General features: G+C 61.5%; 49 protein-coding genes and 1 tRNA gene. 25 read left to right on the top strand and 25 right to left on the bottom strand.

Features of this window, described 5'->3' with window-relative positions; all coding sequences use genetic code 11:
* From MOV76_RS19940 to MOV76_RS19960, 5 genes are all read right to left on the bottom strand, one after another.
* The coding region (locus tag MOV76_RS19940; RefSeq protein WP_247265146.1) for a DUF4167 domain-containing protein at window positions 1-627 on the bottom strand (627 nt) is incomplete at its 3' end.
* Window positions 628-968: 341 nt separating this feature from the next.
* Window positions 969-1,829, bottom strand: a complete 861-nt coding sequence (gene prmC / locus MOV76_RS19945; RefSeq protein WP_131647655.1) for a peptide chain release factor N(5)-glutamine methyltransferase — start codon at window positions 1,827-1,829, stop codon at window positions 969-971.
* Window positions 1,826-2,905 (bottom strand): peptide chain release factor 1, encoded by a 1,080-nt coding sequence (gene prfA / locus MOV76_RS19950; RefSeq protein ID WP_028734613.1) that lies wholly within the window; start codon window positions 2,903-2,905, stop codon window positions 1,826-1,828. The genes prmC and prfA overlap by 4 nt, the downstream gene beginning before the upstream one ends.
* Before the next feature lie 29 nt (window positions 2,906-2,934).
* Complete coding sequence (gene ptsP / locus MOV76_RS19955) at window positions 2,935-5,202, bottom strand: phosphoenolpyruvate--protein phosphotransferase (protein WP_018243744.1); 2,268 nt, start codon at window positions 5,200-5,202, stop codon at window positions 2,935-2,937.
* Window positions 5,203-5,291: 89 nt separating this feature from the next.
* Window positions 5,292-6,566 carry an aspartate kinase gene (locus MOV76_RS19960; RefSeq protein WP_011653679.1) on the bottom strand — a complete coding sequence of 425 codons (1,275 nt, stop codon included), beginning with the start codon at window positions 6,564-6,566 and terminating at the stop codon, window positions 5,292-5,294.
* A gap of 296 nt (window positions 6,567-6,862) precedes the next feature.
* Between MOV76_RS19960 and ubiG the strand changes: the two genes are divergently transcribed.
* Window positions 6,863-7,609, top strand: a complete 747-nt coding sequence (ubiG, locus tag MOV76_RS19965) for a bifunctional 2-polyprenyl-6-hydroxyphenol methylase/3-demethylubiquinol 3-O-methyltransferase UbiG (protein WP_247265134.1) — start codon at window positions 6,863-6,865, stop codon at window positions 7,607-7,609.
* 185 nt (window positions 7,610-7,794) lie between these two features.
* On the opposite strand, the gene MOV76_RS19970 is transcribed toward ubiG, so the two are convergent.
* The 4 genes from MOV76_RS19970 to MOV76_RS19985 are packed head-to-tail and all read right to left on the bottom strand — an operon-like array spanning window position 7,795 to window position 10,153.
* Window positions 7,795-8,223 (bottom strand): DUF1178 family protein, encoded by a 429-nt coding sequence (locus MOV76_RS19970; RefSeq protein WP_018243746.1) that lies wholly within the window; start codon window positions 8,221-8,223, stop codon window positions 7,795-7,797.
* Complete coding sequence (locus tag MOV76_RS19975) at window positions 8,220-9,077, bottom strand: carbon-nitrogen hydrolase family protein (RefSeq protein WP_018243747.1); 858 nt, start codon at window positions 9,075-9,077, stop codon at window positions 8,220-8,222. The genes MOV76_RS19970 and MOV76_RS19975 overlap by 4 nt, the downstream gene beginning before the upstream one ends.
* 10 nt (window positions 9,078-9,087) lie before the next feature.
* Window positions 9,088-9,345 carry a glutaredoxin 3 gene (gene grxC, locus MOV76_RS19980; RefSeq protein ID WP_011653683.1) on the bottom strand — a complete coding sequence of 86 codons (258 nt, stop codon included), beginning with the start codon at window positions 9,343-9,345 and terminating at the stop codon, window positions 9,088-9,090.
* A gap of 31 nt (window positions 9,346-9,376) precedes the next feature.
* Window positions 9,377-10,153: a ComF family protein gene (locus tag MOV76_RS19985; RefSeq protein WP_112905364.1), complete on the bottom strand. Its 777-nt coding sequence runs from the start codon at window positions 10,151-10,153 to the stop codon at window positions 9,377-9,379.
* A 77-nt stretch (window positions 10,154-10,230) separates the two neighbouring features.
* Here MOV76_RS19985 and MOV76_RS19990 point away from each other — a divergent pair, with 77 nt between their 5' ends.
* Window positions 10,231-11,115, top strand: coding sequence for a methyltransferase domain-containing protein (locus MOV76_RS19990; protein ID WP_247265135.1), 885 nt, complete (start codon window positions 10,231-10,233; stop codon window positions 11,113-11,115).
* A gap of 15 nt (window positions 11,116-11,130) precedes the next feature.
* On the opposite strand, the gene MOV76_RS19995 is transcribed toward MOV76_RS19990, so the two are convergent.
* The 5 genes from MOV76_RS19995 to argJ all read right to left on the bottom strand — a co-directional run bounded on the left by MOV76_RS19995 (window position 11,131) and on the right by argJ (window position 14,254).
* On the bottom strand, window positions 11,131-11,298 hold the full coding sequence (locus MOV76_RS19995; protein WP_018243750.1) for a Flp family type IVb pilin: 168 nt from the start codon (window positions 11,296-11,298) through the stop codon (window positions 11,131-11,133).
* A gap of 73 nt (window positions 11,299-11,371) precedes the next feature.
* Complete coding sequence (locus MOV76_RS20000; RefSeq protein WP_018243751.1) at window positions 11,372-11,689, bottom strand: hypothetical protein; 318 nt, start codon at window positions 11,687-11,689, stop codon at window positions 11,372-11,374.
* A 126-nt stretch (window positions 11,690-11,815) separates the two neighbouring features.
* Complete coding sequence (mutT, locus tag MOV76_RS20005; protein WP_012759141.1) at window positions 11,816-12,229, bottom strand: 8-oxo-dGTP diphosphatase MutT; 414 nt, start codon at window positions 12,227-12,229, stop codon at window positions 11,816-11,818.
* Window positions 12,226-13,032 (bottom strand): N-acetyltransferase, encoded by an 807-nt coding sequence (locus MOV76_RS20010; protein WP_018243752.1) that lies wholly within the window; start codon window positions 13,030-13,032, stop codon window positions 12,226-12,228. The genes mutT and MOV76_RS20010 overlap by 4 nt, the downstream gene beginning before the upstream one ends.
* Entirely contained in the window at window positions 13,013-14,254 is a 1,242-nt protein-coding gene (gene argJ / locus MOV76_RS20015) for a bifunctional glutamate N-acetyltransferase/amino-acid acetyltransferase ArgJ (protein ID WP_018243753.1), read from the bottom strand. The genes MOV76_RS20010 and argJ overlap by 20 nt, the downstream gene beginning before the upstream one ends.
* Between argJ and MOV76_RS20020 the strand changes: the two genes are divergently transcribed.
* Entirely contained in the window at window positions 14,253-14,444 is a 192-nt protein-coding gene (locus MOV76_RS20020) for a hypothetical protein (RefSeq protein WP_018243754.1), read from the top strand. The genes argJ and MOV76_RS20020 overlap by 2 nt on opposite strands.
* Before the next feature lie 36 nt (window positions 14,445-14,480).
* Here the strand turns inward: MOV76_RS20020 and MOV76_RS20025 are convergent, their stop codons facing one another.
* A complete protein-coding gene (locus MOV76_RS20025) occupies window positions 14,481-15,362 on the bottom strand; it encodes a peptidylprolyl isomerase (RefSeq protein WP_018243755.1) in 882 nt (293 codons plus the stop codon).
* Between the two features lie 246 nt (window positions 15,363-15,608).
* Between MOV76_RS20025 and secA the strand changes: the two genes are divergently transcribed.
* From secA to MOV76_RS20040, 3 genes are all read left to right on the top strand, one after another.
* On the top strand, window positions 15,609-18,326 hold the full coding sequence (gene secA / locus MOV76_RS20030; RefSeq protein ID WP_018243756.1) for a preprotein translocase subunit SecA: 2,718 nt from the start codon (window positions 15,609-15,611) through the stop codon (window positions 18,324-18,326).
* A gap of 181 nt (window positions 18,327-18,507) precedes the next feature.
* Window positions 18,508-19,923 (top strand): lipopolysaccharide biosynthesis protein, encoded by a 1,416-nt coding sequence (locus MOV76_RS20035; RefSeq protein ID WP_247265136.1) that lies wholly within the window; start codon window positions 18,508-18,510, stop codon window positions 19,921-19,923.
* On the top strand, window positions 19,924-21,201 hold the full coding sequence (locus MOV76_RS20040; protein WP_247265137.1) for a GNAT family N-acetyltransferase: 1,278 nt from the start codon (window positions 19,924-19,926) through the stop codon (window positions 21,199-21,201).
* A 149-nt stretch (window positions 21,202-21,350) separates the two neighbouring features.
* On the opposite strand, the gene MOV76_RS20045 is transcribed toward MOV76_RS20040, so the two are convergent.
* Window positions 21,351-22,979, bottom strand: coding sequence for an AMP-binding protein (locus tag MOV76_RS20045; RefSeq protein ID WP_247265138.1), 1,629 nt, complete (start codon window positions 22,977-22,979; stop codon window positions 21,351-21,353).
* Window positions 22,980-23,201: 222 nt separating this feature from the next.
* Between MOV76_RS20045 and MOV76_RS20050 the strand changes: the two genes are divergently transcribed.
* On the top strand, window positions 23,202-24,182 hold the full coding sequence (locus tag MOV76_RS20050; RefSeq protein WP_112905370.1) for an aldo/keto reductase: 981 nt from the start codon (window positions 23,202-23,204) through the stop codon (window positions 24,180-24,182).
* Between the two features lie 94 nt (window positions 24,183-24,276).
* Here the strand turns inward: MOV76_RS20050 and MOV76_RS20055 are convergent, their stop codons facing one another.
* Window positions 24,277-24,855 carry a TetR/AcrR family transcriptional regulator gene (locus MOV76_RS20055; RefSeq protein WP_247265139.1) on the bottom strand — a complete coding sequence of 193 codons (579 nt, stop codon included), beginning with the start codon at window positions 24,853-24,855 and terminating at the stop codon, window positions 24,277-24,279.
* Window positions 24,856-24,983: 128 nt separating this feature from the next.
* Between MOV76_RS20055 and MOV76_RS20060 the strand changes: the two genes are divergently transcribed.
* Entirely contained in the window at window positions 24,984-26,279 is a 1,296-nt protein-coding gene (locus MOV76_RS20060; protein ID WP_247265140.1) for an MFS transporter, read from the top strand.
* Window positions 26,280-26,404: 125 nt separating this feature from the next.
* Window positions 26,405-26,489, top strand: a tRNA-Leu gene (locus MOV76_RS20065).
* A gap of 122 nt (window positions 26,490-26,611) precedes the next feature.
* On the opposite strand, the gene MOV76_RS20070 is transcribed toward MOV76_RS20065, so the two are convergent.
* A complete protein-coding gene (locus tag MOV76_RS20070) occupies window positions 26,612-27,070 on the bottom strand; it encodes a DUF3237 domain-containing protein (protein WP_247265141.1) in 459 nt (152 codons plus the stop codon).
* 113 nt (window positions 27,071-27,183) lie between these two features.
* Here MOV76_RS20070 and MOV76_RS20075 point away from each other — a divergent pair, with 113 nt between their 5' ends.
* Window positions 27,184-28,041, top strand: coding sequence for a LysR family transcriptional regulator (locus MOV76_RS20075; RefSeq protein WP_193444674.1), 858 nt, complete (start codon window positions 27,184-27,186; stop codon window positions 28,039-28,041).
* 227 nt (window positions 28,042-28,268) lie between these two features.
* On the opposite strand, the gene MOV76_RS20080 is transcribed toward MOV76_RS20075, so the two are convergent.
* Window positions 28,269-28,556, bottom strand: a complete 288-nt coding sequence (locus MOV76_RS20080) for a hypothetical protein (protein ID WP_012759154.1) — start codon at window positions 28,554-28,556, stop codon at window positions 28,269-28,271.
* 169 nt (window positions 28,557-28,725) lie between these two features.
* The gene (locus tag MOV76_RS20085) at window positions 28,726-29,010 is read right to left on the bottom strand and encodes a hypothetical protein (RefSeq protein WP_018243765.1); all 285 of its coding nucleotides are present in this window, start codon (window positions 29,008-29,010) and stop codon (window positions 28,726-28,728) included.
* Window positions 29,011-29,293: 283 nt separating this feature from the next.
* Here MOV76_RS20085 and MOV76_RS20090 point away from each other — a divergent pair, with 283 nt between their 5' ends.
* Entirely contained in the window at window positions 29,294-31,042 is a 1,749-nt protein-coding gene (locus MOV76_RS20090; RefSeq protein WP_130718046.1) for a cation:proton antiporter, read from the top strand.
* 45 nt (window positions 31,043-31,087) lie between these two features.
* Here the strand turns inward: MOV76_RS20090 and MOV76_RS20095 are convergent, their stop codons facing one another.
* Window positions 31,088-31,372 carry a hypothetical protein gene (locus MOV76_RS20095; RefSeq protein WP_130718048.1) on the bottom strand — a complete coding sequence of 95 codons (285 nt, stop codon included), beginning with the start codon at window positions 31,370-31,372 and terminating at the stop codon, window positions 31,088-31,090.
* 202 nt (window positions 31,373-31,574) lie between these two features.
* Between MOV76_RS20095 and MOV76_RS20100 the strand changes: the two genes are divergently transcribed.
* Entirely contained in the window at window positions 31,575-32,165 is a 591-nt protein-coding gene (locus MOV76_RS20100; protein WP_028734606.1) for a YqaA family protein, read from the top strand.
* Window positions 32,166-32,243: 78 nt separating this feature from the next.
* Window positions 32,244-32,762, top strand: coding sequence for a disulfide bond formation protein B (locus MOV76_RS20105; protein WP_018448094.1), 519 nt, complete (start codon window positions 32,244-32,246; stop codon window positions 32,760-32,762).
* A gap of 74 nt (window positions 32,763-32,836) precedes the next feature.
* Here MOV76_RS20105 and MOV76_RS20110 read toward each other — a convergent pair whose 3' ends face one another.
* Together MOV76_RS20110 and MOV76_RS20115 are read right to left on the bottom strand one after the other, a co-directional pair.
* Window positions 32,837-33,394 (bottom strand): HNH endonuclease, encoded by a 558-nt coding sequence (locus MOV76_RS20110; RefSeq protein WP_011653702.1) that lies wholly within the window; start codon window positions 33,392-33,394, stop codon window positions 32,837-32,839.
* 111 nt (window positions 33,395-33,505) lie between these two features.
* On the bottom strand, window positions 33,506-34,198 hold the full coding sequence (locus MOV76_RS20115) for a DNA-3-methyladenine glycosylase (RefSeq protein WP_130718928.1): 693 nt from the start codon (window positions 34,196-34,198) through the stop codon (window positions 33,506-33,508).
* Here MOV76_RS20115 and gluQRS point away from each other — a divergent pair.
* Window positions 34,197-35,078, top strand: coding sequence for a tRNA glutamyl-Q(34) synthetase GluQRS (gene gluQRS / locus MOV76_RS20120; protein WP_130718050.1), 882 nt, complete (start codon window positions 34,197-34,199; stop codon window positions 35,076-35,078). The genes MOV76_RS20115 and gluQRS overlap by 2 nt on opposite strands.
* On the opposite strand, the gene MOV76_RS20125 is transcribed toward gluQRS, so the two are convergent.
* Window positions 35,043-35,966 carry a YihY/virulence factor BrkB family protein gene (locus MOV76_RS20125; RefSeq protein WP_018243772.1) on the bottom strand — a complete coding sequence of 308 codons (924 nt, stop codon included), beginning with the start codon at window positions 35,964-35,966 and terminating at the stop codon, window positions 35,043-35,045. The genes gluQRS and MOV76_RS20125 overlap by 36 nt on opposite strands.
* A gap of 76 nt (window positions 35,967-36,042) precedes the next feature.
* Here MOV76_RS20125 and MOV76_RS20130 point away from each other — a divergent pair, with 76 nt between their 5' ends.
* From MOV76_RS20130 to MOV76_RS20160, 7 genes are all read left to right on the top strand, one after another.
* On the top strand, window positions 36,043-36,876 hold the full coding sequence (locus tag MOV76_RS20130; RefSeq protein WP_247265142.1) for an SDR family oxidoreductase: 834 nt from the start codon (window positions 36,043-36,045) through the stop codon (window positions 36,874-36,876).
* A gap of 18 nt (window positions 36,877-36,894) precedes the next feature.
* Window positions 36,895-37,098 carry a twin transmembrane helix small protein gene (locus MOV76_RS20135; RefSeq protein ID WP_018243774.1) on the top strand — a complete coding sequence of 68 codons (204 nt, stop codon included), beginning with the start codon at window positions 36,895-36,897 and terminating at the stop codon, window positions 37,096-37,098.
* 21 nt (window positions 37,099-37,119) lie between these two features.
* A complete protein-coding gene (locus MOV76_RS20140; RefSeq protein WP_130718054.1) occupies window positions 37,120-37,698 on the top strand; it encodes a cob(I)yrinic acid a,c-diamide adenosyltransferase in 579 nt (192 codons plus the stop codon).
* Window positions 37,699-37,731: 33 nt separating this feature from the next.
* On the top strand, window positions 37,732-38,517 hold the full coding sequence (locus MOV76_RS20145; RefSeq protein WP_018243776.1) for a rhomboid family intramembrane serine protease: 786 nt from the start codon (window positions 37,732-37,734) through the stop codon (window positions 38,515-38,517).
* A 185-nt stretch (window positions 38,518-38,702) separates the two neighbouring features.
* Window positions 38,703-39,452 carry an electron transfer flavoprotein subunit beta/FixA family protein gene (locus MOV76_RS20150; RefSeq protein ID WP_247265143.1) on the top strand — a complete coding sequence of 250 codons (750 nt, stop codon included), beginning with the start codon at window positions 38,703-38,705 and terminating at the stop codon, window positions 39,450-39,452.
* Window positions 39,453-39,477: 25 nt separating this feature from the next.
* Entirely contained in the window at window positions 39,478-40,407 is a 930-nt protein-coding gene (locus MOV76_RS20155) for an electron transfer flavoprotein subunit alpha/FixB family protein (protein ID WP_247265144.1), read from the top strand.
* 148 nt (window positions 40,408-40,555) lie between these two features.
* Window positions 40,556-41,437 (top strand): 3-hydroxybutyryl-CoA dehydrogenase, encoded by an 882-nt coding sequence (locus tag MOV76_RS20160; protein WP_003543296.1) that lies wholly within the window; start codon window positions 40,556-40,558, stop codon window positions 41,435-41,437.
* Window positions 41,438-41,615: 178 nt separating this feature from the next.
* Here MOV76_RS20160 and tlpA read toward each other — a convergent pair whose 3' ends face one another.
* Window positions 41,616-42,278 carry a thiol:disulfide interchange protein TlpA gene (gene tlpA, locus MOV76_RS20165; RefSeq protein ID WP_018243780.1) on the bottom strand — a complete coding sequence of 221 codons (663 nt, stop codon included), beginning with the start codon at window positions 42,276-42,278 and terminating at the stop codon, window positions 41,616-41,618.
* Window positions 42,279-42,304: 26 nt separating this feature from the next.
* Between tlpA and argH the strand changes: the two genes are divergently transcribed.
* The 4 genes from argH to MOV76_RS20185 all read left to right on the top strand — a co-directional run.
* Entirely contained in the window at window positions 42,305-43,708 is a 1,404-nt protein-coding gene (argH, locus tag MOV76_RS20170; protein ID WP_018448101.1) for an argininosuccinate lyase, read from the top strand.
* Between the two features lie 132 nt (window positions 43,709-43,840).
* Window positions 43,841-44,053, top strand: coding sequence for an LPS translocon maturation chaperone LptM (gene lptM / locus MOV76_RS20175; protein ID WP_018243782.1), 213 nt, complete (start codon window positions 43,841-43,843; stop codon window positions 44,051-44,053).
* Window positions 44,054-44,064: 11 nt separating this feature from the next.
* Entirely contained in the window at window positions 44,065-45,333 is a 1,269-nt protein-coding gene (lysA, locus tag MOV76_RS20180) for a diaminopimelate decarboxylase (RefSeq protein WP_018243783.1), read from the top strand.
* A gap of 365 nt (window positions 45,334-45,698) precedes the next feature.
* A partial coding sequence (locus MOV76_RS20185) for a TIGR02302 family protein (protein ID WP_247265145.1) occupies window positions 45,699-48,042 on the top strand: 2,344 nt, incomplete at its 3' end.

Consider the following 48,042-nt stretch of genomic DNA (forward strand, 5'->3'; position numbering starts at 1 on the left):
GGCGCCGGCACCTTCCACGTCCATGGCGACTTCAGCCTGAATCCCTTCGATCTCCGGCTGTGGGCCAGTTCCATCGATGAGTTCGGACTGGGGTGCCGGTGCAGGCGCCTGCGCGGGTACCGGCTTCGGCTGCTGCTGTGCCTGCGGCTGGTGCTGCCTGTTCTGCGGCTGGTGCTGCCTGTTCTGCGGCGGCTGGACGATAACGACGTCGTCGCCGTCATTGTCATTGTCATTCTCATTGTTATCCATATCGTCGCCGTCGCGGTCCGCACCTTCGCGATCATTGTACTCGCCGCGGTCGTCGCGCTGGAAGCGTTCCTGCATCTGCGCCTGGGCGCTGGCGATGATACGATTGTAATGTTCGGCGTGCTGGAGATAGTTCTCGGCAATCACGCGATCGCCGGAGCTTTGGGCGTCGCGGGCGAGCTGCGCGTATTTTTCGGCGATATGCTGCGCAGTACCGCGAATCTTCACATCGGGGCCGGAGCTGTCATAGGTCCGGGTCAGCGGATTGCCGCCCTTGCGGTTGAAATTGTTGTTATTGTTATTTCCACCGCCGCCGCCACCGCCGCCGTTGTTATTGTTACCACGCCCTCGACCGCGCTTGTTCTGCTGTCCTGGCCTCATAGATCGTTCACCTGAATTCTCTGTTTGTGATGGATACATGGCACCAACCGCCATGACCGGAAACCGGGTCAGGACCTTTGTGCCGCGAGCATACTGCGCCTTTGCGCCGACCTGCCGCTTGGTTCTCAAGTCAGTTTGACTGATTCACGCATTGGGTCGTGTTCAACCGTTGAAACTCTCGTTTAAAAGAGCGGACCCCCGAGGCAAACCAAGTACCGAACGAATCTCGTTCATTCCTATCTGCCCAACACGTGACCGCAACCTATATTGCTTCACCGGGAAATCCAAGCCTTTTCTTCGCAATAACAATAATGTCCTGTTCAATGCCGCATTATCGTCTCTCACGCGAGCGCGAACACGAGCACCCTGTCGTTCTGACCATAATCTTTCACGGATTTGAGGCACATGAAGCCTTTCGCTTCAAAGATCGCCGTCACGTCGTTTCGCTGATCGTAGCCGATCTCCAGTCCGACGACCCCATCGGGCCTGATGAACCTTGCCGCATCCTTGGCTATGGCTTTGTAAGCGTCAAGCCCATCCGGGCCGCCATCCAGAGCCGCAGCCGGATCAAATTTCGTCACTTCGGGAGCGAGATCGTGAATGACATTGGAAGCAATATAGGGCGGATTTGAGACAATCGCGTGAAAGGATCCCTGGATGTTCTCGAACCAACTCGACTGGACGACCTGAAAACGATCCTGCAACCCGTTTCTTTCTGCATTCGATCTTGCCGTCAGAAGTGCATCCGCCGATATGTCGCTGCCGACACCTGACGCATCAGGACACTCGCTCAAAAGCGCAAGGCATATCGCCCCGGTCCCGGTTCCCATATCAAGGATATGGAGACGGCTTTGCGCCTTTGCAAGGTCTTTGAGATAGACGAGAACTGTATCGACCAGGATTTCCGTATCCGGCCGCGGTTCCAGCGTTTCCGCCGAGAGCCGCAGCGGCAGGCCATAGAATTCCCGCTCGCCGAGAATGCGATGCACCGGCTCATGGCCGAGCCGCCGCTCCAGCGCCTTGAAAATCACTTCGGCCTGCTCAGGAGAAAGCCGCTCGGCCGATCGCGTCAACAGCTCGGTCGGCGACAATTTCAGAAGGCCCGCGACAAGCAGCCGCGCATCGGTCGCCGGGTCGACGATACCGGCCTCGGTGAAGCGACGGCGCGCTTCGGCAAGCAAATCGGCGACCGTCGAGCTCATTGTTGCTCGCCGAGCTGCGCCAGCTGGCTGGCCTGGTAATCGGCCATCAGCGCGTCGACGACCTCCTCGATCTCGCCTTCCATCATTCGGTCAAGCTTATAGAGCGTCAGATTGATGCGATGGTCCGTCACCCGCCCCTGCGGGAAATTATAGGTGCGGATACGTTCCGAGCGGTCGCCGGAGCCGACCTGGCTTTTGCGATCGGCCGAGCGCTCGCTGTCGGCCCGCTGCCGCTCCGCGTCATAAAGCCTGGAGCGAAGCACCTGCATCGCCTTGGCGCGATTTTGGTGTTGCGATTTTTCCGAGCTGGTGACGACGATGCCGCTCGGCAGGTGGGTGATACGCACCGCCGAGTCCGTCGTATTGACGTGCTGGCCGCCCGCGCCCGAAGAGCGCATCGTGTCGATGCGGATGTCTTCAGCCCGGATCTCGATGTCGATCTCCTCGGCCTCGGGCAGCACCGCCACCGTCGCCGCCGACGTATGGATGCGGCCCCCCGCCTCGGTTTCCGGCACGCGCTGCACGCGATGCACGCCGGATTCGAATTTCAGCTTGGCAAAGACGCCCCTGCCGGTGATCGTCGCGATGATTTCCTTGTAGCCGCCGGCTTCGCCCTCGCTCGCCGAGAGCACCTCCACCTTCCAGCCCTTTTCCGCCGCAAAGCGCTCGTACATGCGAAACAGATCGCCGGCGAAAAGAGCGGCTTCCGAGCCGCCCGTGCCGGCGCGGATTTCGAGGATCGCGCTCTTTTCGTCCGCTGCGTCCTTCGGCAGAAGCAGGATCTGCATCTCCTGTTCCAGCACCTCGATCTGCTCTTTCACCTCGGGCAGCTCCAGCTCGGCGAGGTCGCGCATCTCGCGGTCGACCGACCTATCCTCGAGCAGCGTTTCGAGATCGGCCAGCTCGGCGACCGCTTTCTCATAGACGCGGATCTTCGTCACGACAGGCTGCAGCTCGGAATATTCGGATGCGAGCTTCACATAGACATCGGCAGCCGGGCCAGCCGACATGCGCGCCTCGATCTCGCCGAAACGACGTTCCAGCTCGCGCATCTTTTCAACGGGAAGCTTCGCCACCCTTCACTCCGATTCTTCTTAATCTCTGTCTAAAGGGGAATATTGTGGCTCTCGGCGAAGCGGGCAAGCACCTCGCGCATCGGCGTCAAGGCGTGGTGATCGTCCAGCACCTCGTCCATCGCCTTCGTCAGCGCCCCGACATCGAGCCCTAGCAGCATCGCCTTCACCGGTCCGATCGAGGCCGGTGACATCGAGATCGAGCGGAAGCCGATACCGAGCAGCGCCATCGCCGAGATGGGTTTGCTGGCGAGCTCGCCGCAGAGCGTCACCGGCGTCTTGTTCCGCTCTGCCCCGCGCACAATATCGCGCAGGATGCGCAAGAACGGCTTGCCCAGCGGATCGAAGCGGTCCGAAACCCGTGCATTGCCGCGATCGACCGCCATCGAGAACTGGAAGAGGTCGTTCGAACCGACCGAGACGAAATCGACCGCCTCCATCAGTTCGTCGAGCTGCCAAAGCAGGGCCGGCACCTCCAGCATCGCCCCGAATTGCAGCTTGCGCGGCAAGCCGTGGCCGAAGCGTGAGAGATGCTGCACTTCCTTCTGCAAAAGCTCGCGCACCATCTTCAACTCAGAAACCTCGGTCACCATCGGCACCATCAGCTTCAGCTCGGTGTCGGCCGATGCCTTTAGCAGAGCGCGCAACTGGGTGCGCAACAGTCCCGGCCGGTCGAGCGACAGCCGGATGGCGCGCCAGCCGAGCGCTGGATTTTCTTCCTCATGGCCGCGGAAATAGGGCACCACCTTATCGCCGCCGATATCGAGCGTACGGAAGGTGACGGTGCGGCCCGCCGCCTGTTTGATCACATTGCGATAGAACTGCTCCTGCTCATCCGCCTTCGGCATGGTGGAGGCGATCATGAATTGCAGCTCGGTGCGGAAGAGGCCGATGCCCTCGGCACCCGATTCCGAAAGCTGCGGCAGGTCGACCAACAGCCCCGCATTCATCATCAGCGAGATCCGCTGCCCATCCTTGGTAACCGGCTCGACGGCGCGCAGTGCCCGGAACTGTTCCTGCCGCCTGGCGCGGAAGCGGACCTTTTCTTCATAGGAACGCCGGTGATCGGCCATCGGCCGCAGATGCACATGCCCCTCGTCGGCGTCGATGATCACGGCATCACCATTCTCGGCGAGCGCCACCACACCCGCCGCCTGGCCGATGACCGGAATGCCCATGGCGCGTGCGACGATCACCACGTGGCTCGTCACCGCCCCTTCTTCCAGCACCAGCCCACGCACATTGGAACGCGGATAATCGAGCAGCTCGGCTGCCCCCATGGCGCGCGCCAGGATGATTGCGTCGCTGGGGAAACCTTCGGCGGTCGTCCGGCCGGTATAACCCGTCAACTGTCTGAGCAGACGGTTCGCCAGATCCTCGAAATCATGCATGCGTTCGCGCAGATAAGGGTCGGTCAACCGCATCATCCGCGCCTTGGTGTCGCTCTGCACCTTCTCGACTGCTGCTTCCGCCGTCAGGCCGTTGCGGATCGCCTCCTCGAGCTTGCGCACCCAGCCCTGGTCATGCGCGAACATGCGATAGGTTTCGAGCACCTCACGATGTTCGCCCTCCATCGACACGTCGCGACGCGACAGCATGTCGTCGATTGAAATCCGAAGCGAGCCCATGGCTTCGGCCAGCCGCCGAATTTCCTTCTCGGCATCTTCGTTCAGCAGGTTGGTGACGACGATGCGCGGCTCGTGCAGCACGACGTAACCGAGGCCGATGCCGTCATTATAAGTGTCGCCATCAACGGTCACCGAACGCGTCAGGTCGAGTTCGAGGCCCGGCTTGGTGATCTTCTTGAGCTCGCCGGTGGCGATCATCTCGGCAAGCACCATCGCGGTCGTCTCGAGCGCTTCCAGCTCTTCCTCGCGATAGTTGCGGCTTGCCTTGTTCTGCACGACGAGAACGCCGAGTGAGCGCCCGGTCCTGAGGATCGGCACACCAAGGAAGGAATGGTAGATTTCTTCGCCCGTTTCCGGCAGGTAGCGGAAAGCAGGGTGCGACTGCGCGTCGGAAAGGTTCAGCGGCTGGGCCGAGGCCGCGATCGTGCCGACCAGGCCCTGCCCCATCTTCAGTTGCGCCAGATGCACGGCCTCGCGGTTGAGGCCTTCGGTCGCGTAGAGTTCGAGTACACCGTCGGCGCGCAGCACATAGACGGAGCAAACCTCCGCCACCATATTGCCGGCAATCTGGCGGACGATCCGGTCAAGACGCTCCTGCGGCTCCAGCGGCTCCGCCATCAACTCGCGCAGCCGCCTGAGCAGCACGCGCGGACCGCCGGAAAGGTCTCTCATGGCGTCTCAAGCTCCCGAAACAACGCACTCAGTCCCGGCAGGCCGGCCCTCGTCTCCTCAACCTGAAGGGGCAGGCCGCCCACTGGGAATCAATTCTTATCCAGACCGTAGCAGGAATGCAAAGTCCTGACAGCGAGTTCTGCATAGGGACCGTCAATCAGGATGGAAATCTTGATCTCGGAGGTCGTGATCGCCTTGATGTTGATGCCTTTTTCGGCAAGTGCACGAAATGCGGTCGCGGCAACGCCCGCGTGGCTGCGCATGCCAATACCGATGACCGATACTTTCACCAGCCCCGATTCGTTCTGCACGACATCGTAGCCGATCTTCTCCTTATGGTCGCCGAGCACCTTGATCGCCTTCTCGACGTCGCCTGACGGCACGGTGAAGGTCATGTCGGTCTTCGACCCATCCTCGGAGATATTCTGGACGATCATGTCGACATTGATATGGGATTCGGCAAGCGGCCCGAAGATCGCCGCGGACACGCCCGGCCGGTCGGCAAGACGGCGAAGCGAGATCTGAGCCTCATCCTTGGCATAGGCGATGCCGGTGACTACTTCCTGTTCCACGATTTCATCCTCGTCACAAATCAGCGTTCCGGGCGGGTTCAGCAGATCGCCCATGCCCGGAGCATCGGGGTCTTCGAATGATGAGCGCACGAAGGTGCGCACCTTGTGCACCATGGCAAGCTCGACCGAGCGCACCTGCAGTACCTTGGCGCCAAGCGAGGCCATTTCCAGCATTTCCTCGAAGGCGATCTTCTTCAGCCTGCGCGCCTTCGGCACGATGCGGGGGTCGGTCGTGTAGACGCCGTCGACGTCAGTATAGATATCACAGCGGTCTGCCTTGACAGCTGCCGCGATTGCGACGGCCGAAGTGTCCGATCCGCCGCGCCCGAGCGTCGCGATACGGTTGTCGGGTCCCAACCCCTGGAAGCCGGAGATGACGGCAACCTGCCCCTCGCCCATGCGTTTGACGATGTCAGAGCCGTCAATCTCCATGATCCGTGCCGCGCCATGCGCGTTGTCGGTGCGGATCGGGATCTGCCATCCCTGCCAGGAACGGGCATTGATATCCATCGCTTGCAATGCGATTGCCAGCAGCCCTGATGTCACCTGCTCGCCGGATGCGACCACCGCATCATATTCCCGCGCATCGTAAAACGGAGAATTGGCGCCGATCACCTTCGGCGTGCCCTGGACCCAGCCAACCAGTTCATTGGTCTTGCCGGACATGGCCGACACCACTACCGCGACCTCGTGCCCGGCATCGACTTCGCGTTTTACGTGGCGGGCAACATTCTTGATGCGGTCCAGGTCAGCGACGGACGTGCCGCCGAATTTCATTACAATGCGTGCCATATGCCTCTACCACGACTGGCGCCGGGAAAGCGGAAAACCTGACCCGGCATCACGAAAGCTCTGGGGCAGACCGCTTGGCCAGAGAGCCGGATTCCCAACTTCCGGAACCGCTCTAAAGCCCAGGTCCCCAAAGGCCCCAAGTTGCGGCGTCTCTTAGCGAGTTTGGCGGGGGGAGGCAAGCGCAGGCGATAAAAGCTATTGGCGAGCGGTTCCGCCCTCGTCAGTCCTCTGGTCTGCACCCTTGACTTATGCCCCCGATCGTCCGACTTCACATCTCACGAATGAAGGAGTGGACGATGACGGAAGGCGCCAGAAGCACGATCGACCAAGGTGAAGTGGACCGCTTCTCGGCGATGGCGGCGGAATGGTGGAGCCCGACCGGCAAATTCAAGCCGCTGCACAAGTTCAATCCCGTCCGGCTCGCCTATATAAGAGACAAAGCCTGCGAGAATTTCGGCCGTGATCCGAAAAGCGCGCGCCCGCTCGAGGGCCTGCGCGTGCTCGATATCGGCTGCGGCGGCGGTCTGTTATCCGAACCTCTCGCCCGCATGGGCGCGTCCGTCGTCGGCGCCGATCCGTCCGAGAAGAATATTGGCATCGCCTCCACCCATGCGAAGGCCTCCGGTGTTTCGGTCGACTATCGCGCCGTCACCGCCGAGGAGCTCGCCGAGGCTGGCGAGACCTTCGATATCGTCTTGAACATGGAGGTGGTGGAACACGTCGCCGATGTCGAATTCTTCATGACGACCTGCGCGAAAATGGTCCGCCCCGGCGGCCTGATCTTCGTTGCCACCATCAACCGTACGATGAAGGCGGCAGCGCTTGCCATCTTCGCCGCCGAGAACATTCTGCGCTGGCTGCCGCGCGGCACGCATCAGTATGAAAAGCTGGTACGCCCGGAAGAGCTGGAAAAGCCGCTGGCCGCAAACGGCCTCGAGATCACCGACCGCACCGGCGTCTTCTTCAATCCACTGTCGAACCAATGGAACCTGTCCAAGGATATGGACGTGAATTATATGCTGCTGGCGAAGCGGCCGGCTTAGGGCATGTCGCGCAAAACTGTGCAGCGGTTTTGCGACAACGACATGCGCAAAAACAAAGGGCTAAAGCGCGAGGAGCGAATCTGAAAGATCGCGACGCGCTTTAGTCCCGCCGTCAATAAGCCGGCTACACTTTCAGCGCGATACGCAGGCCGAAATCATAGAAGGCGAGCGGCGTGGACTACACGTCAGTTTACGTCTTCCGGCAAAACAGGAATGGCTGCGATCTCGATGCCCTCTTCGAGGAGGGCCTGCGCCTCGTCGAACGTCGCCTGGCCGATGATGCCGCGGGCATCCGCCTCGCCGTAGTGGATCTTGCGGGCTTCCTCGGGAAATTGCGTGCCGACGTCCTCGGAATTGGCCTTGACCGCCGCAACGGCCTCCTTGAGCTTTTGCAGGGCCTCGCGGCGCATGGCATCCATCGCCAGCGTCTGCCTCTCGTCCTTCTTCCGCGCGGTCGACACCGAAGGCGCCATCAACAGCTTGGAAATGGCGGCGGAATGACAGACCGGGCAGGTCAGAAAACCGGTTTCGACCTGACGATCGAAATCGGCGCTTTCCGAAAACCAGCCTTCGAATTCATGGGCATTGTCACAGGTGAGGGAATAGCGGATCAAGCGGCGACGCCTCCGGCGACTGCTCCCGCAATCTTCTCTACCGAGAATTCCCGGCCATTCCTCAGGTTCGGGATCTTGTCATGCGCGGCCTTGACCGCGGCGGGATCGATCTCGGCGACGATAACCGCCGCACCGGTGGCGCCGGCCGACGCCAGCACCGTGCCCCAGGGATCGATGATCATCGAATGGCCGAAAGTCTCGCGCCCGTCCTCGTGCCGGCCTGCCTGTGCGGCAGCGATGATGAAGACACCGTTCTCGATTGCCCGTGCCCTGAGGAGGATCTCCCAATGCGCCTCGCCGGTCTGCTTGGTGAAGGCGGCGGGCACTGTCATCACCTCGGCACCGGCCATGGCCTGGGCGCGGAAGAGCGCGGGAAACCGCACGTCGTAACAGATCGCAAAGCCCATTTCGGCAAAGGGCAGCGACAGGACGCGGGCCTCCGAGCCGGCTGTATAGGCGGCACTTTCACGCCAGCTCTCGCCATTGTCGAGATCGACGTCGAACATATGGATCTTGTCGTAGCGATTGAGAATCCTGCCGTCGGGACCGAACAGGAAACCGCGATTGGCGATCTTTCCGTCAGCAAGGGCAATCGCAGTCGAACCGACATGCATGTGAATACCGAGCTCCACGGCAAGCTCTGAGCCAGTCTTGACGATGATGTCATGCGCCTCGTCGGCAAGCACGGCGCGTGCCGCCGCACGGTCTCGCTGCAGCATGCCGGTCATCTCGGGCGTCTGCACATAGGTCGCGCCCTGGGCAACGGCCTCGCGCACCAGCCGCGCCATGGCGGCGGCATTCTTCGCCGGATCGACCCCGGAGCACATCTGGACAGCTGCGGCCTTGAAGCTCATCGGTTCTTCCTCAAGCCGCCAGCATCGGATCGAGCTTGCCGGCCCGATCGAGCGCAAAGAGATCGTCGCAACCGCCGACATGATCGGCGCCGATGAAAATCTGCGGAAAAGTGGTCCGTCCGTTCGACTTGCCGATCATCTCCTGGCGAAGATCCGGCGAAAAGGTCGCGTCGTGCTCGACATATTCGACGCCCTTTTCTTCGAGAAGGGACTTGGCGCGGGTGCAATAGCCGCAAAACTGCCGTGTATAGATGGTGACGGGTACCATAATCTCTCCAGACTGATGCCGGGTATTCCTGTCATATAGGCTCGGAGAGAGCCCTTGCAAAGGTCAAAACCGTTATGTCGGCCGCACCCGCCTTGCGCAGTGTCCGGCTTGCCGCAGCGACCGTCGCCCCTGTTGTATAGACGTCGTCGACGAGGACGATACGCTTGCCGAAAATGTCGTTTTCGCAACCCTTGGCAATCGCGAAAGCACCCCTGACATTGTCCTCACGCGCCTTGGCGCCGAGGCCGACCTGCTGGCTGGTGCGCTTGACGCGAACAAGCGTGGCGGCAAGCAGCGGCTTGCCTGAGAGCCTTGCCATATGGCGGGCAAGCTCGGCTGCCTGGTTGAACTTGCGCGCCAGCATGCGGGTGCGGTGCAGCGGCACCGGGATCAGCGCATCGCAGCTCTCGACCGTCCCGTCGGAAGCGCGCAGCATCCAGGCAGCCATCATCGGTGCCAGATCTGTGCGATCGCGATATTTGAGCCCATGAACGAGATCGCGGACCGCATGGTCATGGGTCGCAGCCGACCGCAGCCGGTCGAAGGGCGGCGGGTTGGCGATCGCCTCGGCGCTGAGGATGCCGACGCCGAGATCATGCGAGAAGGGAATGCCAAGCACCTCGCAATAGGGCCGTTCGATGAAGCGGATGCCGGACCAGCATTTTGCGCAGAGCCCGCGATGGCCGCCTGTGGAAATACCGCAGACGGAGCAGGCGGGCGGATAAAAGAAATCGGCAAGCGCCGAAAACGGCCGCAAGAGATGCGCCCGCAAGAACTCTGACGGTTTTTCAACATTGATCAGTCCCATGCCGCCGAGACTAGCCTGTTCTTCGCGAAAGGAAAATCGTCTTGCCGCACAGGCGGCGCGGGACTAAGGACATCGCCATGGAAACGATCTTCGACAGAGCCCTGATCGCCGCACATCGCCATCGCGCGCTTGTAAACAACGACCCGAAAGCCGCCTTCCTGCTCGACATTGCCGCTGAGGAAATGGCCGAGCGGCTTACTGTGGTCGAGCGGACTTTCGAGACCGCCGTCGAACTGCATGGCGCAACCGGTGCTGCCGCCCGTGCCGCGTTGGCGACGGGCAAAATCGGCACGATGATCCGCATCGAAAGCGAGAAAGCCTATGCCGGGCCGGGTGAAACCTTGATCGAGGCGCCGCTCGAGGACGTGCCGCTCGAACAGCAATCGGCCAATCTTATCCTTGCGCCGCTCAGCCTGCATCTGACCAACGATACGCCGGGTGTCTTCATCCAGATCCGCCGCGCCCTGAAGCCGGACGGCCTGTTCATGGCGGCGATCCCCGGCGCCGGCACGCTACAGGAACTGCGCGATGTGCTGCTTGCCACCGAGATCGAGATGACGGGTGGCGCAAGCCCGCGTGTCATCCCCTTCGCCGATGTGCGCGATGTCGGCAGCCTCATGCAGCGCGCCGGCTTCACGTTGCCGGTAATCGATGCGGAGAACTATACGGTGCGCTATGATTCGCTCTTTCCGCTGATGCGGGATCTGCGAGCGATGGGCATGAGCAATCCGCTTGCGGCGCGCGCCCGGATGCCGCTCACACGCGCCTTCTTCCTGCGCGCGGCGGAGATCTACGCCGAACGTTATTCCGATCCCGATGGACGCATCCGCGCCACCTTCTCGATCATCTATGTCTCGGGATGGGCTGCCCATGAGAGCCAGCAAAAGCCGCTCAGGCCGGGTTCGGCCAAGGCGCGCCTTGCCGATGCATTGAAGGTGGACGAGCACAAGCTCAAGCAGTAACGGCCGGCTGTTTCTTCAATTCGCCGTCATATTGTTGTTGATCACGTTGAAGACGTCCTGCAGGGCGCCGGTGAAGACCCCGAGACCGGAGATGAGCGCGCCACAAATGAGGGCGGCGATCAAGCCATACTCAATTGCCGTCGCACCTCTGTTATCTGCAAGAAATGCTTTCAAAATACGCATTATTTCGCGACCCCTGAGCGAAACCGACGGCAAACGACCAATTCCACGACCATCGGGCGACGGCCGGCATTTTTCAGCAACCGGCGCCGACGCCATAGCCCTGGACGACGCAGACCGAACCGGGCGTATCCTGGAGGACGCTGCGGCGGATCGTATAACGCTTGCCGCTGTCACTCTTCGGGATCGATCCTGTCGTGATCGTATCGAAATCCGCCGGCGCGCTGGCAAAGACGCTTTTCTTCGAGGAATCCGCAAGCATTGGCGTCAGAATGAGCGTCAGCGCGACCACTGCCGTGCCGAACAGAAGGGCGATATTCAGCGCACCCGTCCTGCGCGAGGCAGACGAGGCCCGTTCCTTTTCCCGGACAGCTTTCCAGAAATCATCGTCCATGACGTCAAGCCTTTTAATACACGCACGCCAGATGCTTGATTGAGGCCGATCTTTGGCAGAAGGTGTTAAACGATCCATTAATATCCACAGCCGAAAACGATGTGGCACAATAATAATCAGATAACGCTAAAGTAAATCCTGCAACATCGGGATGAGCGGCTCGTCAGCCGGCGGCATCGGATAGTCGCGTAGCGCCTGCGGACGCACCCATTTTAGCGCCTGCCCCTCCCGGCCCTGGGGAATGCCCTCATAGCGCCGGCAGATATAAAGCGGCATCAAAAGGTGGAAGGTCTCGTAGGAGTGGCTGGCAAAGGTAAGCGGCGCAAGGCAGGCAATCTTGGTGTTGATGCCGAGTTCTTCCTCAAGCTCGCGCACCAGCGTTTCCTCCGGCGTCTCACCGGGCTCGACCTTGCCGCCGGGAAACTCCCACAACCCGGCAAGCGACTTTCCCTCGGGACGCTGTGCCAACAGGATACGCCCATCGGCATCGATCAGCGCACAGGCGGCGACCAGCAATATCTTCCGGCCTGCCTCGCTCATCGCGGCTCCTGCTGCCAATAGCAATAATGATAGGCGTCGCGAAAACCCAGGCGCTCATAGAGTGCGATGGCCGGGCGGTTGGACAGCTTCACCTGCAGCCAGGCCGAACGGGCGCTACGCATGCGCGCCCAGCGCAGCGCCGAGGTGAGGATTTCGATGCCGAGCCCCTCGCGCCGCCGCGCCTCGGAGACCGAAAGCGACATGATCCCGGCAAGGTCATTGTCCTGGACGCAGAGCACGGTCGCAAGCGGGCCGTCCGCCGCATTCTCGATCATGAACAGGCCGGATGGCGGCTTGATCGCTGAAATGATTTCGGCAAGCGCCGGCTTCAGCCTCAGTGGCGCCCGGTCGACGGCGAGGTTGGCGTCGACGAAACGGCCGACATCGTGAGTCGGCAGGTGATCGAGCGTATCCGGCAGCTCCGCCTCGGCAAGGTCGCAGGTCATCACCACCGTATCGTCGAAGCGCGTCCAGTTCTGCGCGCGCAGAAGTTCGATCAGCACCGGCGAGGCCAGCGGCGTCTGGCGGACCACAGCGGCGCGGCCATAGGCCTCGAACTTTCGGCGCGCCTTTTCCAGGCGGATTTCGACATCGCGATGATCCGAGGGATCGAGCGGCACGATCGAATTCAGCCGGTTGGACGGGTGACCGGCCGTCAGGCGCACCTGCCAGCTGCCGTCATATTGCACGGATGCCGCCGGCCAGGCGCGAAAGCCGACGGCCTCCAGCCTGCGCACCAGCGGCAGATTGTGTGAGAAAATGGATACCTGCGCCAATGAACGATCAGCTCCGATAGTCGCCATTGATCGCAACATATTCCTTGGTGAGGTCGCAGGTCCAGACGGTTGCTGTGCCGCCGCCGAGGCCGATATCGACTTTGACGGGGATATCCTGCGCCTTCATGACGTTCGAGGCGGCCTCCTCGGAATAATCGGCATCACGCTCGCCATTGACGGCGACCCTGATGTCGCCGAACCAGATGGCGAGCCGGTCGCGGTCAGCCATCTCGCCGGACTTGCCGACGGCCATGACGATACGGCCCCAATTGGCGTCTTCGCCGGCGGCCGCCGTCTTTACCAGCGGCGAATTGGCGATCGATAGCGCGATACGCTTGGCGGCGGCATCGCTCTCGGCACCCGTCACGGTGATTTCAAGCATCTTGGTGGCACCCTCTCCGTCGCGCACCACCTGCAGCGACAGGTCCTTCAGCACTTCATTAAGTGCGGCCCGGAAGGCGGCAAGGCGCGGATCATCGGCACGTTCGATGCGGGCCTGGCCGTCCTCGGCCGCGGCTCCCGTTGCAAACAGCATCAACGTATCGGAGGTGGAGGTGTCACTGTCGACGGTCATGGAATTGAAGGTCGGGCCAACGCCGTCAGATAGAAGCGCCTGCAGCGCGGCTGGCGCAATGTCGGCATCGGTGACGACGAAGGAGAGCATCGTCGCCATATCAGGCGCGATCATGCCGGCGCCCTTGGCGATGCCGTTGATCGTCACGGCCACGCCGCCGATCTCGGCGCTGCGGGTCGAAACCTTCGGATAGGTGTCGGTGGTCATGATCGCCTTGGCCGCCTCGAACCAGAAATCGCCGGTCGCTTCGACCTGCATTCGGTCCAGAACGCCTGAGAATTTGGTGGCATCCAGCGGCTCGCCGATGACGCCGGTCGAGGCCAGATAGACCTCGTTTTCGGCGCAGCCGACGGCAGCGGCAGCCGACTTCGCCGTCAGCGCGGTCGCCTGCCGGCCCTTCAGGCCGGTGAAAGCATTAGCATTGCCGGAATTGACGACGACGGCGCGGGCGCTGCCATGGGGGAGATTGGCCCGGCAGAAATCCACCGGCGCCGACGGGCACTTCGAGCGGGTAAAAACGCCCGCAACAGTCGCCGGCCTGTCAAAGACCATCATCAGCACATCCGTGCGGTTCTTGTACTTGATGCCGGCGGAAGCCGTCGCCATCCGCACGCCGCGCAGCGGTGGCATCGAGACGAAGGATTTCGGGGCGAGCGGAGAGACGGAACCGGACATGATGAGACCTGCCAATGAGCACTTCCAGGCGAAATGGAAACCGGTTCGCCGTCCGGAAATGCGACAACAAACGATGCCAGAGCATGATGCCGAAAAGTGTCAGCGGCTTTCGGACGACACCATGCTCACCTTCTTTGATTTAGATCCGGATGATTTTAGGCCGATCAGGCCCAAAATCATCCGGCTCTAATGAAGGGCCCGGAAGAACCGGGCCCTGATGCGAATATTACTGCTGCGGCGCCGGCGCGACGGGCTCACTGCCCGGCTCCGGCTGCTTGTTGGCCTGGTCGTAACCCTTGCGCAGCGTCTCGTCCGTGATCTCGATCTTGGCGGAGGCCTTCGCCTTGTTCAGAAGCTCAAGATACTTGTCGCGCATGACGAGCTGACGAACCTGATCCTGCACCTGCTCGAAGGGCGGCGGCGGAGCGTCGCGCTTATCCTCGACCTTGATGACGTGGAAGCCGAAATCGGTCTTAACCGGCGTCTTGGAATAGGTGCCCTTCTCAAGCGCGAAGGCTGCGTCCTCGAATTCCTTGACCATGCGGCCGCGCGTGAAATAGCCGAGGTCGCCGCCTTCCGACTTGTTCGGATCGGTGGACTTTTCCTTGGCGAGTTCGGCGAAATCCTTGCCGGCATCGAGCTGCTTGATGATGTCCTTGGCTTCGTCCTCGGTCTTGACGAGGATGTGACGGGCGTGGACTTCCTCCTGCTTCGGCAGGGCAGCGACTTCCTTGTCGTAGCGGGCCTTGACTTCCTCAGGCGTCACGATGTCGACGACATGCTTCTTGAAATAGGCATTGTGCAGCTCGCGGTCGGTGAGATACTGCATGCGCTTCTTGAATTCGTTGGTTTGATCAAGCTTCTCAGCCGCAGCGTCGGCGGCGAGCAGCTTCACGTCGATGGCGGCGGAAAGGGCTGCGACCTTCTTCTGGTCATCTGGAAGCTGCGCCAGCTGCGGGTCGAGATTGGCGACCGCAAGGTCGAGTTCCGACTGGTGGATCTCCAGAGTGCCGACCTTGGCGATGACGGCGTCATCGGCATGGGCCGGGCCCTGGAGCGCAACAAAAGTTGCAAACGCCAGAACGGCAAGTTTGTTGGTGCTCAACATGAAATACCCTTCACAGTTACATTGCCGGTTTCAGCATCCCCTGAATCCAGCCCAAAATAGCCATCAACACCGGATTGTGGCCTTTCTGTATCCGCCAAATCCGTTGACATCATTCGACCCCCCTCTTATCTGTCACGCAACCTCGCGTCCAGAACAGTTTCCGGGCGTTTTAAGGCGCGCGCCTGATTTTCGGCTGGGCCGCGGACAAGAAACGCCGGGGATGAATATTGAGAAAGGGCCAGTCATATGGTCAGCTTTGGCGGTATAGCCCGCAAGTTATTTGGGTCTTCCAACGACCGCCGCGTGCGGTCCTACCAGCCGAACGTCACTGCCATCAACTCTATCGAAGAGAAGACGAAGGCCCTGACGGACGAGCAGCTCGCGGCAAAGACCGTGGAGTTTCGCGCCCTGCTCGCCGAGGGCAAGACGCTCGACGACATTTTGATCCCGGCCTTTGCAGTCGTGCGCGAAGCCTCGCGCCGCGTTCTCGGCCTGCGACCTTTTGACGTACAGCTGGTCGGCGGCATGATCCTGCATTCGAATGCGATTGCCGAGATGAAGACCGGCGAAGGCAAGACCCTCGTCGCCACCCTGCCGGTCTATCTGAACGCGCTTTCCGGCAAGGGCGTACACGTCGTCACCGTCAACGATTACCTCGCCCAGCGCGATGCCGCGACCATGGGCCGCGTCTACGGCTTCCTCGGCATGACCACCGGCGTCATTGTCCACGGCCTTTCCGACGAGGAACGCCACGCCGCCTATGCGTGCGACATCACTTACGCCACCAACAACGAACTCGGCTTCGATTATCTGCGCGATAACATGAAGTACGAGAAGAACCAGATGGTCCAACGCGGCCACAACTTCGCAATCGTCGACGAAGTGGACTCGATCCTCGTCGACGAGGCGCGCACGCCTCTGATCATCTCCGGTCCGCTCGACGACCGCTCCGAACTCTATAATACGATCGACGCCTTCATTCCGCTGCTGGCGCCGAGCGATTACGAGATCGATGAGAAGCAGCGCTCCGCCAACTTCTCCGAAGAGGGCACCGAGAAGCTGGAAAACCTGCTCCGCCAGGCCGGCCTCTTGAAGGGCAACGCGCTCTACGACATTGAGAACGTCGCGATCGTCCATCACGTCAACAATGCGCTGAAGGCCCACAAGCTCTTCCAGCGCGACAAGGACTATATCGTCCGCAATGACGAAGTCGTCATCATCGACGAGTTCACCGGTCGCATGATGCCGGGCCGCCGCTATTCGGAAGGTCAGCACCAGGCGCTCGAAGCCAAGGAAAAGGTGCAGATCCAGCCGGAAAACCAGACGCTGGCCTCGATCACCTTCCAGAACTACTTCCGTATGTACGACAAGCTCGCCGGCATGACCGGCACGGCGCAGACGGAAGCGGAAGAATTCGCCAACATTTACAATCTCGATGTCATCGAGGTCCCGACCAACCTGCCGATCAAGCGCCTCGACGAGGACGACGAGGTCTACCGGACCTTCGACGAGAAGTTCAAGGCGATCATCGAGGAGATCCTCGACGCCCACAAGCGCGGCCAGCCGGTGCTGGTCGGCACCACCTCGATCGAGAAATCGGAATTGCTTGCCGAGCGCCTGCGTAAGCAGGGCTTCGACGACTTCAAGGTCCTGAACGCCCGCTACCACGAGCAGGAAGCCTATATCGTCGCCCAGGCCGGCGTGCCGGGTGCCATCACCATCGCCACCAACATGGCCGGCCGCGGCACCGACATCCAGCTCGGCGGCAACCTCGACATGCGCATTGAGCGCGAACTCGGCGAAGTCGAAGCCGGTCCGGAGCGCGACGCCCGGATCCAGGCGATCATCGAGGAGATCAAGGCACTCAAGCAGAAGGCGCTCGAAGCCGGCGGCCTCTACGTCATTGCCACCGAGCGCCATGAAAGCCGCCGCATCGACAACCAGTTGCGCGGCCGCTCCGGCCGTCAGGGCGACCCCGGCCGCTCGAAGTTCTACCTCTCGCTTCAGGACGACCTGATGCGCATCTTCGGCTCCGACCGCATGGACAGCATGCTGACCAAGCTCGGCCTCAAGGAGGGCGAGGCGATCGTCCATCCCTGGATCAACAAGGCCCTGGAGCGCGCCCAGAAGAAGGTCGAAGCCCGTAACTTCGACATCCGCAAGAACCTCTTGAAGTATGACGACGTTCTCAACGATCAGCGCAAGGTGATCTTCGAGCAGCGCCTCGAACTGATGGAATCGACCAATATTTCCGAGACCGTTTCCGACATGCGCCGTGAGGTGATCGAAGACATGGTCGAAAAGCATATCCCCGAGCGCGCCTATGCCGAACAATGGGATGCCGCCGGCCTGAAGACCGGCGCTTTGAACATCCTCAATCTCGACCTGCCGATCGAGGACTGGGTGAAGGAAGAAGGCATCGGCGAGGACGATATCCGTGAGCGCCTGACGGAAGCCACCAATGCGGCCTTCACGGAAAAGGCCGAGCGTTTCGGCGACGACATCATGCATTATGTCGAACGCTCGATCGTCATGCAGACGCTCGATCATCTCTGGCGCGAACACATCGTCAACCTCGACCATCTGCGCTCCGTCATCGGCTTCCGTGGCTATGCCCAACGCGATCCGCTGCAGGAATACAAGTCGGAAGCCTTCGAGCTCTTCACGGCGCTGCTCAACAATCTGCGCGAAGCCGTCACCGCCCAGCTGATGCGCGTCGAACTGGTGCAGCAGGCGCCCGCCGAACCTGAACCGCCGCTGATGCAGGCCCATCACCTGGATCCTACGACCGGCGAGGACGATTTCGCCCCGGCGATCTACCAGGCATCGGAAGTCATCGTTTCTCCTGAAAACCGCAACCCGGATGATCCATCCACCTGGGGCAAGATCGGCCGCAACGAGACCTGCCCCTGCGGCTCCGGCAAGAAATACAAGCATTGCCACGGCGCCTTCGAGCAGGTCTGAGGCAAGCCGCAAAGATCCGCGAAAATGCCGCCTCCGGGCGGCATTTTCTTTTCTGCGGCAACGCCGGAAAACCGGAATTTCAGCGTCCGACGGCAACCCCAAGCCAGAACCGTTTCTTAACCCTGTTCTGTCAAGACTTCCGGGACGATTTGCCTGACCTTTAGAGTTTTGCGTGTTCATCATGGCGGTCATAGAAACAGCGGAGAAGATGCTGCCGGCGGGCCTGCGCCCGATCGGCGGCCGCACGCTGCGCATGCTTGCTGCCGTGCTCACCGAACGCGGTGAAAAGGCGGCCGCCCAGCGCATGGCGCTGACGGCCTTTTCGATTCGTATCCTCAGCGCCGCACTCGCCTTCGTCTCCCAGATCGTGCTCGCCCGGCTGATGGGCGAATATGAATATGGCATCTTCGTTTTCGTCTGGGTGCTGGTCGTCGTCTTCGGCGATCTCTCATGCCTCGGTTTCCACACCGCGATCATCCGCTTCCTGCCGCAATACAGGGCAGCGGGCGCTTTCGAGGAAATCCGCGGCCTGACCGGCACGGCGCGCATCTTTGCGCTGCTTTCCGGCACGGCGGTGCTCGCCGCTGGCATGCTCGGCCTGCATTTCTTCGGCGATAAGATCCAGGTCTATTATCTCGTCCCGATCTTCATCGGCCTGCTCGCCATGCCGATGATCGCGCTCGGCGACATTTTGGAAGGCACGTCGCGGGCGAACCACTGGCCGGTGATGGCGCTGAGCCCGGTCTATATCGTCCGCCCGATCCTCATCATCCTTTTCATGCTGATCGCGATTGCCATCGGCGCCGAGCACACGGCCGTCACCGCGATGCAGGCAGCACTCGTCGCCACCTTCGTCACCGCCCTCGGCCAGTATGCCGCAACGCTCTACCGCCTGCGCCGGCATTATGACGAAGGCCCGCGCAAGGTCGATTTCATCGCCTGGTTCAGCGTCGCCTTTCCGATTTTCCTGATCGAGGGCGTGAGCTTCCTGCTGACCAATTCCGACGTCGTCGTCGTCGGCATCTTCCTCGAGCCGCACGACGTCGCCATCTACTTCGCCGCCGCCAAGACGATGGCGCTGGTGCATTTCATCAATTTCTCGGTCAAGGCAGCCTCCGGCCCGCGCTTTTCCTCGATCATCGCCGAAGGCGACCATGCTCAGCTCGCAACCGCTGCCATCGACGCCGCCCGCTGGACCTTCTGGCCGGCGCTCGGGGTCGGTCTTGTCGTGCTTGCGGCCGGTCATCTGCTGCTGTCGCTCTTCGGCGGCGCCTTTACGTCAGGTTATCTGGTGATGGCGATCCTGCTCGCCGGCATCCTCGCGAAATCGCTGGTCGGCCCGGCCGAAACGCTGCTGATGATGGCAGGCAAGCAGAACCTCTGCGTCGCGCTCTATGCCGGCGCACTGACCGCCAACGTCAGCCTCAACCTTGCTTTGATCCCGCATTACGGCATCGAGGGCACGGCGATCGCCACGGCCTCGGCCATGGCCGTCGAGGCGATCCTGCTGCATGTCGCCGTGCGCCGCACGCTCGGCATCGTCCTTTTCGCTTTCGCCGGCCCCTCCGCCGCAACGCCAGAAATGAGAGTTCGATAGATGGTGCGTGTTCCCCCCGTTACCGAAAGCACCGACAGCACCGCGAACCGCATGTTGCATGATCTCGCCGCGCTGAATTTCGACGCGCCGCAGGCCGAGGCTCGCGCCGAGATCGGCCGACCGGGCCGCGAGCTCTGCCTCTACCCCGGCAAGCTCGGCTATGAGCTCCAGGATGAACTCGATTTCCTCTCCAACCGGGCGATGGAACCGAACGTCTTTTTCTCCGGCCGCTTCCTCGCCCCCGCCATGCCGCGGCTCGAAGATCGGCAGGTGAACTTCGCCCTGATCCGCGATCACAATGCCGGCCGCAGCCGCATGCGGTTCCTCTTGCCGTTTTCGGTCGACAAGCCGGGCTTCGCCGTCGGCCCGTCGATCATCCGCGGCTGGTCGAACAGCTTCGGTCCGCTCGGCACGCCGCTTGTCGATGGCGAGGATGCAGCCGAGACCCTCGACAATCTTTTCGAGGGGCTGACCGCTCGCGATCTCAATCTGCCCGGCATATTGGTTCTGCCGGATCTGCGGCTGAACGGTATCTTCGTGCGCATGGTCAAGGCCGTGGCGCTCAGCCGCAATCTTCCAGTCACCGTCACCAATCCTTACGAGCGCCCGATGCTGCAGAGCGAGGATGAGGCGCCCGTCTATCTCGGCAAAACCATCTCCTCCTCGCACATGCGCGAGATGCGCCGCCAGTGGCGCCTGCTGGAGGAGTTGGGAACAGCGGTCTATGCCGTCGCCCGCCAGCCGCGCGAAATCCATATCCGCTTCGAGGAATTCCTGGCAATGGAAGCCGGCGGCTGGAAGGGCAAGCGGCGAAGCGCTCTCGTCACCGATCGTTATCATACGGCCTTCGCCCGTGAGGCGGTGTCAAACCTTGCCGCCGTCGATGCCGTGCGTATTCACACGATCGATCTCAACGGCAAGGCGATTGCCGCCATCGTCGTGCTAATGATGGGCGGCGAGGCCTATACCTGGAAGACCGCCTACGATGAAAACTATGCCCGCTATTCGCCGGGCAAGCTGCTGATGAACGAACTCACCGAATGGCATCTCGACGATGCCAACATCGTCCGCTCCGATTCCTGCGCCGTCTCGGATCATCCGATCATGAGCCGCTTCTGGCAGGAGCGCGAGGAGATGGGAACGCTGGTGATCGGCCTGACGCAGAACAGCGACCGCGACATGCGCCAGGTCTCAGCCCAGCTCCACATGTACCGCAGCACCCGCAACATGGCGAAGATGCTGCGCGAGAAGATCATGTCGCTCGCCGGGCGGGGCTAGAGCCTTTCCAGCAGAAGTGGCTAAAGCATGTCGCGCAAAAGTGTGCGCGGTTTTGCGATAACGACATGCGTAAAAACAAAGACCTAAAGCGCGAGGGGCGAATCTGAAAGATTGCGACGCGCTTTAGCGGTTTTGCGTCCGGAAATGCTCTATCGCTCGCTGGCCGCCCTCTCCCGCAGCAGCCGGCGGATCACCTTGCCGGTGGTCGTCAGCGGCAAGGCATCGATGAATTCCACCTCGCGGGGATATTCGTGCATCGAAAGCCGCATCTTCACCCACTCCCTTATGTCGGCGGCCAGCGCCTCGCTTGGGTGATGGCCGGGTGAAAGCACGATATAGGCCTTGACGATCTCGGTGCGCACGGTATCGGGCTTGCCGACGGCGGCGGCAAGCTGCACGGCGGGATGGCCGATCAGGCAATCCTCGATCTCGGCCGGGCCGATGCGATATCCCGATGAGGTGATGACGTCGTCGTCGCGGCTTTCGAAGGTAACATAGCCCTCGGCGTCCTGCCGGCCGATATCGCCGGTGAGCAGCCAGCCCTTGGCGAATTTTCGTTTCGTCGCCGCCGCATCGTCCCAGTAGCCGAGGAACATGACAGGATCGGGACTGGCGATGGCGATCTGGCCCGGTTCGCCGACGGGCAACTCATCGCCCGTCTCGCTGACGATCGCGACGCGATGCCCGGGCACCGCCCGTCCGATGGCGCCCGCTTTGGTCACGCCGTAGGCAGCGCTAGAAGCGAGCACGAAATTGCACTCCGTCTGGCCGTAAAATTCGTTGACGGTGATGCCGAGCGTATGACGTGCCCATTCATAGGTCTCGCGGCCGAGCGCCTCCCCGGCCGAGCCGATGGTGCGCAGCACCAGATCATATTTCGAGCGCGGATCGGCAACGGATCTCATCAACCTCAGCGCCGTCGGCGGAATGAAGGCATTGCGCACTTTCATCTCGGCCATGATGCGATAGGCCATGTCGGCATCGAATTTCTGCGCTGGCGACGAGACGACGGGAACGCCGAGCAGAAGGCTCGGCAGCAGCGCATTGAGCAACCCGCCGGCCCAGGCCCAGTCGGACGGCGTCCAGACTTTGTCGCCCACTTTCGGAAAGCCCTCATGGGCAAACTGCATACCGGGAATATGGCCGGGCAGAACGCGATGACCATGCAGCGCGCCCTTGGGCGGCCCCGTCGTTCCCGAGGTGAAAATCATCAGAGCCGGATCGTCGGGAGACGTCTTTTCTCCCTTGAAGAAGGGCTCGTATGACACGATCAGATCGGCAAAGGAGAGAGCATCGTGGGCATTATCGAGGCTGATCACATGCCGAAGCTCCGGCAGCCGATCGCGAATTTGCCGGATGCGATCGAGGCCGAAATCATTGGTGACGATTGCCGCTGCACCTGAGGTCCTCAGCCTGTATTCGAGCGCCTCGACGCCGAAGAGCAGCGCCAGCGGCAAGGCGATTGCGCCCATCTTGTAGATCGCAACATGAACGACCACGGTCTCGAAGGACTGGGGCATCAGCAGGGCGACGCGGTCGCCTCGCTTAATGCCGAGCGAAGCCAGCGCATTGGCGAACATGGAAGAGGCACCGGCAAGCTCACCATAAGTCAGCGAAAGATGATCGCCGTCGGGGCTGAAATGCTCAAGGCAGACGCGCTCGGGATCTCTCGCGGCCCAGTCGTCGCTGACGGCGCGGCCGATATTGAAATTCTCCGGAATCCGCCAGGAGAAATCGCGATAAAGATCGTCGTAGCGATCGTGGGACGGCAGTTGCATGGTCGGATTCCAGTAAAATGCTGCATCAGCTAACACCTTGCCGCTCGGATGTGCAAGCCGAAGCCAGCAGCGGCAGTGATGAGCGCGGCTTCAAAAGCCGATCACGGATCATTGTGCGCACGCAGCATAAATTCTTCATTTGCCGCCCCTGCGACTTTCGCCATCTCGCGCTAAATCATCGAAGCCAGCCTGGGGTCATCGAATTCATCACGGAGTCGTTTCATGGAATACGCAAAATTTGGGAAGACCGGTCTCGAAGTGTCGAAAATCTGCTTGGGCTGCATGACCTTCGGCGATCCCGGCCGCGGCAATCATGCATGGAGCCTGCGGGAAGAAGAAAGCCGGACGATGATCAAGCAGGCGATCGACCTCGGCATCAATTTCCTCGACACCGCCAATACCTATTCCAACGGTTCTTCGGAGGAGATCGTCGGTCGCGCCATCAAAGACTTCGCCAAGCGCGAGGACATCGTGCTGGCGACCAAGGTGTTCAACCGCATGCGGCCGGGCCCGAACGGCGCCGGCCTGTCGCGCAAGGCGATCTTCGACGAGATCGACAACAGCCTGCGTCGTCTCGGCACCGACTATGTCGATCTCTACCAGATCCACCGCTTCGACTACACGACGCCGATCGAGGAAACGCTGGAAGCGCTGCACGACGTCGTCAAATCGGGCAAGGCGCGCTATATCGGCGCCTCCTCGATGTATGCTTGGCAATTCGCCAAGGCGCTTTACGTCTCCAGGCTGAACGGCTGGACCGAATTCGTCAGCATGCAGGACCACCTGAACCTGCTTTACCGTGAGGAAGAGCGCGAAATGCTGCCGCTTTGCGACGATCAGAAAATCGCCGTCATCCCCTGGAGCCCACTTGCCCGCGGCCGCCTGACCCGCGACTGGGACGAGACGACGGCCCGCAGCGAAACCGACGAATTCGGCAAGACGCTCTACACGCAGTCCATCGATGCCGACCGCAAGATCGTCGGAGCCGTGGCCGAGATCGCCAAGGCCCGCAACATCTCCCGCGCCCAGGTCGCAACCGCCTGGATCCTGCAGAAGAGTGCGGTGACCGCCCCGATCATCGGCGCGTCCAAACCGAACCACCTCAGAGATGCGGTTGCCTCGCTCTCGGTCAAGCTCACCGCCGAGGAAATCGCGGCCCTGGAAGCACCCTACATCCCGCACGCCATCGCCGGCTTCAAATAGTCGCTGGCTTCTCGGTCCTCAGGCATATGCAAGGCGGATTCTCTCCCTCTCCGCCTGGAGGGGGAGAGCGAAACCACGGCTTCCGCGACTGAGATTATGTCCGACTGGCGGGATCGAGCTGCCGGCGCATCGTCACCAAAAACTGCTCGGCAAGCGCCCTGTCCTCGACCGCGCGGGCAAGAATGACAGCACCCATCATCGACGAGAGCGTCGTCGTGGCATTGGCGCGGCGCTCCTCTTCCGTTTCGCCGGGAACGATATCAACGAGCGTATCGACCAGCACGGACAGGCCATCGCTGAAGACCGCACGGACGGCGCCGCGGCTGCGGCTCACCTCCTGGATCAGCGTTGCGAAGACGCAGCTGCCGCCCGGATCGTCAACCGTACGCCAGTGGATGTAATGGTCGAGAAGCGCTGCCAGCGGTCGGTCCGGCGATTCGGCGATATGTTCCTTCCAGCGCGTTTCGACCCTGTCGATCAGCTTGCGGCTGACCTCCAGCGCCAGGTCGTCCTTTGAATCGAAATGACCATAGAAACCGCCATGCGTCAGACCCGCCGCTTTCATGATGTCGGCAACGCCGACCCCGTCGAAACCGTTTTCGCGGAAAAGCACGCCGGCAACGCTCAGGATCTTTTCGCGGTTTTCGGCAAATTTTTCGCGGCTGACCCGCATTATCGTCTCCAGAAATAGTCGCTTGACAAAATATATGACGTCCATCATCAATACGCAAGAAATATGATGGCCATCATGTAAATCGATCCAGTATCTTCTCGAACCTGAATTCAAACGGAATCTTGCCCATGGTTTCCACAGCCCTCGCCTCCACCCTTGCCCGGCGCAACATCCATTACGGCTGGGTCGTCGTTGCCGCGACCTTTCTCACCATGCTGGTCACCGCCGGCGCCATGGGCGCACCCGGCGTTCTCATCAAGCCGCTGCAGGATGAGTTCGGCTGGGAGACCTCGCAGATTTCCTCGGCCCTTGCGATCCGCCTGATCCTTTTCGGTTTCATGGGTCCGTTCGCCGCCGCCTTCATGAATTATTTCGGCGTGCGCAAGGTCATTGTCTTCGCACTGGCGCTGATCGGCGCGGGCTTCGTCGGTTCGCTGTTCATGACGACGCTGTGGCAGTTGCTATTGCTCTGGGGCATTGTCGTCGGTTTCGGCACGGGATTGACGGCCATGGTGCTCGCCGCAACGGTCTCCAGCCGCTGGTTCACCAAGCATCGCGGCCTCGTCGTCGGCATGCTCTCGGCAAGCTCGGCCACCGGCCAGCTCGTCTTTCTGCCACTGATGGCGGAGCTGACGGAACGCTACGGCTGGCGCTCGACGGTGTTTTTCGTCTGCGCCATGATCATGGTTGCAGCGCTTGCCGTGCTTGCCTTCATGCGCGACCGCCCCGCCGACCTCAACCTGCCCTCCTTCGGTGAGACGCAGGTGACGCCGCCACCGGCAAGCACCTCCCTCGCCGCCGCGCTGATGACGCCGATCACTGTCCTCAAGGAAATCTCGAAGACCTCGACCTTCTGGATCCTCTTTGCCACCTTCTTCATTTGCGGTCTCAGCACCAACGGCCTGATCCAGACCCATTTCGTCACCCTCTGCGGCGATTTCGGCATCGTACCGGTGGCTGCCGCCAGTGTGCTGGCCGTCATGGGCATCTTCGATTTCTTCGGCACCATCGGTTCCGGCTGGCTGTCCGACCGCTTCGACAATCGTTGGCTGCTCTTCTGGTATTACGGCCTGCGCGGCCTGTCGCTGCTCTACCTGCCCTTCAGTGATTTCAGCTTTTACGGCCTCTCCATCTTCGCCGTCTTTTACGGCCTCGACTGGATTGCCACCGTGCCGCCGACCGTCAAGATCGCCGCCGACCGCTTCGGCCGCGAAAAGACCGGCCTCGTCTTCGGCTGGGTCTTTGCCGGACATCAGCTGGGAGCCGCCACCGCCGCCTATGGCGCCGGCCTCTCGCGCACCGAGCTGTCGAGCTACCTGCCGGCTTTCTTCGTCGCCGGCGCCTTTTGCCTGCTGGCCTCGATCCTGGCGATCACGCTGAAGAAGTCCAGCCTGAGCAGCCCGGCACCGGTCGCCGCCCATTGATATCAGACAGGATCCGGCCTCGAAGCGAGGCCGGATCTCTCTACCGGATCAGTCCGATAACTTCGCTTGCCCGTCTTGCGCGTCCGGGCGCTCGCATGTTAGACAGCCGCCCGTTCGTATCCGTTGCCCCATTGGCGGAATTGGTAGACGCGCTCGACTCAAAATCGAGTTTCGAAAGAAGTGCTGGTTCGACTCCGGCATGGGGCACCACCAAAATCTTCAAGATCTTTGTCGGATAGTTCAAGCAACGCAAGCGGACTGCGTCGTCTCGCGTGGATGATCTGGGAAACCCCCGCCCGTAATGTGAGAGAGCGGCGAGGACAATATCGTCGTCATAGAATTTCAAAGACTTCGTATTCGACACCGCCCGGACACCTGCCGCCCTTTGCGACCGCGACAATGCTGTTAAGCCACGCATGCGCAGGCGCCGCGGTCTCGAAATACGGTGTCGTGCGCAGATAATATTCGGAAGCGTCGACCGTTTCGCCGCGCACCAAACGCTCGTCGACGGCCTGTGACGCACGCCTGACGCCGCGATAGGTCATGAGGACGAGCCCCCCGTCATCGGCGACGAGGAGAAGCCTGACATCTTGCTGAAATGTGCCGTCGGCACGAGCGAGCAGGAGATCCGAACCGATCAGTGGCGACACTTCTCCTTTCAGGCGCTCCCCTTGGAAATGTCCGCCCGAGACGGGAAAAATGCGCCGGCCGCCGGCTGGCGTCTGCCCAAGCTCCAGCGTCGGATGAAGCGCGATGAAGAGTGTAAACAGGTGCTGAGATTGCAGGGACACAGTAGATCTCCTATTTTGGGCTGCCCCCAAAATTGCACCAGAGCGTTCCGCCTTCAAAACGCGCTTTGCTTGTCGTCACCGCAAGATAAATTGATCGTGAAGGGAAGCTGATCATGCGACCGTCATTGGAGTCTCTGCGCGTATTGGAAGCCTGTGTCTCGGCCGGCAGCTTCGCGCGCGCAGCCGAACGCTTGTTTCTGACGCCGGCGGCGGTCAGCCTTCGTATTCGCACTCTGGAGGCTGAGCTCGGTCAGCCGCTATTTATCCGCGCCGGTCGGCGAGTGGTCCCGACGGCCGCCGCCTCCGTTCTGGCAAACCGGGTCCGGGAGGCATTGACCGGGATCGGTGAGGCGCTCGCAGAATTTCAGGCTGCGACGCCGCCACTCAGGCTCACGGCGCCGCCGACCTTTGCGTCGCGCTGGCTTGCACCGCGTCTGGCGCGCTATCCTGCGCCAGAAGCTTCCGTCATCGAGGTCGACGTCTCGGCGGAAATACGTGACACGGGCGCATTCGACGTCGCCATAAGGACGGGTCGCGGCGGATGGGCCGGGCTGGAAGAATATCGGCTCGCTCCCGTAGAAGTGACGCCGATGCTGTCGCCTTCCCTGCTTGGAACGCGGAAACTTGCCGCGCCGCAGGCGCTGGCTGACTTCGCGCTTCTGCCGCACCCTGATTGGCAGCAATGGTTTAAGGAGGCTCAATGCGCGACCCCGCAGGCTTTGCGCTTTTTGGCGGTCGATTACCCCACGCACGAGTTGGATGCCAATGCGGCGCTGGCAGGCGTGGGTGTGGCGCTGTTGTCGCCGTCGCTGTTTCGGCCGCTTTTGACCGAGGGCCGGTTGATCGCGCCGTTCCCCTACGTGCTGAGCGGGCCAGCCTGGCATTTTGCGCTCATCCGCTCCAATGACGCGCGCGAGGCGCCGCGGCAGCTCTGCGCATGGCTTTGCGAGCAGGCGCGTGAAGTCGCATAATTCCGAACCAAAGACACTGTGATGGCTTGGGCGAGATGATGGGCGCGGCCGCGCGCTAGCGAAAGACGACACTGCATCACCGCATCGACCGCCGCCCGTACCCGATAGAATTATTGGCCAAGGTCGCTTTGGCGGCGATCTCAAGTCTCTCCCGAAAGTCGGATATGAGGCCGTCATATCCCGTTAGGCTGGGAGGCTTGTGAAAATACTCAGCGCCTAAGCGGAGCTTACTTGTTTTTCAGCAGCCACATCTTGCCGGCCATCGTGATGCCGTAGACGTCTTTTGTTGCGTCGTCATCCAGATGCCGCCGCTCCAGAAAACCCGGCTCCTTCAACTCGCCCAGCGTCTTTGCAGTGACCGATTTTATTTTCTGAGGCCGCTCTTTCCACCGGTCAGTTTTTGCATAAGTCACCGTCGCGTTCTCGTGCGTCCATTTATTGGCTGGCTGAGGATAAAGGTCTCCATCCCTGGCGAGTTTAAGTGCGGCGATCTGGGACGGCGTAAGCTCAATCATACTAAAAGATCCTGTGCGGGCGGTGCTTGCGCTGGGAACGCGCTGTTACCAAAGGCGTGCTCATAACACCGACAGACGACTTTCACCACTGCATTGAAATATTCGTGCCACAAAAGGCGAAAACCCGGCTCGTCGGAACCGGGCTTCGTCCTTATCGCACATTTTTTCGTTAATTGCAGCGCCGGACCGTCTTGGTGACCTCGCCTTCGTCGGTCTGTCGGGTGACGCTCCTGGTTTCGCAGCCGTTATCGCGATAGCGGCGGTGCTCACGTTCGCGCACGGCACCGAAAGTGACGCCACGCTCGCTGATGGTGATGCCGGGTCGTACCCGCTCGTGACGATAGCCGTCGTCATAGGAACGCTCCCTGACATAGACGCTGTCGGCAAGAACAGGCGCAGCAAACGAGCAGACGGCAAGGGCCGCCACAGTACAGTTCAAGATCATCTTTCGCATGTCGTTCTCCTTTCTTGATGAAAGGGCAACGAGGCAAGACACAAGTGGTTCCAACATCGGTGACGGCCCGACCGTGCCGCGAACGAGGGCCGTGCCTACAACGCAACGCCTCTTTTTAGACCTGAGAAGGGCGCTTTAACATTTGGAATTTCAGCATTATTCTATCCTACCCGCCAAAATGAGAGCGAAGGGCCCCGAACAGTAGCCGGTCATCCAAATCAACTGTTTAATTTTGCTTGCGCTTCGTCCAAAGTGGCCGCCGCTATTACCAGAGAGGGCGGACGTGCATCAGGAAGTAGGACTTATCGCGACGGTCGCCGTCAGTTTCGTTTTCGCGGCGGTCCTGGGCTATGCCGCCGACCGGCTTCGGCTGCCGCCACTTGTCGGTTACCTGATGGCGGGCATCCTGATGGGGCCGTTCACGCCGGGCTTTGTCGCCGATACCGCCCTTGCCAGCCAGCTCGCCGAGATGGGCGTCATTCTTCTGATGTTTGGCGTCGGCCTGCATTTTTCCGCCTCCGACCTGCTTGCCGTGCGCGGCATCGCCGTGCCTGGCGCAATCGGGCGGATTATCCTCGCCACCCTGTTGGGCATCGGCCTTTGCAAACTCTGGGGCTGGAGCCTCGGCGCCGGCATCGTCCTCGGCCTCAGCCTCTCGGTGGCGAGCACCGTCGTGCTCCTGAAGGCGCTGGAGGAGCGCAATCTCGTCAACGCGGCAAGCGGACGCGTCGCCGTCGGCTGGCTGATCGTCGAGGATCTGGTAATGGTGCTGGCGCTGGTGCTGCTGCCGGCGCTGGCAGAGCTTCTGGGTGGTAACGCCGCCGATACGACCAATCACGGCCTCGGCGACCTGCCACTGATGCTGACGATCGGGCTGACGCTGCTGAAGGTGGCGGCCTTCGCCGCCATGGCGATCTTCCTCGGGCCTCGCATCGTGCCCTGGCTGCTGACGATGATAGCCCGTACCGGCTCGCGCGAACTCTTTACGCTGACGGTGCTGGCGATCGCACTCGGCATCGCCTTCGGTTCGGCGGCGATCTTCGGCGTCTCCTTTGCGCTCGGCGCATTTTTCGCCGGTGTTGTCATGAGCGAATCCCAGCTCAGCCACAGGGCGGCGGCCGACTCGCTGCCGTTGCAGAATGCCTTCTCCGTGCTGTTCTTCGTCTCCGTCGGCATGCTTTTCGATCCCTCGATCCTGGTGCGCCAGCCGCTGGCCGTGATCGGCGCACTGGCGCTCGTGATCCTGGGCAAGGGCATCATCACCTTCCTCATTGTCATCCTGCTCAGATATCCGATCAGCATGGGGCTGACATTGGCAGGCGGCCTTGCCCAGATCGGCGAGTTTTCCTTCATCCTCGCCGGTCTCGGCGTCTCACTCGGGCTCCTGCCGCATGAGGGCCAGGATCTGATCCTGGCTGCCGCGATCCTGTCGATCACGCTCAACCCAATCGTGATCTTCGCGACCGACGGCCTGAAGAAATACATCCATTCGAAATGGCCCTCCCTCTGGGAAAGCTACGGCAGGAGCAGGCAGAAGGCGCTCGGCAAAGAACTGGAAAAGATCAGGGCGCTCGGCGAAGAGCGCGAGCGCCAGCATCAACTGAAGATGCAGCAGCTGATCGAGACGTTCCCGCTGTTCTCCGAGGTCGACGAGGACGCGCAGGAGGAGCTGCTGCTGCTCTTCAAGGCGAAATCCGCACCGCCCGGCGAACGCGTCATCCGCCGCAGCGACCGGGGCGATAGCATGTATTTCATCTCCTCCGGCGCGGTGGAAGTGCGGCTCGCCAGTGGCGCGATCCGCCTGGAGCCAGGCGCCTTTTTCGGGGAAATGGCGCTACTGACCGGCGGACGGCGCACAGCCGACGTCATCGCCGTCGACTTCTGCCAGTTCGAGGTGCTCGAACGGCGCGACTTCAATATGTTCATGTCGCACCATCCACATCTGCGCGCAGCGGTTAGCGAAATGGCCCAGAAGCGAACGGAAATGAACGTCCTGCGTCAGCAATGGGAAAAGTCGATGGACCTGTCCTGACACAACATCACTCCTTTCAGCGGCAATCACGCTACCGTGATTGCTTCAGCCCGCCGGCCAATAGCCATCGGAGCGGAAATCCTCGGGGATCGGATCGAGCCGCGACAATGTCTCGGCTGCGAAATCGATCTGCAGCGACAAGTATTTAAGAGATGCCAGCATCGGCACGCCGGTCGCGAATTCCCGGATGCGGGACAGATGATAACCGCTCTCGCTGATCCGTCGCGCAGCCTCCCGGCGCACGTCGTCTTTGCTTGGTCCGCGCCGCTCTTCGGACCAGTCATCCATTTGCGCCGCCTGCCCAAGGCCGCCTTCAATCACTTTGAACATTCTCTTGCCACCCTGCACGTCGACCCCAATTAGCTTGCCGCAGAATGGCCGATTCGCAATCCCGTGAAATCTTGGGAGAGGCGCCGATACCCCGCATCACGAAAATTTTTGGACGGCGGTGGCAGGAAGGACACGGGCGAGCATTTACAGCGCCGCGCACGGCCCCTAAAGCTCTTTTGCACTGCAACAGGAAGGAAACGGAATGCTCCGCAGACTTTACGACTGGACCATGTCTTTGGCCTCGCGCAAATCGGCCGAAGTCTGGCTCGCCGTCATCGCCTTCGTCGAAAGCTCCGTCTTTCTCGTCCCCGCCGATGTACTCTTTCTGCCGATGGCGCTTGCCAAGCCGGAACGCTCCTATCGCTATGCGCTGATTGCAACCGTCGCCTCCGTGCTCGGCGGCATCGCCGGCTGGGCGCTCGGCTATTACGCCTATGAGACGGTGGCGCGGCCGATCCTGGAATTCTACGGCAAGTTCGAAGCCTTCGAGCAGATGAAGGCCTATGTCACCTACGAGTGGATCCTGCTGCTGCTCGTCACCTCGGGTCTTGCGCATCTGCCGCCGATCAAGATCGTCACCATCCTGTCCGGCGTCATCCACGTCAATCTGGGGCTTTTCATCGTCTCGGCGATCGTCGCGCGCGGCGCGCGTTTCCTCTTCCTCGCCTGGCTGCTGCGCCGCTACGGCGAGCCGATCCGAGATTTCATCGAAAAGCGGCTCGGCCAGATCGTCGGTATCGGTGCCGCCGCCGTGATCGTGTTATATCCCGCCTACCGCTATCTCGCTCACTAGGCGAGAATGATTTTTAGCCGAATAGGCCTGAAATCTGATTTCGCATCTCATGCACTACCAACGTCGCGGAGTTCCGCCATGACTGCCACTTCCTCGCCGCTCGCCCGCCCCGGCTTTATCTATTCCCTGTTGCTCGCCATCGGCATGGCGGCGGCGGTCGGCACCGCGCTCGGCTTCCAGTATATCGGCGGCTATATTCCCTGCGCGCTCTGCCTGTTGCAGCGCCAGCCCTATTATTACGCCATCCCGATTGCGATCCTGGCCGCGATATCCGAGCTCGTCGGCCTGCCGAACTGGATCACCCGGGCGCTGATTCTCGCGGCCGGCATGCTGATGCTGGTGACGGCAGGCATGGGTGTTTATCACGCCGGCGTCGAATGGCACTTCTGGCCGGGCCCGGCCACCTGCTCGACGACGGCAAGCAGCATGACGACCAATGCCGGCGATCTGCTTGGTGAACTCAACACCATCAAGGGCCCGTCCTGCACCGATGCGGCGCTGCGGGTGCTCGGCCTGTCTTTTGCGGGCTGGAATGTGATTGCCGGAATCCTGCTCGCCGCCTTCGCCTTTGTCGGCGTTCGCAAGGCGGCCTCGTAAAATTGTCCAGCAATTCAAAGCGCTGCAGCGTCCGCTGCGCGTCTGAAAGGACGCGCAACGCGTAGGCCGTTCGATCAGGGCTGCAGTTCGGTATCCCAGTAGAGATAGTCGAGCCAGCTTTCATGCAGATAGTTCGGCGGGAACAGCCGGCCGTTATTGTGCAGATCCTGCACCGTCGGCTGATAGGGCTTCTGCGCCGGGAACATGCCTGCCTGCTTCGGAAGCTTGCTGCCCTTGCGCAGATTGCAGGGCGAGCAGGCTGCCACGACATTTTCCCAGGTGGTCTCGCCGCCATGGGCGCGCGGGGTGACGTGGTCGAAGGTCAGGTCGTCATGGGCGCCGCAATACTGGCACTCGAACCGGTCGCGCAGGAACACGTTGAACCGGGTGAAAGCGGGATTGCGGGACGGCTGAACGTAAGTCTTCAGGCACACGACACTCGGAAGACGCATCGAAAAGCTCGGCGAAGAAACCGAATGTTCATATTCTGCTATGATGTTCACACGGTCGAGAAATACCGCCTTGATCGCGTCCTGCCAGGACCACAACGACAAGGGGTAATAACTCAGCGGCCGGTAGTCAGCGTTCAGGACGAGCGCCGGCAGGGCCTGTGGGGAGACTGCAATCGTCAAGGGACTCTCCTGATCGATTCGGCATCTGCACCTGTATATTAGGCCGGTTGTTACAGGATTGTGAAGTCCAATAAATTCAGAGGATAAAGGCAATTTGAAGAGTGTTGCCGATCAGCCGATCGGCACCATGTCACGGCGCATCTTCGTGGCGTAGTAGGCCCAGAAAAGTCGTGCCGCCACCGAGCGCCACGGCGACCAGACTTCCGAAAGCTCAGCAAGCGCCTTCGCCTGCGGCCGTGCTGCAAGACCGAATGCCGCCCCGACGGCATTCTGCAGCGCGACATCGCCGGCCGGGAAAACATCGGCATGGCCGCCGCAAAACATCAGATAGACCTCTGCCGTCCACGGTCCGACGCCCTTCAACGCCGTCAGTTCGCCAAGCGCCTCGCCCGGCGGTTTCAGGCAGAGCCCGGAGAGATCGAGACGGCCGGAGGCGACCGCTTCGGCGATCCGCGACAGCGTCTCGGCCTTGGCGCGCGACAGGCCGAATTCGCGCCATGCCTCGGCGTGAAGCAGTGCGTAACCTTCGGCCGTCAGCGAACCGTCCGCCGGCAGCATGCGCCGCCAGATCGCGTCGGCGCTGGCGCGCGACACCATCTGCGAGACGATGATATGGGCAAGGCCGGCAAAGCCGGGCTCGCGCAATCGCAGCGGAATGGGCCCGGCCTCCGCGACGATCGGCGCAAGGCGCGGATCGAGGCGAAGCAACGCTTCGAGCCCCTGCCTGACATCGTCGTCGTTGCGGATGATCTGCACTTTGCCTCGCAGTGGTTCAAAAACCGAATCCATGGCAGAAGAAAGCATGACCACGAGTGAGCGTCAAAAACCCGTCTTTCGTTTTGCGCCGAGCCCCAACGGACCGCTGCATCTCGGACATGCCCTCTCGGCCCTGCTGAACCACGACATGGCGGAGGCCGAACAAGGCCGCCTGCTGCTGCGCATCGAGGATATCGACCAGGCGCGCTGCACACCTGAGTTCGAGGCCGGCATTCATAGGGATCTCGAATGGCTTGATATCAGCTGGGAGAGCCCGGTGCGGCGCCAGTCGGAACATTTCCCCGAATATCAGGCGGCGTTGCACACGCTGATCGAGCGCGGGCTGGTCTATCCGGCCTTTCTGACGCGCGGCGAGGTGAAGGCGCGCATCGTTGCCTACGAGGCAGCGGGTGATCCCTGGCCGCGCGATCCCGACGGCACTCCGCATTATCCCGCAATTGATCGCGAGCGTCCGGCAGACGAATGGCGGGACATGCTGACCTCGGGGAAGAAACATGCCTGGCGGCTCGATATGCGCAAAGCGCTCGACCTGATCGGCGAGCTGCTGTTCTGGACGGAAACCGGCGACGGCAGGACAGGTGAGATCGCCGCCGAGCCCGACGTCTGGGGCGACGTCATCCTGTCGCGCTCGGATGCGCCATCGAGCTATCATCTGTCGGTGGTCATCGACGATGCGCTGCAGCGCGTGACCCACGTCGTGCGTGGGCTCGACCTCTTCCACGCGACATCGGTGCACCGCCTGTTGCAGGTGCTGCTCGGCCTGCCGCAGCCGGTCTATCACCATCATCGTCTCGTTCTCGACGCCGACGGCCGCAAGCTTTCGAAAAGCCAAGGCGACAGCGGGCTTGGCGAATTGCGTGCCCGGGGCATGTCAGGGGCGGATGTTCGCCGCCTTGTCGGGCTCTGATTGCCTTTCGACACGCTCTCTGCCGACGATCGAAAGCGTGTGGGAGAACATCCGGAAGACGCGGAACTTGATCAGCGCCGCATTGATCTCCGCGCCGATGATGAAGATGACGCCGACCATGTAGAGGAAGATCAGCACGATCATGACAGAGGCGAGACCGGCATAGGTTGCCGTATAGTTGGCGAAGGTCGCCAGGTAATAGGCAAAGATCAGCGCGCCGGCGAGCCAGAGAAGCAGCGTCAGCAAGACGCCGGGAATGACGTCGAAGACCCGTCGCTTGCCGGCCGGCAGCCAGAGATGCATGACCAGCAGTCCGACCGTCAGAACCACCAGCGTGCCATAGATGCGCCAGCTGAAGACGATATCGAGCGTATCGGCAAACAGCGGAAACCACTTCCTGGAATAATCGAGCGCCAGCGGCAGGGCGACGAGCAGAATGCTGATCGCCGTGAAGATGATGACTGCGATCAGCACGTAGCCCAGGCTGGCGAGACGCGTGAAATACCAGGGCCGCGTTTCCTGCACCCGGTAGGCGCGATTGAGCGAGATGCGCAGCGCCTCGACGCCGTTCGAGGCGAAATAGGCGGCCGCCAGCACCGAGATCGTCAGCAGCCCGCCGCGCGGAATGGTCAGCACCTGCAGCACCTGGTCGGCAAGCGGCTTGGCGATCGCCTCGGGCCAGGTGTCGAAGATCAGGTGGATGGCGGTCGAGGAAAACTGATCGGCGCCGAGGAAGCTTGCAAGCGCCGTGCCGAAGATCAGGAAGGGAAAAACCGCAAGCAGGCTCGACAGCGCCACGTGACTTGCCATGGCGAAGCCGTCGTCCTCGACCATGTGACAGATCGCGTCATAGATCACGTCGTAGATCGTGCGCAGCACCTTCAGCATTCCGTCTCCGGCTTTCCAGATTGTATCCTCTGGCCGAATATGGGAAACGAGTCCCATTTTGTACAGGAATCATTCCATGGCGGAGCAGCGCACCATCGTCGTGACCGGATGTTCGTCCGGTATTGGCGCTCATTGCGCACGGGCGCTGAAAGCCGATGGTTGGCGTGTCTTCGCGACGGTGCGCAAGCCGGACGATCTCAAGGGGTTGGAAGCGGAAGGCATCGAAGCCTTCCTGATGGACTATGCCAGGACCGAGACGATTTCCGACCTGGTCGGCGCAGTTCTGGAACGCAGCGGCGGTCGTATCGACGCGCTCTTCAATAACGGCGCCTACGGCCAGCCGGGCGCCGTCGAGGATCTATCGACGGCAACGCTGCGCGCGCAGTTCGAGGCGAATTTCTTCGGCTGGCACGAGCTGACGCGGCAGATCATTCCGCTGATGCGCAAACGCGGAGAGGGGAGGATAGTGCAATGTTCGTCGATCCTCGGCATTGCCCCCTATCGCTTTCGCGGCGCCTACACAGCTTCCAAATTCGCGCTGGAAGGTCTCAGCATCACCCTGCGCATGGAGCTGCAGGGCAGCGGCATCCATGTCAGCCTGATCGAGCCGGGACCGATCGCCACGCGGTTCACCGCCAATGCGCTCGCCAAGATCAAGGAGCATATCGATCTCGAGAATTCGCCGCACGCGGTCGATTACACCAGACAACTGGCGAGACTCGACGGATCGGGGCCGGTCAACCGCCATAAGCTCGGCCCGGAAGCGGTCTATTCCGTGTTGAAACACGCATTGAACTCGAAAAATCCGAGGCCACATTATCCTGTAACGACTCCGGCTAAGCAGGGCATGTTCCTGAAGCGGCTGCTTCCGGCAGACCTCTTCTATCGCCTGATGCGCTGGACGGACTGACTGAGAAAGCAGAACGCTATGTCCACGGTCACCTATATCCTCGCAATCATCGTCATGGGCGTCGTCGCCCTCGTCCTGATCCGCGGTCTCTTCAACATGATGAAGGGCGGCGATGCCAACCGTTCCAACAAACTGATGCAGCTTCGTGTGCTGTTGCAGGCGATCGCCGTCGTCCTGATCATGCTGACGCTCTGGCTGACCGGCGGCGGCCGCCCGACCTGACCGGACTTCAAGGGGGAAACCATGGTCAAGCTCAACAAGATCTACACGAAAACAGGCGATGACGGCACGACCGGGCTGGTTTCCGGCCCGCGCCGGCGAAAAGACGATCTGCGCGTCGAGGCCTACGGCACGATCGATGAGGCCAATTCCGCGATCGGCCTGGCGCGGCTGCACACGGCCGGCTTGCCCGAACTCGATGCCATGCTGATGTCGATCCAGAACGATCTCTTCGATCTCGGCGCCGATCTCGCCACCCCTGACACCGGTGAGCCACCGACCTACGAGCCGCTACGGATCGCCGAGACGCAGGTCGACCGCGTCGAGCACGATATCGACCGGCTGAACGCCGGGCTGGAGCCGCTGAAATCCTTCATCCTGCCAGGCGGCACCCCGGCTGCCGCCCATCTGCATCTTGCCCGCACGATTGCGCGGCGCGCCGAGCGTTTGATGGTCGCGCTTACCCGCACCGACGGCGAAATCGTCGGCGAGCCGGCGATGAAATACGTCAACCGCCTCTCCGATTTCCTCTTCGTCGCCGCGCGTCATGCAAATGACCAGGGCCATGCGGATGTACTTTGGGTTCCGGGAAAAAACAGATAGGCTTGCCGCGTTCACGATCGCCGGGGGGCCTTTATGTTCATACCACTTCACGATGCCAATACGCTGAAATATATCAAGGTTCAGTGGGTGACGCTCACACTGATCGCGCTGAATATCGCGGTCTGGCTTTTGACCAGCCTGGAGAGCGAACAGGCAGCCCAGGCGACGACCGTCGGGCTCGGCTACATCCCGGCGATTGCCTTCGGCCATGCGATGCTGGCGCAGGGACTCGAAATCGTGCCGGAACCGCTGACCTACCTCACCTATGCTTTCGTCCACACCGGCTTCTGGCATCTGGCCGGCAACATGATCTTCCTCTGGGTCTTCGGCGACAATGTCGAGGATGCGATGGGACATCTGCGCTTCCTGATTTTCTATCTCGTTTGCGCCGCCGCCGGCGCGCTTTGCCACGGCCTACTGACCATGACCTCGGAAGCGCCGCTGGTCGGCGCATCGGGGGCGGTCTCCGGCGTCGTTGCCGCCTATGTCTTGCTGCATCCACGCGTCAGGGTCTGGGTGCTGGTGTTTTTCCGTGTGCCGTTGCCCCTGCCGGCCTTCGTGCCGCTGCTTTTGTGGATAGGACAGCAATTCTTCATGCTGGCGATCGCACCTGACGGCGACGTTTCCTGGGGCGCGCATGTCGGCGGTATCCTTGCCGGAGCTTTCCTGATCCTCGTGTTGCGCCGGCCTGGTGTGCCGCTCTTCGACCGGCAGATCGTCACGCCCCGCGCCGTCAGAAACGACCCAGGCGCCGGCCCGGCCATCGCAGCCGGCACGGACGGGCGGACGGCACAGCGATTTCCCTGGGGCCGTCGCTGACGACAATATTGACGTGAACGTAAACGTCCATATATTGCCGAGGCAAATTGCCTGTCGGCGTCATGGAAGCGTTGAAATTGGAGGAAAAACGCGTATCCATGTCGCCATTCGACAATCGGAGCGGCGCCCAAGCGCGCATTTTCTAAAAAGCCTCTGAAGCCAGTTTCTCCTGAAGGAAGGACCCCATGAAGATACTCGTCCCAGTCAAACGGGTTGTCGACTACAACGTGAAGATCCGGGTGAAGCCGGATGGCACGGGTGTCGAGCTTGCCAATGTGAAGATGTCGATGAACCCGTTCGACGAGATCTCGGTGGAAGAGGCGCTGCGGCTGAAGGAAGCCGGCAAGGCCGAGGAAGTGGTCGTGGTGTCGATCGGTCCTGCCAAGGCCGAGGAAACGTTGCGGACAGCACTTGCCATGGGTGCTGACCGGGCGATCCTGGTTGAGACCGACGATCAAGTCGAGCCGCTCACTGTCGCCAAGATCCTCAAGGCTGTGGCCGATGTCGAACAGCCCGGCCTGATCATCGTCGGCAAGCAGGCGATCGATGACGACAGCAACCAGACCGGCCAGATGCTGGCAGCACTGATGGGAACGGCCCAGGCCACTTTCGCCTCGAAGATCGAGATCGGTGACGGCAAGGCTCAGGTGACCCGTGAAGTCGATGGCGGCCTGCAGACGATCGAGATCAAGCTGCCGGCGGTCGTCACCACGGATCTGCGCTTGAACGAACCGCGTTATGCCTCGCTGCCGAATATCATGAAGGCGAAGAAGAAGCCGCTCGACAAGAAGAGCCCTGATGATTTCGGCATCTCGACCACGCCGCGCCTCAAGGTCTTGAAGACCGAGGAGCCGTCGGGCCGCAAGGCCGGCGTCAAGGTCAAGTCGGTCGCCGAACTCATCGACAAGCTCAAAAACGAAGCCGGCGTGCTGTAATCAGGTTGGAACAGGAACCATCATCATGACCATTCTTCTTCTGGCTGACCACGACAATGCAAGCCTGTCCGACCAGACCGCCAAGACGCTGACGGCTGCCGCAAAGATCGGCGGCGATATCCACATTCTCGTCGCCGGCAAGGCTGCCAAGCCTGCTGCCGATGCCGCAGCCAAGCTTGCCGGCGTCTCCAAGGTGCTGCTGGCCGAAAGCGACGAACTGGCCAACAATCTGGCCGAGCCGCTGGCTGACCTGATCGTCTCGCTCTCAGCCAGCTACGACACGATCATCTCGGCCGCCACCTCGGTCGGCAAGAATGTGCTGCCGCGGGTGGCAGCCCTGCTCGATGTCGCCCAGGTCTCCGAGATCATCGAGGTGATCTCTGCAGACACCTTCAAGCGGCCGATCTATGCCGGCAATGCCATCCAGACGGTGCAGGCGACCGATGCCAAAAAGGTGATCACCGTGCGCACCGCATCCTTTGCCTCTTCGCCGGAAGGTGGTTCGGCCACCGTCGAGGCGATCCCGGCGGTTTCCGATCCGGGGCTGTCGACCTTCGTCCGGGACGCGCTGTCGGCCTCCGACCGTCCGGAACTGACGTCTGCGAAGATCATCATCTCCGGCGGCCGGGCGCTCGGCTCTGCCGAGAAGTTCAGGGAGGTCATCCTGCCGCTCGCCGACAAGCTCGGTGCTGCCGTCGGTGCATCCCGTGCGGCTGTCGACGCCGGTTATGCCCCCAACGACTGGCAGGTCGGCCAGACCGGCAAGGTGGTGGCGCCGCAGCTCTATATCGCCTGCGGCATTTCAGGCGCCATCCAGCATCTGGCCGGCATGAAGGATTCGAAGGTCATCGTCGCCATCAACAAGGACGAGGAGGCGCCGATCTTCCAGGTCGCCGACTACGGATTGGTCGCCGATCTCTTCGACGCCCTGCCGGAATTGCAAAAGGCGCTGTGACCGCGCCAAATGCTTTTCTTTCGCACTTGCGAATGACTGGAAAATTATCTTTTATCGGGCTACTACTGCTGCCGGGCGATCCTTCGTCCGGCAGTATTGCTAGAAAGATGCGGCGGCGCGGGGGCGAATGCCGTGCGGGGGTTTGGAGATGAATGCGGTGTTGAAGAATATTGGTATTATCGGTGCCGGTCAGATGGGCTGCGGCATCGCGCATGTTTCGGCCGCCGCAGGTTACAGGGTTCACATCTACGATCTCTCGCAGGACCGCATCGAATCTGGCCTTGCCACCATCAACGGCAACCTGGCCCGCCTGGTGACGAACGGCAAGATGACCGAAGAGGAGCGCAAGTCGACCTTGTCGCTCATCACAGGCTCGTCCGATGTCAATGATCTCGCCCCCTCCGATCTCGTCATCGAGGCCGCCACCGAGGATGAAACGGTCAAGCGCAAGATCTATACGCAGGTCTGTCCGGTCCTGAAGCCGGAAGCACTGCTTGCCACCAACACCTCTTCCCTGTCTATCACCCGGCTTGCTGCCGCCACCGACCGCCCCGAGCGCTTCATGGGCATACATTTCATGAACCCGGTGCCGGTGATGAAGCTGGTCGAACTGGTGCGCGGCATCGCGACCGACGAGAAGACCTTTTCCGCCGCCAAGGAATTCGTCGGAACTCTGGAAAAGACCATCACCGTCGCCGAGGATTTCCCTGCCTTCATCGTCAACCGCATCCTGCTGCCGATGATCAACGAAGCGATCTACACGCTCTATGAAGGCGTCGGCACGGTCGACGCCATCGATACGGCGATGAAGCTCGGCGCCAACCACCCGATGGGACCGCTGCAGCTTGCCGATTTCATCGGCCTCGACACCTGCCTCTCGATCATGCAGGTGCTGCATGACGGCCTGGCGGATTCGAAATATCGTCCCTGCCCGCTGCTGGTAAAATATGTCGAAGCCGGCTGGCTCGGACGCAAGTCCGGCCGCGGCTTCTATGACTATCGTGGCGAAGTGCCGGTCCCGACGCGGTAAGCGGCCATCACCTGAAAGGGCGAATAGACCGAGCGCCCGCTAAATGCTTTCCTTGCCGGGAACGGGAGGAAACGCCATGTCGACCGAAACACCCATGTTCCTGCTGCAATGCTGCGTCCTTATCGGAATCGCCGGCGTCTTTCTCATGAGAGGAGATGGGGACTCCTGATCAACGTCGTTACGACCCGATCGCACCCTTGATTAGCGCCTTCGCGTCTTCGCTATCCCACGCGGCCGGGCCGTTCATGGCGGAGATCAGGCAGCCCTTGTCGTTGAGCAGCAGCGTCACCGGAAGGCCGAAGGCAAGGCCTTCCTTCTTCAGGCTGTTGAACACGCCGATCGTATTGTCGCGGTAGAGCTGCAGCGCATCGACGCCGGTTTCAGTCAGGAACGTCTTCGGCTTCTCATCGTCGCCGGTGTCGATATTGACCGGCACGACCTGGAACCTGTCGCTACCCATCTCCTTTTCGAGTGCGTTCAGCGCCGGCATTTCCTCGCGGCAGGGCACGCACCAGGTGGCCCAGAGATTGAGAAGCACGGTCTTGCCGGCGAAATGATCGAGCGTCAGCGGCTTGCCATCCGGCCCGTTGAAGGAAACCGCCGTCAGCTTGCGCGGCTCAGTGGCGGCAACCATGGCGGCCACCTGCCCCTTCATGAGCGGTGCCAGATTGGCAGCACGCTCCTTCGCCAGCGAGCATTCGGCCGAAGCGCTGCTGCCGATCCCATTGCCAATCCCCTTCTCCTTCACGTATACCGCTGCCGCACCTGCAACGACACCTGCGACGGCGGCGATTGCGATCAATTTTCCGGACGGCAGGCCGAAGGGTTTTTTCGTCGTCATTTCATTCTCCAGGACGGGCATCTTCCATGGCCGAGAACAACACGGACACCAAATCCTCCAACCAGATGTGGGGTGGGCGCTTCGCCTCCGGCCCGGACGCGATCATGGAGGAGATAAATGCCTCGATCGGTTTCGACAAGAAGCTATTCGCCCAGGACATCCGTGGTTCGATCGCCCACGCGACCATGCTTGCCCATCAGGCGATCATTTCATCAGACGATAAGGACAAGATCGTTCACGGGCTAAACACGATCCTGTCAGAAATCGAAAGCGGCAATTTCGAATTCTCGCGTCAGCTCGAAGACATCCACATGAATGTCGAGGCACGCCTGGCGACGCTGATCGGACCGGCCGCCGGCCGCCTGCACACCGCCCGCTCGCGCAATGATCAGGTGGCGCTCGACTTCCGCCTCTGGGTGAAGGAAGAGCTGCAGAAGACCGAGCAGATGCTGACCGGCCTGATCGCGGCCTTCCTCGACCGCGCCGAAGAACATGCCGAAAGCGTCATGCCGGGCTTCACCCATCTGCAGACCGCCCAGCCCGTTACCTTCGGCCATCACTGCATGGCCTATGTCGAAATGTTCGGCCGCGATCGCTCGCGCGTGCGCCACGCCATCGAGCATCTGGATGAAAGCCCCATCGGCGCCGCAGCCCTTGCCGGCACCGGCTATCCGATCGACCGCCACATGACAGCCAAGGCGCTCGGTTTCCGCGAGCCGACCCGCAACTCCATCGATACGGTCTCCGACCGCGATTTCGCCATCGAATTCCTGTCAATCGCGGCGATTGCGGGCATGCACCTGTCGCGTCTGGCAGAAGAGATCGTCATTTGGTCGACCCCGCAATTCGGATTCGTGCGTCTCTCCGACGCCTTCTCGACCGGCTCATCGATCATGCCGCAGAAGAAGAATCCGGATGCCGCTGAACTGGTGCGCGCCAAGACCGGCCGCATCAACGGCTCGCTGGTGGCGCTGTTGACGATCATGAAGGGTCTGCCGCTCGCCTATTCCAAGGACATGCAGGAAGACAAGGAACAGGTCTTCGACGCAGCCGAGAGCCTGGAACTGGCAATCGCTGCCATGACCGGCATGGTGCGCGACATGACCATCAACACCGCGCGCATGAAGGCGGCGGCCGGCTCCGGCTATTCGACGGCGACCGATCTTGCCGACTGGCTGGTGCGCGAAGCCGGCCTCCCCTTCCGCGATGCCCATCACGTGACCGGCCGCGCCGTAGCACTCGCCGAAAGCAAGGGCTGCGACCTTGCCGAACTTCCGCTTTCCGATCTGCAGGCGATCCACCCCGACATCACCGACAAGGTCTACGACGTGCTGACCGTCGAGGCCTCGGTCGCCAGCCGCAAGAGCTTCGGCGGCACGGCGCCGTCCGAAGTGCGCAGGCAGATCGCCTTCTGGCGCGCCCGCAACTAAGAGATATCAGGCGTGGCGAAGAGCCGCCACACCCTTCCTGCAGGTGGAAAGACCGTCCAACAATCAGGGTGCACAAGGCGGATAAACTTCGCTATGAAGATGTCCATCATTCGATATGAATGATGCCAGCACATGCCGCAGAAGAGGATATCCATGAAGAGCTTGCCGCATCTCATCCGCCTGACGGCGGTTCTCGCCGTCATCGGCCTTGCCGTTGCCGGATGCGGGCGCAAGGGCGACCTCGATCCGCCGAGTGCTGCGGCAACCAAGGAAGGCGACGTTTCCAAGCCGACGAAACAGCCGGGAACTGTCGACAAGCCCTTCCTTCTCGATCCCCTTCTTTAAGGCATAAGCCCGTGAACCATTTCGAGTACCGTGACGGCGTCCTTCATGCCGAGAACGTTCCCGTTCCCGAGATCGCCAAGGCGGTCGGCACACCTTTCTACGTCTATTCCACCGCGACGCTGGAACGCCACTACCGCGTCTTTTCGGAAGCCTTCGCCGACATGGACTCCATGGTCTGTTATGCGATGAAGGCGAATTCGAACCAGGCGGTGCTGAAGACGCTGGGCCGCCTCGGCGCCGGCATCGATGTCGTCTCGGAAGGCGAGCTGCGCCGCGCGCTTGCCGCCGATATTCCGGCGAGCCGCATCATGTTCTCAGGTGTCGGTAAGACGCCGTCCGAGATGGATTTTGCGCTTGAGGCCGGCATCTACTGCTTCAACGTCGAATCCGAGCCCGAGCTCGAGATCCTCAATCAGCGCGCCGTCAGCGCGGGCAAGAAAGCGCCGGTCTCCTTCCGCATCAACCCGGATGTCGATGCGAAGACGCATTCCAAGATCTCGACCGGCAAGAAAGAAAACAAGTTCGGCATCTCCTGGGAGCGCGCCCGCGCCATCTATGCCCATGCCGCCAAGCTGCCGGGCATCGAGGTTACCGGCATCGACATGCATATCGGCAGTCAGATCACGGAACTGCAGCCCTTCGACGACGCCTTCAAGTTGTTGCACGACCTTGTCGCGACGCTCCGCGCCGACGGCCACACCATCCACCACGTCGATATCGGCGGCGGCCTCGGCATCCCCTACAAGGACGACAACAATCCGCCGCCGCTGCCGGATGCCTATGCGGCAATCGTCAAGAACCAGCTGCGCGGCTTGGACTGCAAGATCATCACCGAGCCCGGCCGCCTGATCGTTGGCAATGCCGGTATCCTCGTGACCGAAGTCCTCTATGTGAAGGATGGCGGCGAAAAGACCTTCGTCATCGTCGACGGCGCGATGAACGACCTCATCCGCCCGACGCTCTACGAGGCCTATCACGAGATCCGGCCGGTAACAATTTCAGCGGCCAACGCCCCCCGCATCCGCGCCGACGTGGTCGGCCCCGTTTGCGAGACCGGCGATTATCTGGCGCTCGACCGCGAGATGGCGATGCCGAAGCCCGGCGACCTGATGGCCGTCAGCACTGCCGGCGCCTACGGTGCGGTCCAGGCCGGCACTTATAACAGCCGCCTGCTGGTGCCCGAAGTTCTGGTCAGGGGCAGCGATTTCCATACGATTCGACCGCGCAGAACCTATGCCGAACTGATCAGCCTCGACTCCGTTCCGGCCTGGCTCGACTAGCGCATCGGCCCGAAAATCGGACGATTTTCGGAAAGCACGATGCGAGGATTGAAAGAGTTAGAGCGTCCTTTGTGCGTCCGAAAGGACGCACGGCGCTCTAAGCATGTCGCGCAAAAGTGCGCGGCGGTTTTCCGATAACGACATGGGTAAAACAAAGACCTAAAGCGCGCGAAGCAATCCGAAAGATCGCGACGCGCTTTAAGTCGCATCACTTTTTGGCGAATAACCGTGAAAAGCCAGTATTACTGGCCGCTCGCCCTCGCCTTCGCCACAAAGAGTGTTATCCTTTCGTTCATGAGCGTATTGCCCTGCAATCGCCGGAAGCGCCCTCTGTTCCAGAACGCCAGATCGCGGAGACCGGACCGATGACAAGCCCCTCGAGGCAGAAGAAAGGTGCATTTGCGTTCCGGCCCTCGCTTGCCCGGCTGGTGACGACGAAACGCCTGCTGGCGCGCATCGTGCTCTTTTTCGAGCAGCTGCTGCCGCCTCTGATGCCGGTACTATCCGTCATCGCCTTTTATCTCTCCGCCTCCTGGTTCGGTCTCTTCCGCAGCGTGCCGGACTGGCTGCGCATCCTGCTGCTCATCGCCTTTGCTGGCGCTTTTCTCGTCACGCTCCTCCCCTTCCGCACCCTGCGCTGGCCGAGGATCGCAGAAGCCGACCGCATGCTGGAGGAGCGCAACGGCCTGCCGCACCAGCCGGTCACCGTCCAGGAAGACGAGCCGGCCTTTGATACGCCCTTTGGCCGAGCTCTCTGGCGCGAGCACCAGACGCGCATGGCCGAAAAGATCGCAGCACTCGATGCCGGACTGCCGCGGCCTGATATCGCCGCGCATGACCGTTTTGCGCTGCGCGCCGTCCCGGCGCTGCTGCTCGTCACGGCCTTCGGTTATTCGCTGTCGATCAACGGCGGCTCGATCCGCGACGCGTTGCAGGCAGCACCCGAGCAGGTGGTCAGCGATCCGGCGGTGCGCATCGACGCCTGGGTGACGCCGCCTTCCTATACCGGCCGCGCCCCGATCTATCTGACGGCTGACGGCAGCGAGCAGGCGCCGATCGGCATTCCGCAGTTTTCGGGCCTTACCGTACGGGTCAGCGGCGGAAAGACGGCCGAAAAAGTCGTGTTCCGCAAGGCCAACGGCGAGGCGCAGGATATCGCCGTACAGGCGGATACCAAACCGCAGCAGACGGCGGCATCCGGAAGCGAGCAGCCGACGGCGGCACCTGCCAGCCAGGCTCTCGTCGCGCAGACGCATATGATGAAGCTCCAGGAGAACGGTGCACTCGAGGTCAACGGCCGGCGCTGGAGCTTCGAGGTGCTCCCTGACAAGGCGCCGGAGATTGCCTTCGACGGCCTGCCGAAGCGCAGCGTCAACGGCGCGCTTGAAATCGCCTTCACCGTCAAGGACGATTACGGGGTCCAGGAGGCGCATGCGGAGATCGTTCCCGTCGACACCGATCCGACGGCAACGCCGCTCTATCCGCTGCCGGAATACCGGCTGGATATTCCCCGCCGCAACGCCCGCGACGCCAAGGGTGTGACCAGCCGGAACCTGACCGAACATCCGCTTGCCGGCAAGCGCGTGCGCATCACGCTCGTTGCCAAGGATGCCGCAGGCCAGACCGGCCGCAGCCCGCCGTATGAGATGGCGCTGCCGTCGCGGCCCTTCAACGAGCCGCTTGCCGCGGCTGTCGCCGAAGAACGGCAGGTTTTCGCGCTCGATACGCGCAAGATGCCGCAGGCGATCGCGCTGAACGAGGCACTGACCATTCGTCCCGAGGAGACGATCCCCAAGCTCACCAACTATCTGCTCTTGGAATCCGCCTTGACGCGCATGAAACTTGCAAGGGGCGAGGATGCGCTGAAGGATACGGCCCAATATTTGTGGGAGATCGCCCTCGGCATGGAAGATGGCGATCTTTCGCTTGCCGAGCGCAAGCTGCGCGAAGCCCAGCAGAACCTCGCCGACGCGTTGGATCGCAACGCCCCGGACGCGGAGATCAAGAAGCTGATGGACGAGCTTCGCAAGGCGATGCAGGACTATATGACCGAGCTTGCCCAACGCATGCAGAACGCGCCGATGCAGCCGAACCAAAACGCGCAAAATATCCTGCGTCAGCAGGATCTGGAACGGATGATGGACCAGATCGAGAATCTCGCCCGCTCCGGCAATCGTGACGCCGCCCAGCAGATGCTGTCGGAATTGCAGCGGATGATGAACAACCTGCAGGCGGGCCGTCCACAGCGCGGCCAGCAGAGTCAGGAAAACAGCGAGGCCCGCAAGCAGATCGACAAGCTCGGCGAGATCCTGCGCGACCAACAGAAGCTGATGGAACAGACCTTCCGGCTCGACCAGCAGCTCAGGGACCGCATGCAGCGCGGTGAGTCTGATATGGGCGAGAACGATCCGCTGCTCGACGAGATGAACCCCGGAGAGAACGGCGAGCCTCAGGATCAGCAGCAGGGCCAGCAAGGCAAGGAAGGCCAGCAGCCCTCCGACCAGATGACGGCCGAGCAGCTGCGTGAGGCGCTGAAACAGCTGCGCGCCCAGCAGGATGCGCTCGGCAAGCAGCTCGGCGAATTGCAGAAGAGTCTCGGCGAGATGGGCATGAAGCCTGGCCCGGGCTTTGGCCAGGCGCAGCGTGAAATGGAGGGCGCCGGCCGTGAACTCGGCCAGGGCCGCGGCCAACCGGCCGTCGAGGGCCAGG

Origin of the sequence: Rhizobium sp. PRIMUS64 (genome assembly GCF_023006465.1) — a bacterium.
GTDB lineage: Bacteria > Pseudomonadota > Alphaproteobacteria > Rhizobiales > Rhizobiaceae > Rhizobium > Rhizobium leguminosarum.

Coding starts and splice junctions, on each gene's coding strand:
- prmC (WP_131647655.1), bottom strand. CDS start 1,829: ATGAGCTCGACGGTCGCCGATTTGCTTGCCGAAGCGCGCCGTCGCTTC.
- ptsP (WP_018243744.1), bottom strand. CDS start 5,202: ATGAGAGACCTTTCCGGCGGTCCGCGCGTGCTGCTCAGGCGGCTGCGC.
- MOV76_RS19960 (WP_011653679.1), bottom strand. CDS start 6,566: ATGGCACGCATTGTAATGAAATTCGGCGGCACGTCCGTCGCTGACCTG.
- ubiG (WP_247265134.1), top strand. CDS start 6,863: ATGACGGAAGGCGCCAGAAGCACGATCGACCAAGGTGAAGTGGACCGC.
- MOV76_RS19975 (WP_018243747.1), bottom strand. CDS start 9,077: ATGAGCTTCAAGGCCGCAGCTGTCCAGATGTGCTCCGGGGTCGATCCG.
- grxC (WP_011653683.1), bottom strand. CDS start 9,345: ATGGTACCCGTCACCATCTATACACGGCAGTTTTGCGGCTATTGCACC.
- MOV76_RS19985 (WP_112905364.1), bottom strand. CDS start 10,153: ATGGGACTGATCAATGTTGAAAAACCGTCAGAGTTCTTGCGGGCGCAT.
- MOV76_RS19990 (WP_247265135.1), top strand. CDS start 10,231: ATGGAAACGATCTTCGACAGAGCCCTGATCGCCGCACATCGCCATCGC.
- MOV76_RS19995 (WP_018243750.1), bottom strand. CDS start 11,298: ATGCGTATTTTGAAAGCATTTCTTGCAGATAACAGAGGTGCGACGGCA.
- MOV76_RS20000 (WP_018243751.1), bottom strand. CDS start 11,689: ATGGACGATGATTTCTGGAAAGCTGTCCGGGAAAAGGAACGGGCCTCG.
- mutT (WP_012759141.1), bottom strand. CDS start 12,229: ATGAGCGAGGCAGGCCGGAAGATATTGCTGGTCGCCGCCTGTGCGCTG.
- MOV76_RS20010 (WP_018243752.1), bottom strand. CDS start 13,032: ATGGCGACTATCGGAGCTGATCGTTCATTGGCGCAGGTATCCATTTTC.
- MOV76_RS20020 (WP_018243754.1), top strand. CDS start 14,253: ATGATGAGACCTGCCAATGAGCACTTCCAGGCGAAATGGAAACCGGTT.
- argJ (WP_018243753.1), bottom strand. CDS start 14,254: ATGTCCGGTTCCGTCTCTCCGCTCGCCCCGAAATCCTTCGTCTCGATG.
- MOV76_RS20025 (WP_018243755.1), bottom strand. CDS start 15,362: ATGTTGAGCACCAACAAACTTGCCGTTCTGGCGTTTGCAACTTTTGTT.
- secA (WP_018243756.1), top strand. CDS start 15,609: ATGGTCAGCTTTGGCGGTATAGCCCGCAAGTTATTTGGGTCTTCCAAC.
- MOV76_RS20035 (WP_247265136.1), top strand. CDS start 18,508: ATGGCGGTCATAGAAACAGCGGAGAAGATGCTGCCGGCGGGCCTGCGC.
- MOV76_RS20040 (WP_247265137.1), top strand. CDS start 19,924: ATGGTGCGTGTTCCCCCCGTTACCGAAAGCACCGACAGCACCGCGAAC.
- MOV76_RS20045 (WP_247265138.1), bottom strand. CDS start 22,979: ATGCAACTGCCGTCCCACGATCGCTACGACGATCTTTATCGCGATTTC.
- MOV76_RS20050 (WP_112905370.1), top strand. CDS start 23,202: ATGGAATACGCAAAATTTGGGAAGACCGGTCTCGAAGTGTCGAAAATC.
- MOV76_RS20055 (WP_247265139.1), bottom strand. CDS start 24,855: ATGCGGGTCAGCCGCGAAAAATTTGCCGAAAACCGCGAAAAGATCCTG.
- MOV76_RS20060 (WP_247265140.1), top strand. CDS start 24,984: ATGGTTTCCACAGCCCTCGCCTCCACCCTTGCCCGGCGCAACATCCAT.
- MOV76_RS20075 (WP_193444674.1), top strand. CDS start 27,184: ATGCGACCGTCATTGGAGTCTCTGCGCGTATTGGAAGCCTGTGTCTCG.
- MOV76_RS20080 (WP_012759154.1), bottom strand. CDS start 28,556: ATGATTGAGCTTACGCCGTCCCAGATCGCCGCACTTAAACTCGCCAGG.
- MOV76_RS20085 (WP_018243765.1), bottom strand. CDS start 29,010: ATGCGAAAGATGATCTTGAACTGTACTGTGGCGGCCCTTGCCGTCTGC.
- MOV76_RS20095 (WP_130718048.1), bottom strand. CDS start 31,372: ATGTTCAAAGTGATTGAAGGCGGCCTTGGGCAGGCGGCGCAAATGGAT.
- MOV76_RS20100 (WP_028734606.1), top strand. CDS start 31,575: ATGCTCCGCAGACTTTACGACTGGACCATGTCTTTGGCCTCGCGCAAA.
- MOV76_RS20105 (WP_018448094.1), top strand. CDS start 32,244: ATGACTGCCACTTCCTCGCCGCTCGCCCGCCCCGGCTTTATCTATTCC.
- gluQRS (WP_130718050.1), top strand. CDS start 34,197: ATGACCACGAGTGAGCGTCAAAAACCCGTCTTTCGTTTTGCGCCGAGC.
- MOV76_RS20115 (WP_130718928.1), bottom strand. CDS start 34,198: ATGCTTTCTTCTGCCATGGATTCGGTTTTTGAACCACTGCGAGGCAAA.
- MOV76_RS20125 (WP_018243772.1), bottom strand. CDS start 35,966: ATGCTGAAGGTGCTGCGCACGATCTACGACGTGATCTATGACGCGATC.
- MOV76_RS20130 (WP_247265142.1), top strand. CDS start 36,043: ATGGCGGAGCAGCGCACCATCGTCGTGACCGGATGTTCGTCCGGTATT.
- MOV76_RS20135 (WP_018243774.1), top strand. CDS start 36,895: ATGTCCACGGTCACCTATATCCTCGCAATCATCGTCATGGGCGTCGTC.
- MOV76_RS20140 (WP_130718054.1), top strand. CDS start 37,120: ATGGTCAAGCTCAACAAGATCTACACGAAAACAGGCGATGACGGCACG.
- MOV76_RS20145 (WP_018243776.1), top strand. CDS start 37,732: ATGTTCATACCACTTCACGATGCCAATACGCTGAAATATATCAAGGTT.
- MOV76_RS20150 (WP_247265143.1), top strand. CDS start 38,703: ATGAAGATACTCGTCCCAGTCAAACGGGTTGTCGACTACAACGTGAAG.
- MOV76_RS20155 (WP_247265144.1), top strand. CDS start 39,478: ATGACCATTCTTCTTCTGGCTGACCACGACAATGCAAGCCTGTCCGAC.
- MOV76_RS20160 (WP_003543296.1), top strand. CDS start 40,556: ATGAATGCGGTGTTGAAGAATATTGGTATTATCGGTGCCGGTCAGATG.
- tlpA (WP_018243780.1), bottom strand. CDS start 42,278: ATGACGACGAAAAAACCCTTCGGCCTGCCGTCCGGAAAATTGATCGCA.
- argH (WP_018448101.1), top strand. CDS start 42,305: ATGGCCGAGAACAACACGGACACCAAATCCTCCAACCAGATGTGGGGT.
- lptM (WP_018243782.1), top strand. CDS start 43,841: ATGCCGCAGAAGAGGATATCCATGAAGAGCTTGCCGCATCTCATCCGC.